58 protein-coding genes, 1 tRNA gene and 1 pseudogene (1 of these 60 only partly in view) are annotated in these 55503 nt (G+C 56.9%); 24 read left to right on the plus strand and 36 right to left on the minus strand.

Features of this window, described 5'->3' with window-relative positions; genetic code table 11:
- On the plus strand, window positions 1-127 hold a 127-nt coding region (locus MWR57_RS02345), incomplete at its 5' end, for an integrase core domain-containing protein (protein ID WP_423123313.1).
- Between the two features lie 473 nt (window positions 128-600).
- Here the strand turns inward: MWR57_RS02345 and MWR57_RS02350 are convergent.
- From MWR57_RS02350 to argB, 19 genes are all read right to left on the minus strand, one after another.
- The gene (locus tag MWR57_RS02350; RefSeq protein WP_423123177.1) at window positions 601-1212 is read right to left on the minus strand and encodes a hypothetical protein; all 612 of its coding nucleotides are present in this window, start codon (window positions 1210-1212) and stop codon (window positions 601-603) included.
- Between the two features lie 126 nt (window positions 1213-1338).
- Window positions 1339-1818 carry a hypothetical protein gene (locus MWR57_RS02355; RefSeq protein WP_423123178.1) on the minus strand — a complete coding sequence of 160 codons (480 nt, stop codon included), beginning with the start codon at window positions 1816-1818 and terminating at the stop codon, window positions 1339-1341.
- A 192-nt stretch (window positions 1819-2010) separates the two neighbouring features.
- Window positions 2011-3009: a restriction endonuclease gene (locus MWR57_RS02360; protein ID WP_423123179.1), complete on the minus strand. Its 999-nt coding sequence runs from the start codon at window positions 3007-3009 to the stop codon at window positions 2011-2013.
- Between the two features lie 503 nt (window positions 3010-3512).
- A tRNA-Leu gene (locus MWR57_RS02365) sits at window positions 3513-3599 on the minus strand.
- Window positions 3600-3699: 100 nt separating this feature from the next.
- A complete protein-coding gene (pgsA, locus tag MWR57_RS02370) occupies window positions 3700-4269 on the minus strand; it encodes a CDP-diacylglycerol--glycerol-3-phosphate 3-phosphatidyltransferase (protein ID WP_423123180.1) in 570 nt (189 codons plus the stop codon).
- A 4-nt stretch (window positions 4270-4273) separates the two neighbouring features.
- Window positions 4274-4936 (minus strand): transglycosylase SLT domain-containing protein, encoded by a 663-nt coding sequence (locus MWR57_RS02375; protein ID WP_423123181.1) that lies wholly within the window; start codon window positions 4934-4936, stop codon window positions 4274-4276.
- A 40-nt stretch (window positions 4937-4976) separates the two neighbouring features.
- Entirely contained in the window at window positions 4977-5624 is a 648-nt protein-coding gene (gene fsa / locus MWR57_RS02380) for a fructose-6-phosphate aldolase (RefSeq protein ID WP_423123182.1), read from the minus strand.
- A gap of 42 nt (window positions 5625-5666) precedes the next feature.
- The gene (locus tag MWR57_RS02385) at window positions 5667-5948 is read right to left on the minus strand and encodes a hypothetical protein (RefSeq protein ID WP_423123183.1); all 282 of its coding nucleotides are present in this window, start codon (window positions 5946-5948) and stop codon (window positions 5667-5669) included.
- The gene (folK, locus tag MWR57_RS02390; RefSeq protein ID WP_423123184.1) at window positions 5941-6459 is read right to left on the minus strand and encodes a 2-amino-4-hydroxy-6-hydroxymethyldihydropteridine diphosphokinase; all 519 of its coding nucleotides are present in this window, start codon (window positions 6457-6459) and stop codon (window positions 5941-5943) included. The genes MWR57_RS02385 and folK overlap by 8 nt, the downstream gene beginning before the upstream one ends.
- A 220-nt stretch (window positions 6460-6679) precedes the next feature.
- Entirely contained in the window at window positions 6680-7489 is an 810-nt protein-coding gene (dapB, locus tag MWR57_RS02395) for a 4-hydroxy-tetrahydrodipicolinate reductase (protein ID WP_423123185.1), read from the minus strand.
- 10 nt (window positions 7490-7499) lie between these two features.
- Window positions 7500-8384 (minus strand): 4-hydroxy-tetrahydrodipicolinate synthase, encoded by an 885-nt coding sequence (gene dapA / locus MWR57_RS02400; RefSeq protein WP_423123186.1) that lies wholly within the window; start codon window positions 8382-8384, stop codon window positions 7500-7502.
- Window positions 8385-8436: 52 nt separating this feature from the next.
- On the minus strand, window positions 8437-9279 hold the full coding sequence (gene dapF, locus MWR57_RS02405) for a diaminopimelate epimerase (protein ID WP_423123187.1): 843 nt from the start codon (window positions 9277-9279) through the stop codon (window positions 8437-8439).
- A complete protein-coding gene (gene lysA, locus MWR57_RS02410; protein ID WP_423123188.1) occupies window positions 9276-10538 on the minus strand; it encodes a diaminopimelate decarboxylase in 1263 nt (420 codons plus the stop codon). The genes dapF and lysA overlap by 4 nt, the downstream gene beginning before the upstream one ends.
- A 37-nt stretch (window positions 10539-10575) precedes the next feature.
- A complete protein-coding gene (locus MWR57_RS02415) occupies window positions 10576-11640 on the minus strand; it encodes a fibronectin type III domain-containing protein (RefSeq protein ID WP_423123189.1) in 1065 nt (354 codons plus the stop codon).
- Complete coding sequence (gene argH / locus MWR57_RS02420; protein WP_423123190.1) at window positions 11637-13043, minus strand: argininosuccinate lyase; 1407 nt, start codon at window positions 13041-13043, stop codon at window positions 11637-11639. Before argH ends, MWR57_RS02415 begins: the two co-directional genes overlap by 4 nt.
- Before the next feature lie 151 nt (window positions 13044-13194).
- Entirely contained in the window at window positions 13195-14403 is a 1209-nt protein-coding gene (locus MWR57_RS02425; protein WP_423123191.1) for an argininosuccinate synthase, read from the minus strand.
- 45 nt (window positions 14404-14448) lie between these two features.
- Window positions 14449-15360, minus strand: coding sequence for an ornithine carbamoyltransferase (argF, locus tag MWR57_RS02430; RefSeq protein ID WP_423123192.1), 912 nt, complete (start codon window positions 15358-15360; stop codon window positions 14449-14451).
- Between the two features lie 238 nt (window positions 15361-15598).
- Window positions 15599-16798: an aspartate aminotransferase family protein gene (locus MWR57_RS02435; RefSeq protein ID WP_423123193.1), complete on the minus strand. Its 1200-nt coding sequence runs from the start codon at window positions 16796-16798 to the stop codon at window positions 15599-15601.
- A gap of 221 nt (window positions 16799-17019) precedes the next feature.
- A complete protein-coding gene (gene argB, locus MWR57_RS02440; protein WP_423123194.1) occupies window positions 17020-17898 on the minus strand; it encodes an acetylglutamate kinase in 879 nt (292 codons plus the stop codon).
- Window positions 17899-18126: 228 nt separating this feature from the next.
- Here argB and lptA point away from each other — a divergent pair, with 228 nt between their 5' ends.
- The 6 genes from lptA to MWR57_RS02470 all read left to right on the plus strand — a co-directional run bounded on the left by lptA (window position 18127) and on the right by MWR57_RS02470 (window position 23524).
- Window positions 18127-18684 (plus strand): lipopolysaccharide transport periplasmic protein LptA, encoded by a 558-nt coding sequence (lptA, locus tag MWR57_RS02445; protein ID WP_423123195.1) that lies wholly within the window; start codon window positions 18127-18129, stop codon window positions 18682-18684.
- Between the two features lie 14 nt (window positions 18685-18698).
- On the plus strand, window positions 18699-19421 hold the full coding sequence (gene lptB / locus MWR57_RS02450) for an LPS export ABC transporter ATP-binding protein (RefSeq protein WP_423123196.1): 723 nt from the start codon (window positions 18699-18701) through the stop codon (window positions 19419-19421).
- 265 nt (window positions 19422-19686) lie between these two features.
- Window positions 19687-21150, plus strand: a complete 1464-nt coding sequence (rpoN, locus tag MWR57_RS02455; RefSeq protein ID WP_423123197.1) for an RNA polymerase factor sigma-54 — start codon at window positions 19687-19689, stop codon at window positions 21148-21150.
- A gap of 21 nt (window positions 21151-21171) precedes the next feature.
- Window positions 21172-22062, plus strand: coding sequence for an RNase adapter RapZ (gene rapZ, locus MWR57_RS02460; protein WP_423123198.1), 891 nt, complete (start codon window positions 21172-21174; stop codon window positions 22060-22062).
- A 202-nt stretch (window positions 22063-22264) separates the two neighbouring features.
- Complete coding sequence (locus tag MWR57_RS02465) at window positions 22265-22957, plus strand: HAD-IA family hydrolase (protein ID WP_423123199.1); 693 nt, start codon at window positions 22265-22267, stop codon at window positions 22955-22957.
- 153 nt (window positions 22958-23110) lie between these two features.
- Entirely contained in the window at window positions 23111-23524 is a 414-nt protein-coding gene (locus tag MWR57_RS02470; protein WP_423123200.1) for a HEAT repeat domain-containing protein, read from the plus strand.
- Window positions 23525-23576: 52 nt separating this feature from the next.
- On the opposite strand, the gene aspS is transcribed toward MWR57_RS02470, so the two are convergent.
- The 6 genes from aspS to MWR57_RS02500 form a co-directional block, all read right to left on the minus strand.
- Complete coding sequence (aspS, locus tag MWR57_RS02475) at window positions 23577-25361, minus strand: aspartate--tRNA ligase (RefSeq protein ID WP_423123201.1); 1785 nt, start codon at window positions 25359-25361, stop codon at window positions 23577-23579.
- Between the two features lie 223 nt (window positions 25362-25584).
- The gene (gene hisS / locus MWR57_RS02480) at window positions 25585-26871 is read right to left on the minus strand and encodes a histidine--tRNA ligase (RefSeq protein ID WP_423123202.1); all 1287 of its coding nucleotides are present in this window, start codon (window positions 26869-26871) and stop codon (window positions 25585-25587) included.
- 171 nt (window positions 26872-27042) lie between these two features.
- On the minus strand, window positions 27043-27453 hold the full coding sequence (locus tag MWR57_RS02485; protein ID WP_423123203.1) for a PIN domain-containing protein: 411 nt from the start codon (window positions 27451-27453) through the stop codon (window positions 27043-27045).
- Window positions 27450-27689 carry an AbrB/MazE/SpoVT family DNA-binding domain-containing protein gene (locus MWR57_RS02490; RefSeq protein ID WP_423123204.1) on the minus strand — a complete coding sequence of 80 codons (240 nt, stop codon included), beginning with the start codon at window positions 27687-27689 and terminating at the stop codon, window positions 27450-27452. The genes MWR57_RS02485 and MWR57_RS02490 overlap by 4 nt, the downstream gene beginning before the upstream one ends.
- 154 nt (window positions 27690-27843) lie before the next feature.
- Window positions 27844-29106, minus strand: a complete 1263-nt coding sequence (locus MWR57_RS02495; RefSeq protein ID WP_423123205.1) for a porin — start codon at window positions 29104-29106, stop codon at window positions 27844-27846.
- 249 nt (window positions 29107-29355) lie between these two features.
- Entirely contained in the window at window positions 29356-31041 is a 1686-nt protein-coding gene (locus MWR57_RS02500) for an FG-GAP-like repeat-containing protein (protein ID WP_423123206.1), read from the minus strand.
- A 324-nt stretch (window positions 31042-31365) separates the two neighbouring features.
- On the opposite strand from MWR57_RS02500, the gene MWR57_RS02505 reads away from it, so the two are divergent.
- Window positions 31366-31953 (plus strand): histidine phosphatase family protein, encoded by a 588-nt coding sequence (locus MWR57_RS02505; RefSeq protein WP_423123207.1) that lies wholly within the window; start codon window positions 31366-31368, stop codon window positions 31951-31953.
- A gap of 168 nt (window positions 31954-32121) precedes the next feature.
- Window positions 32122-32427, plus strand: coding sequence for a GIY-YIG nuclease family protein (locus MWR57_RS02510; protein ID WP_423123208.1), 306 nt, complete (start codon window positions 32122-32124; stop codon window positions 32425-32427).
- 138 nt (window positions 32428-32565) lie between these two features.
- On the opposite strand, the gene MWR57_RS02515 is transcribed toward MWR57_RS02510, so the two are convergent.
- The 5 genes from MWR57_RS02515 to MWR57_RS02535 all read right to left on the minus strand — a co-directional run bounded on the left by MWR57_RS02515 (window position 32566) and on the right by MWR57_RS02535 (window position 37454).
- A complete protein-coding gene (locus MWR57_RS02515) occupies window positions 32566-33486 on the minus strand; it encodes a dihydroorotate dehydrogenase (protein WP_423123209.1) in 921 nt (306 codons plus the stop codon).
- Entirely contained in the window at window positions 33483-34277 is a 795-nt protein-coding gene (locus tag MWR57_RS02520; RefSeq protein WP_423123210.1) for a dihydroorotate dehydrogenase electron transfer subunit, read from the minus strand. The genes MWR57_RS02515 and MWR57_RS02520 overlap by 4 nt, the downstream gene beginning before the upstream one ends.
- Window positions 34278-34388: 111 nt before the next feature.
- Window positions 34389-35279 carry a ParB/RepB/Spo0J family partition protein gene (locus MWR57_RS02525; RefSeq protein WP_423123211.1) on the minus strand — a complete coding sequence of 297 codons (891 nt, stop codon included), beginning with the start codon at window positions 35277-35279 and terminating at the stop codon, window positions 34389-34391.
- Window positions 35276-36082: a ParA family protein gene (locus MWR57_RS02530; protein WP_423123212.1), complete on the minus strand. Its 807-nt coding sequence runs from the start codon at window positions 36080-36082 to the stop codon at window positions 35276-35278. The genes MWR57_RS02525 and MWR57_RS02530 overlap by 4 nt, the downstream gene beginning before the upstream one ends.
- A gap of 217 nt (window positions 36083-36299) precedes the next feature.
- On the minus strand, window positions 36300-37454 hold the full coding sequence (locus MWR57_RS02535; protein ID WP_423123213.1) for a M20/M25/M40 family metallo-hydrolase: 1155 nt from the start codon (window positions 37452-37454) through the stop codon (window positions 36300-36302).
- A 285-nt stretch (window positions 37455-37739) separates the two neighbouring features.
- On the opposite strand from MWR57_RS02535, the gene MWR57_RS02540 reads away from it, so the two are divergent.
- Both MWR57_RS02540 and MWR57_RS02545 read left to right on the plus strand, forming a co-directional pair.
- Window positions 37740-37895 (plus strand): RCKP-type rubredoxin-like domain-containing protein, encoded by a 156-nt coding sequence (locus MWR57_RS02540; protein ID WP_423123214.1) that lies wholly within the window; start codon window positions 37740-37742, stop codon window positions 37893-37895.
- 200 nt (window positions 37896-38095) lie between these two features.
- Entirely contained in the window at window positions 38096-40084 is a 1989-nt protein-coding gene (locus tag MWR57_RS02545; protein ID WP_423123215.1) for an ASKHA domain-containing protein, read from the plus strand.
- A 240-nt stretch (window positions 40085-40324) separates the two neighbouring features.
- Here the strand turns inward: MWR57_RS02545 and MWR57_RS02550 are convergent, their stop codons facing one another.
- The 3 genes from MWR57_RS02550 to MWR57_RS02560 are packed head-to-tail and all read right to left on the minus strand — an operon-like array spanning window position 40325 to window position 42322.
- Window positions 40325-40759, minus strand: a complete 435-nt coding sequence (locus tag MWR57_RS02550; RefSeq protein ID WP_423123216.1) for an NIL domain-containing protein — start codon at window positions 40757-40759, stop codon at window positions 40325-40327.
- Complete coding sequence (locus MWR57_RS02555; RefSeq protein ID WP_423123217.1) at window positions 40756-41322, minus strand: P-loop nucleotide/nucleoside kinase family protein; 567 nt, start codon at window positions 41320-41322, stop codon at window positions 40756-40758. Before MWR57_RS02555 ends, MWR57_RS02550 begins: the two co-directional genes overlap by 4 nt.
- Complete coding sequence (locus MWR57_RS02560) at window positions 41309-42322, minus strand: hypothetical protein (RefSeq protein ID WP_423123218.1); 1014 nt, start codon at window positions 42320-42322, stop codon at window positions 41309-41311. Before MWR57_RS02560 ends, MWR57_RS02555 begins: the two co-directional genes overlap by 14 nt.
- A gap of 247 nt (window positions 42323-42569) precedes the next feature.
- Here MWR57_RS02560 and MWR57_RS02565 point away from each other — a divergent pair, with 247 nt between their 5' ends.
- Window positions 42570-42947, plus strand: a complete 378-nt coding sequence (locus MWR57_RS02565) for a response regulator (protein WP_423123219.1) — start codon at window positions 42570-42572, stop codon at window positions 42945-42947.
- Here MWR57_RS02565 and MWR57_RS02570 read toward each other — a convergent pair.
- The 3 genes from MWR57_RS02570 to MWR57_RS02580 all read right to left on the minus strand — a co-directional run bounded on the left by MWR57_RS02570 (window position 42941) and on the right by MWR57_RS02580 (window position 45402).
- Window positions 42941-43489 (minus strand): DUF309 domain-containing protein, encoded by a 549-nt coding sequence (locus tag MWR57_RS02570; RefSeq protein ID WP_423123220.1) that lies wholly within the window; start codon window positions 43487-43489, stop codon window positions 42941-42943. The two genes, MWR57_RS02565 and MWR57_RS02570, sit on opposite strands and share 7 nt — an antisense overlap.
- A gap of 8 nt (window positions 43490-43497) precedes the next feature.
- Window positions 43498-44001, minus strand: coding sequence for a hypothetical protein (locus MWR57_RS02575; RefSeq protein ID WP_423123221.1), 504 nt, complete (start codon window positions 43999-44001; stop codon window positions 43498-43500).
- Between the two features lie 180 nt (window positions 44002-44181).
- On the minus strand, window positions 44182-45402 hold the full coding sequence (locus MWR57_RS02580) for a peptidase U32 family protein (protein WP_423123222.1): 1221 nt from the start codon (window positions 45400-45402) through the stop codon (window positions 44182-44184).
- 28 nt (window positions 45403-45430) lie between these two features.
- Between MWR57_RS02580 and mnmA the strand changes: the two genes are divergently transcribed.
- From mnmA to MWR57_RS02635, 12 genes and pseudogenes are all read left to right on the plus strand, one after another.
- Window positions 45431-46498 carry a tRNA 2-thiouridine(34) synthase MnmA gene (gene mnmA / locus MWR57_RS02585; protein WP_423123223.1) on the plus strand — a complete coding sequence of 356 codons (1068 nt, stop codon included), beginning with the start codon at window positions 45431-45433 and terminating at the stop codon, window positions 46496-46498.
- A 126-nt stretch (window positions 46499-46624) separates the two neighbouring features.
- Window positions 46625-48061, plus strand: coding sequence for a pyruvate kinase (gene pyk, locus MWR57_RS02590; protein ID WP_423123224.1), 1437 nt, complete (start codon window positions 46625-46627; stop codon window positions 48059-48061).
- A gap of 103 nt (window positions 48062-48164) precedes the next feature.
- Window positions 48165-49484 (plus strand): tRNA (N(6)-L-threonylcarbamoyladenosine(37)-C(2))-methylthiotransferase MtaB, encoded by a 1320-nt coding sequence (mtaB, locus tag MWR57_RS02595; RefSeq protein WP_423123225.1) that lies wholly within the window; start codon window positions 48165-48167, stop codon window positions 49482-49484.
- Between the two features lie 48 nt (window positions 49485-49532).
- Window positions 49533-49734: pseudogene (locus MWR57_RS14425) on the plus strand (hypothetical protein); the annotation flags it as partial.
- Window positions 49735-49986: 252 nt separating this feature from the next.
- Window positions 49987-50289: a type II toxin-antitoxin system HigB family toxin gene (locus tag MWR57_RS02600; RefSeq protein ID WP_423123226.1), complete on the plus strand. Its 303-nt coding sequence runs from the start codon at window positions 49987-49989 to the stop codon at window positions 50287-50289.
- Window positions 50286-50717 carry a helix-turn-helix domain-containing protein gene (locus MWR57_RS02605; protein ID WP_423123227.1) on the plus strand — a complete coding sequence of 144 codons (432 nt, stop codon included), beginning with the start codon at window positions 50286-50288 and terminating at the stop codon, window positions 50715-50717. Before MWR57_RS02600 ends, MWR57_RS02605 begins: the two co-directional genes overlap by 4 nt.
- A 54-nt stretch (window positions 50718-50771) precedes the next feature.
- Window positions 50772-51008, plus strand: a complete 237-nt coding sequence (locus tag MWR57_RS02610; protein ID WP_479723935.1) for a hypothetical protein — start codon at window positions 50772-50774, stop codon at window positions 51006-51008.
- Window positions 51009-51119: 111 nt separating this feature from the next.
- Window positions 51120-51347, plus strand: coding sequence for a hypothetical protein (locus MWR57_RS02615; RefSeq protein WP_423123228.1), 228 nt, complete (start codon window positions 51120-51122; stop codon window positions 51345-51347).
- 18 nt (window positions 51348-51365) lie between these two features.
- Complete coding sequence (locus MWR57_RS02620; RefSeq protein ID WP_423123229.1) at window positions 51366-52382, plus strand: DNA cytosine methyltransferase; 1017 nt, start codon at window positions 51366-51368, stop codon at window positions 52380-52382.
- Entirely contained in the window at window positions 52379-54274 is a 1896-nt protein-coding gene (locus MWR57_RS02625; protein ID WP_423123230.1) for a hypothetical protein, read from the plus strand. Before MWR57_RS02620 ends, MWR57_RS02625 begins: the two co-directional genes overlap by 4 nt.
- Window positions 54264-55097 (plus strand): hypothetical protein, encoded by an 834-nt coding sequence (locus MWR57_RS02630; protein WP_423123231.1) that lies wholly within the window; start codon window positions 54264-54266, stop codon window positions 55095-55097. The genes MWR57_RS02625 and MWR57_RS02630 overlap by 11 nt, the downstream gene beginning before the upstream one ends.
- Window positions 55094-55503, plus strand: the 5' portion of a protein-coding gene (locus MWR57_RS02635) for a DUF6339 family protein (RefSeq protein ID WP_423123232.1). Its footprint extends 322 nt past the window's final position; the window shows 410 of its 732 coding nt (coding positions 1-410); the start codon lies at window positions 55094-55096; the stop codon falls past the right edge of the window. The genes MWR57_RS02630 and MWR57_RS02635 overlap by 4 nt, the downstream gene beginning before the upstream one ends.

Raw genomic sequence — 55503 nt, forward strand, 5'->3', positions numbered from 1 at the left:
GGAAATCACTTATTGGTGGAAACTTGCATACAACGAGCAGCGGCCACACGATTCCCTCGGGGATATGACACCTGCTGAATATCTGTCAAAAAACGCTGAGAACTCTATTTTTCAACTGTCTACTTGACAGGGAAGCTTACGCTGAAAATTCTTGTTGAAGGTCTAATGCCAATTATAAATTTCTTAATGTCTGCCATGATAACTTTCCATTTGTTTTTAATTCCCACCAGATAAGTCTTTTTATAACCTTTTCACCCTATCAGAATGGATCGCCTAACACAAATTTAAAACTTATTAATTTGTTAAATAATTATCCGTCGTTCTCGCATAAGTTTTCACGCCTATATAAGGCGACCTTTTTGCGCACCATATAACCTGGCGGGCTTGTTAACGGCTCAAATTTCGGCAAGCTACTTTTTATGGCGGCGAGAGTTGAACTCGCCATTCTGCCTTATGGCTCTATGTGTTCCAGTTCGGCCGCACAACCTTCGCACAACCGGCGTTTGATTAGACGGTTGAATTAAGTATTGTGTCCCCAGAACTCCTATATTTATGTCGTCAATGAAAAAACACCTTCAGTTAAAGCCGTTGTTAAATTTATTACAAGTCTGGCAATACTGTGGGATCAAAGCCCCATATGTGATCAGGATTTCTTGTACACCTAACAACGATAGTTTTCATATTTTTGGGTCCGACAGATCTTAGCTTTAACTTTCCTGTGCATTTCGGGCAATCACCCTCGATTTTGGTGATATAGATTTCACCGTTGGAGCCCGACTCTAGATTGAAAAAAGGGGGAAAGTTAAAATGCTTGCTTTGCATGAGCATCATGCCTATAGGGAACAACATTATTCCGATACTCATAGATATAATGAATGGGAATTGATAGCCAGTACCAATAAAACCAAGGATACTCGCAATACTACCAAAAAAACCAATTAAACCAGAGACAAGCAGCCATGATGCTTTAAGTTGTATCCCTGCAACCGAAAGGGGCTTAATTTTAGTACGATTTATATAGGCAGTTTCCCTTGGATCTTGCACTGGATTTACATTAATTGTATTTCCAGCCAATTGATTATTTTGGCCGAAATTAATAGAATTTTCTCTGGAGGAAATAACAATACCATTCGAGTTTCTTAGATTATTTCCACATTCAGAACAAAATTTATCCTGTTCATTAGCGTCCTTTCCGCACTCAGTACAATGCATATTTATGATTCCACCTAAAAAATTTAACAAAAAAATTATGGCGGTGGCGGTAGTTGAACCAGCTCTTTGCCTTATAGTTTTATGCAGTTATCTTTATTAGATTATCAATCAACTATTTTTGCGCCGTTATGTGATGTGATAAACTGCAACTAGACAAAGTGCTAGTGTTACATGCCATAACCAAAAGCCCGGTTTCACTATGGTCCAACATACGCGCCTCAAAAGGTCCATGCGAGTGCGCCTAGCCACTCTGCTGTTGCCAAACTCCCACGCAACGATGTTTTTAAGAAACTGTGTAAGATCTTGTTCGTGGAGCTTCGACTCAAGGGCAACGCTTTCAACACCCAAGAGAATAAGATTCGCACGAAGCGAGGTCTCTATCACCGTGCAACCTAACAAGAACATTATTCCAGCCAGTAAGCCCCTATCGCAAAACGTACTTTCTTTAGATATAATGGCAATAAGACCCGCTACTACTGTAACCTCGAATGTATGTAGTTGTTTTATGCGATCATATATTCTGCTTGCGCCTGCAAAGCAGCTTTCGTAGTCCTTTTGAACAATCGGCAACTTCAGTTTGACCAAATCTTTAAGTTCTTCATTCATAAAATGCCTCTTGCCGGGCAACAGTTTCAGAAAAGATGGTGTGAAAGTCCAGCCAACAAGATAAGTGCAAAATAGTCCCTGGCTGAGAAATTAGTACAATAAATATATTGTTTGATATTTTTCTGGTACATTTGCTTATTCTTCTTTTTTGTAATGTTTAACCAGAGTATCAATTACAGACAAAGACAAATTTCATTTTTCTTTGTCTGTCCACCTGAGTTCCAGCTTATTTTTGCACCTTGGATAATTAAGGCATCCCCAAAATTGATATTCACTTTGGGGGCTGCTTTTTTTGTCCATTTTGATTCCGCAATTCACGCATGTCGGCGTTGTGTAATTGGTGTTGACGATTTCTTGCAGCATAGCTTCTTGCTTTTCCTGGGGTAGACAGGTGATTTCCCCCAACAAGTCATCACCGGTAACAAGTTCCATCCCCTGCCCTTCCCCAAATGCCCTTGCCTTTTTGTAGAATCCTCCAGAGGTAAAAAAGAAACCATTCGTGATCTCCTGAGCGGCCATTACACCTCTGAAAGCCCTTACGGTGTCTACCTTTATTTCTTGTCTATGCGCCTTGCATTGTGCGATTCCATATAACTTTTCAAGCTCTTGTGGCTTGTAAATATGGATGTCGGTCCCTCCGTCTGCGCCCATGTTTCCTAATTTTACATGAAAACCTCTTGTTTCGAGCACTGTTGCACAAAGCTTTTCAAACTCTCGCCATTCAAGGCTTCTTATAAACTCCAGCGTCCAGAATGGCCTTGGCGGTATCGGGTTCGGCTCTGGCCGTAATTCTCTAATTTTTCCGTAGCGTTTTCTTTCGCTACGTTTTTTTCCTATACTGTCAAAAAACAACCTGAATGCTATGACTATCACAATCATGAACACCAGGGAGCCAAGCCCGGTCACTTTATTGCCGTTTGCCGCTTGCGGTGGCTTGATAACCTGTGATTGCATGACTGGCTTGGCCACATTCTGCTGTATAGCTGGCTTCACAGCGTGTTGCTCGATAATCGGCTGTACAACTTGCGCTGTAGGCTTTTCTTGCTTCTGAGATTGTTCCGGAAATGAGTTATTCGTTGCAGGCGGGACCGATATGCTTGTTTCTTTTTTGATGGTGTTACTGAAATGCGTTATTCCTGAATCGTCTACCCAAACGTAAATTTCTTGAGGAACTTTTTTACTGGCAGGCATTGCTGTTGACCACCCCTTTCATTGCACTCTATCTTTTTGTTATGCTACATTCTCATGGGGTGAACCAGCCTCAATCTTGCCGGATTTGTTCTTTTTCTCTTTGTACCATTCCCGAAATTCAGGGGCCTGCAAAGAAAGCTCCATGACTATTCTTCCGTCATTACCTTCCTTTTTTCGTACTTCCTGAACCCACTCCTCGATAATTCCTGTGTTCTTCTCTTCCTGACCTGGCTGCGCGGGGGTATCCCCTAATCGTTTCGGTCCTTCTCCCGTCGTTGATCTGCAATGGCACCAGGGGGATTGTCCTTGCTGGCATTGGCTTTCCTCCAGAATAAGTATTTTGGGGGCCTTTTTTTTCGAGAGCCCCTAGAGGCCCCCAAGGAGGCCCCCAAAACTTCTGGATTTTATGATATCAGGAGGGACATTACGGGACAACAGAAAAAGAAAAAGCCCTGATTTCTCAGGGCTTTCAGGTCGATACCGGACGGTATCGGATAATGCAATGGTGCCGGAGGTCGGAATCGAACCGACATGGGGTTGCCCCCGCGGGATTTTGAGTCCCGTGCGTCTACCAGTTTCACCACTCCGGCCGAATGGCGATGTGCCCCGTGACAGCGGCATAGGACGAACACTATAGAAGCCTTGCCGAGAGCTGTCAAGCCCTAAAGAACCAGTGGCCTCGATGATGTTTCAGTGGGAGGTTCCCAGGAAAATCTTCTGGAACCTGTAGAAGTAATCCACCCCAGACCACACCGTCATGAAGGCGGAAATATAGAGGATTCCCTTGCCCAGTTCGTGCAGGAAAGGGATGGGCATCACCCCCAGGGGAAAGATCAGCACGCAGAGCGCGGTGTACTGCAAAATACTCTTCAATTTGCCCATGCCGCTGGCCGCGATGACGATGCCCGAAGAGGCCGCCACCCCGCGGAGTCCGGTGATCACCAGCTCCCGGGCCAGGATGATGAACACCAGCCAGGCCGGAATCTTGTCCATGGGGATCAGCATGATCAAGGCCGCACAGACCAGCACCTTGTCGGCCACCGGATCCATCAATTTGCCCAGGACCGTTTCGATTTTGTGCTTTCTGGCGTAATAGCCGTCCGCAAGATCGGTGAGCGCCCCGGTGAGGAAAAGCAGAAAGGCGAACAGGCTGACCCCGACGCTGGGTTGGGGATAGAGAAAAAAGAGCAGGACCGGCGCCACCGCAAAGCGGTAGCCGGTGAGCATATTGGGAATGGTGAGGATCGCGTGCCGGCTCATGGTCTTAATTGGCCGCTCCCAGCCAGCGGGAGGACGGAGAGGACGCGGCTGACATCTGCCGGTAGTGCTGAAGAACTCGTGCCACATACTGCTGGGTTTCCGGGATCAAGGGAATTCCCTGGGCGGCCTCAACCCTGTTTGGCCCGGCGTTGTAAGCGGCCAGGGCAAGTCTGATGTTGCCGCCGAACCGGGCCAGCATCTGGCGTAGGTAATTGGTGCCGCCGAAGATGTTTTCCTTGGGGTCGAAAGGGTTCCAGACATTCAGGTCGGCGGCGGTTCCCGGCATCAACTGCATGAGGCCCTGGGCTCCCTTGGAGGAAACGGCCATGCAGTCGAAGTTGGATTCGGTCTTGATCACGGCCTTGATCAACAAGGGGTCCATTGCGTAGTGGCTGGCCGCCCTCTGGATATGCTCTTCATAGAGGCGCGGATCACCGGGCCGCGGCGATCTGCTCCCCCGGGAGTGCGGGCGCACCACCCCGGCCTTGTAGCGAGGGTCGTTGGGCACATTGGTGAAATGCACGGTGCCATGCTTGTCGACAAAGGTATAGATCGTCGCCCGGGCGGAATCCGGCACCAGCAGCATTGTCCAGACCAGCACGGCCAGGAGTCGTCCTGCCGCACGGGTTTTTCCCTTGTGTCCGTCTGTTTTCCGTGTCTGCGCCATGTTTTTGTCTCCGGGCAGATGCGCCTGCACCAACAGTATACTACGCTTTTGCTCTTTTTTCCCAGTCGGCCAAAAATTGTTCCATGCCGAGGTCGGTGAGCGGATGCCGGGCAAGCTGGGCAATGACCTTGAAGGGGATCGTGGCGATATGGGCGCCCAGCAGGGCTGCGTCCACCACGTGGATGGGATTGCGGATGCTGGCGACGATCACCTCGGTGGCATAGCCGTAGTTGTCGTAGATGTTCATGATGTCGCTGATCAGATCCATGCCGTTCTGGGAGATGTCATCCAGCCGGCCGACAAAGGGGCTTGCGTAGCTGGCCCCGGCCTTGGCGGCCATCAGGGCCTGGCTGGCGGAAAAGATCAGGGTCACATTGGTTCTGATCTTTTCATCGGCCAGCGTCTTGACCGCCTTGAGGCCTTCGGTGGTCATGGGGATCTTGATCACGATGTTCGAATGGATGGCGGCAAGCTCGCGCCCCTCGCGGACCATACCCTCGGCGTCAAGCGCAATAACCTCGGCGCTGATCGGGCCGTCCACGATCTTACAGATATCCTTGATGATCTCAACAAAGGGCTTATTTTCCCTGGCGATCAGCGAGGGGTTGGTGGTAACTCCGTCCACCATGCCCATGTCCACGGCTTTTTTGATTTCTTCCAGGTTGGCGGTATCAATGAAAAACTTCATCTATTCTCTCCTACGGGATCATTTTTTTAACGGGATTCGAAATCAGCCGTTCTCCTGCCGATTTGTTGTCTGGGCGTCGCAATACATCTTCCGGCATTGTTCACTGCAAAAATATACAACCGTATCCCCATCTTGTAACACAATTGCCTGCCTTTTGGGAATATAGATATGGCAGACCGGGTCTTCCACCAGTTGGTCATGGGCGGCCAGTTCGCCTGAACCCGTGGTTTTCCGGCCATTGCCGACGGTTTTTTTTCTCCGGCCGCCCGTCAGCAACCGGTACAGGACATAGAGAAAGAGCGCGTAGATGAAAAGCTTAAACACCGAAAGGCCCCCTGTTTCGCCATTCCTGCCGCTCCACCCCTGCCTGTGTCCCGAGTGCCCGGCAGAGCTCCAGGCTGGTTCGGCCAAGGAGCGGATGCACCTGCGCCGGAGCCACCTCCGCCAGGGGCGCCAGCACGAAAAGCCGGTCGGCGATCCGCGGATGGGGCACGGTCAGGGTTGGGCTGTCCATTCTTAGGTCTCCGTAGTAGAGCAGGTCCAGGTCAACGGGTCTGTCTTTGGTCAGGGTGCGATCCCGGCCCAGTTTGGTTTCGATGGCAAGCATGGCGGCCAGCAGCTCGGTGGGCGACAGGGTGGTGAGGATTTCGCCCACGGCATTGGTGAACCAGTGGTCCGTGGCCAGGCCGACAGGTTGTGTCCGGTACGGGCTGGAGAGCCGGATCAGGCTGATTCCCGCCACCTGGCCCAACCGCTGCCAGGCCTCGAGCAGGTTGGTCTGGCCATCGCCGAGATTGGAGCCCAGGCCGATAAAGGCCTGCTGCTGGTTTGCCATGGAGCCTCTTGCAAAATTCCCAAAAGTTCCCTTCCCCTAGGGGGGAGGGTTAGGGGGAGGGGGAAACAGCCGGAGCGGCAGGTTGCGGCTTCACCCTCCCCCCGGCCCCCTCCCGTCGAGGGAGGGGGAGTCAATGTGGAAGAGTTTTGCAAGCAAATTCCTAAGCCGCCATTGGTCGGCATAAGGGGCCGCGTAACGAAATAATCATTTCGTACGGCCCCTAAATATCCTGCAAGCCCAGCACGTCGAACATGGTATAGAGGCCGTTGGGCTGGTTCACCACCCAAGCGGCGGCCAGGGCCGCGCCCCGGGCGAAGTTGTCCCGGCTGTGGGCCCGGTGGCTGAGTTCCAGCCTCTCCCCTGCCCCGGCAAAATAGACGGTGTGTTCGCCCACGATGTCCCCGGCCCGGATGGTCTGGATGCCGATCTCCTTGTCGGTGCGCTCGCCGATCATGCCGTGGCGGGAATAGACCCCCACCTCGGCCAGGTTGCGGTGCACGCCTTCGGCCACCATCTCGCCGAGCTTCAGGGCCGTGCCGCTGGGCGCGTCCTTTTTCATCCGGTGGTGGGCCTCGACGATTTCGATATCGTAGGCATCGCCCAGCAGGGCTGCCATCTTGCGGGCGATCTTGAACAGCACGTTGACGCCCACCGCCATATTGGGAGACTGGACGCAGGGAAAATTGCGGCTTAATTCCTTAAGCTCGGCGAGATTGTCCGCGGTCAGGCCGGTGGTGCCGATGACCATGGCCTTTTTCGCCTGGGCCGCCTTGCGGGCCAGGGCCATGGTGGCCTCGTGGAAGGTGAAGTCGATAACCACCTCGCCCTGGTCCATGACCGCCTCGAAGCTGTCCGCTACCTTTACGCCCAAAGCGCCTATCCCGGCCAGTTCGCCGAGATCCTTGCCAAGCTCCGGGCCATCGGGCCGTTCAAAACCTCCGGCCAGGGTCAATCCTTCCTGCTGGTGCACCATATAGCTGATCCGGCGGCCCATTCGGCCTGCGGCCCCGGCGACAATAACCTTGGTCATAACAGTCTCCTTATAGCAGCCCGCAGTCGGCCAGAACCTTGCTGAGCTTCTCGGTGCTTGCCTCGCTCATCTTGTACAGAGGCAGACGCGGGGCGCTGTTTTTGATCTTGCCCATCAGCGCCAGCGCCGTCTTGGCCGGGGTTGGGTTGGTCTCGATGAACATCGCGCCCATGAGCGGGAAGAGCTTGTAATGCAGTTTGCGGGCCTTGGTAAAATCACCGGCCAGGGCTGCGTCCATCATGGCGGCCATGTCCTTGGGCGCCACGTTGGAGGTGACGGAAATCACCCCGGCGCCGCCGATGGCCACCGTGGCCATGCAGGTAAAATCGTCGCCGGACAGCACCGCGAAATTCTTGGGGCAGAGGCGGATGACCTGGCTGATCTGGTTCAGATCAGCGGTGGCCTCCTTCACCCCGACGATGTTCTTGATCTTGGCGCAGCGGGCCACGGTCTCCGGCAGCATGTTGACGCTGGTCCGGCTGGGCACGTTGTAGAGGATGATGGGGATGTCCACCGCCTCGGCCACTGCCTTGAAATGCTGGTAGAGCCCTTCTTGGGTCGGCTTGTTGTAGTAGGGCGTGATCATCAGGGCGCCGTCGGCCCCCGCAGCCTTGGCGGCCCGGGTCAGCTCGATGGACTCGCTCGTTGAGTTGGAGCCGGTTCCGGCCAACACCGGCACCCTCCCCTTGACGGTCTTGACGGTCAGCTCCACCACCCGGTGGTGCTCTTCATGGGTCAAGGTGGCGGACTCGCCGGTGGTGCCGCAGGGCACGATGCCGTGGGTGCCGTTCTTGACCTGGAACTCGATGAGATCCTTCAGCCCTTTTTCATCGACCTTGCCGTCCTTGGTAAAGGGCGTGACAATCGCCACATAGGCGCCGCGAAACTTGTTCATACCTTCCTCCTGCTTCCTTAGTATCACTCAAACGCGAAAAGGGCGCGCAGCCCTATGATTTCCTTCGTACCGCTTCGGCGTGCAGTTGGCCTTCGTAGATAAAATTGGCCGGTCCTTCCAGAAAGACCTCGGCAATCTCCTGGCCGGCAAGGGCGTAATGGATGATCAACTGCTCACCCCCGGAGGTGGTCACCGTTACCGGCGGCTGCACCTGGCCAAGAATCCCGGCGATAATGGCCGAGGACACCGCGCCGGTGCCGCAGGCCAGGGTTTCCCCTTCGACTCCGCGCTCGTAGGTGCGGACGATCAGGCCGTTACCCCCTTGCTTTTGCACGAAATTGACATTGGTCCCGGCTGGCTGGAAGTGCTCGTGGAAGCGGATAGCCCTCCCCCACTCCATAACCGGGGCCTGTCGGATGTCCTCCATGAAGAGCACGGCGTGGGGCACCCCGGTATTGAGGCTGTGCACCACCTGCTCCTCTCCGTTGACCATGAGCTTCTCGTGCAGCCTTAGATTGGTGGGCGCGGTCATCTTGAGCTTGACCGACTGGCCCGTGACCTCGGCCTCGATGAGCCCGGCCACGGTCTCAAAGCGCATCCGCGCCGGGGCGATGCCCAAGGCAAAGGCAAAGCGGGCGGCGCAGCGGGCGCCGTTGCCGCACATCTCGGCCCAACTGCCGTCAGCGTTTAAAAACTGCCAGCGGAAATCCGCATTTTCGCTCTTCTCGATCAAGATCAGGCCGTCCGCGCCCACGGAAACCCGCCGTTCGCACACCGCCTTGGCAAAACCGGGCATCTCTTCCCTGCTCAGAAACGGGGTGCGGTGGTCAATGAGGATGAAGTCATTGCCGGTGCCGCTCATCTTGGTGAAATCAATGGGAAACTGCATGGTCATGCGCCCTGCTTGAGAAAGTCAGGGATGCTTTCCCCCTGGATCAGGGTTTCATAGGTTTCCCTGGCCCGGATCACATGAAAACCGTCCCCATGCACCAGAACCTCGGCCACCCGGGGCCGGGAGTTGTAGTTGGAGGACATGGAAAAGCCGTACGCCCCGGCGCTCATCACGGCCAGGAGATCATCGGCCTCCACATTGGGCATGGCTCGTTCCCGGGCGAGAAAATCACCGGTTTCGCAGATCGGTCCCACCACATCGGCAATCGCCTGCTCCCGGCCGGGTTGCTCCACGGCCTGGATGTGATGGAAGGCGTCGTAGAGGCTTGGGCGGGCCAGGTCGTTCATCCCGGCATCGACGATGATGAATTTCTTGAGCCCTTCCTTGGTGTAGAGCACCTTGGTCACCAGCGCCCCGGCATTGCCCACCAAAACGCGGCCCGGTTCGAGCACCAGGGTGCAGGCAAGGCCTGCCAGCTCCTGCTTGATGGCCTGGGCATACTCCGCTGGCTCGGGCGGCTCCTCACCGTTGTAACGGATGCCCAAGCCCCCGCCCAGGTCAAGATGGGTGATGGTGATTCCCTGCTCACCGAGCTGCCCGATGAACCCCTTCACCTTGGCCAGCGATTCGACAAAGGGGGAGACTACAGTGAGCTGGGAGCCGATGTGGCAGCTCACGCCCTTGATTTCGATATTGGGCAGCTTGCTGGCCGCAAGATAGACCCGCAGCGCCTCACCGATGGGGATGCCGAACTTGTTCTTTGCCAAGCCGGTGGAGATATAGGCGTGGGTCTTTGGGTCCACATCCGGATTCACCCGGAAGGAGACCGGGGCCTTGAGCCCCATGCCCGCCGCCACCGTCTGGATCTGGGCCAGCTCCTGCTCGGATTCCACATTGAGCATGAGGATGCCTGCGGAAAGGGCCTCGCGGATCTCGACAGCGGTTTTACCCACCCCCGAATAGACGATCTTTGCGGGATCAACCCCGGCGGTGCGTGCCCGGAACAGCTCGCCTCCGGAGACGATATCCGTGCCGCCGCCAAGGGAGGCAAAAAGGCGGAGGATGGCGATGTTGGCGCAGGACTTGGCCGCAAAGCAGGTGATATGGGGGATGTCTGCAAAGGCGCGGTCAAAGGCGGCAAAATGGCGGCTCAGGGTGGCGGAGCTGTACAGATAGAAGGGAGTGCCCACCGCTGCTGCCACGACTGGCACGGGAACATCCTCGCACTGCAGGGTGTCATTTTTGTACTGAAAATCATGCATGGTTCGTTTTCCTAAAAAACACGGCAATAAACAGGTATTACTCCGCCACCTCGTAGGTGGCTTCCATGGAGTAGGTGCTTTCGTTGGCAGGCCTGGCCTGGTCAAAGGCGGTGACCGAATAATACCAGAGCCCTCTTTCCTTGGGCGGTTTTGCATCCTCAAAGGAAAGGCCTGCCCCGTCCACCTGGCCGATGGGTTCCGGGGTCGCGCTCTTGGCTGCGCGGCGGTAGATGCGAAAACCTGCCAGATCGGGTTCGGCAACCGTCTCCCAGAGAATCTTGACCCCGGTGCCGCTGGCCACGGCGTGTACCTTCTGGGGCGGCGCCGGAGGGGTGAGGTCGCGCGGCGTTGCGCTCAAGGGCTCACTGGTCATTCCTGCCGCCATGGTCTCCGCATGCAGCCGCATGGCCCGCACCTTGTAGACGTAGGCTTTGCCATTGCGCAGTCCTTTATCCGTAAAGGTCAAACCCTCGCTCAGTCCGCCCGGCATTTCGGTAAACGTCTCGCCGCCATCGGTCGAGCGGAAAACCTGATAACGGATGGGATCGGAAACCGGGGTCCCATCCAACAGCCCCGCAGGCGCTTGCCAGCGCAGGGTAATGGCCTTGTCGCTTTCTTCGACCGTGAAATTGAGAGGCGCAAGGAGGGGGGTATCCCAGACCACCGAAACGGTGTTGGAATCATCGCTGCTGACAAACCAGCCCGCCTTGCTGCGCACCCGGTACACATAGCGGTGATTGGGCCTGAGCAGGGTTTCCTCGTAGAAAACCTTGCCCTTGTCGCTGCTCTCCGCCCTGATCTCGATGGAAGGCCCAAAGGGGATGGGGCAGTCGGCGCAGTAATCCTTGACCGGGATAACCGCGCGCAACAGCTCGAATTTTTCAATCCGGTACGGCAGCCGGTCGCCCTGCACGGTTGCCCGGGGATAGGACCAGTTGAGCGTTACCCCTTTTTCGTCAAGCTGATAGCTCAAGTCGCTGATGGGCGCTGGCATAACCGTGTCGGGCGGCACTGGCCGGGTCTTCTTGCCGCAGCCGGACAAAGCGACGAGCGCGACCAAGGCGAGGGCAAAAATGCGTATCCGGACAGTTTCAGGCTTCATGCCGTTATCCCCATCTCTTTTTCCGCCCGTTTCAAGGCCTTGGCCACCATCTTGCCCGAGGTGCCGCCCAGGGAGATTCTGCTTGCAACCGAGCCCTCGATGGAGAGCACCTTGAAAACATCTCCCTCGATGACCTCGGAGAATTTTTGCAGCTCCTGGACGGTCAATTCGGTGAGTTCCTTGCCCTTGCTTATGCAAAAGGCTACGGTGCGGCCGACAATGGCGTGGGCCTGGCGGAAGGGGATATTTTTGAGCACCAGATAATCCGCCAGATCGGTGGCGGTCATGTAGCCGCCGCCAAGGCCTTTGGCCAGCCGCGCCGCGTTGAACTTCAGGTTGCCGAGCAATTGGGCCATGATCGCCACGGACTGGGAAACCGTGTCCACCGTGTCGAACAGCGGCTCCTTGTCTTCCTGGAGGTCGCGGTTGTAGGTCATGGGCAGACCCTTGACCAGCATCAAGAGGCTCATGAGATTGCCCACCACCCTGCCGCTCTTGCCCCGGATCAGCTCGGGGATATCCGGGTTCTTTTTCTGGGGCATGATGGAGCTGCCGGTGCAGAAGCTGTCCGCCAGGGTCACGAAGGAAAACTCCTCGGTGGTCCAGAGGACCAGCTCCTCGGACAACCGGCTCAGGTGGATCTGCACCAGGCTGGCCGCGGACATGAACTCGATGATGAAATCGCGGTCCCCCACTGTGTCCATGCTGTTGGCGGTGACCTTGGGGAAATCCAGCTCCTTGGCAACAAACTCGCGGTCGATGGGCAAGCCGGTCCCGGCCAGGGCCGCAGCGCCCAAGGGCATGACATTGATTCTTTTTAAGGCATCGCTGAGCCGTTCCCGGTCGCGGCCGAACATCTCGTAGTAGGCCAGCAGATGGTGCGCCACCAAAACCGGCTGGGCCCGCTGCAAGTGGGTGTAGCCCGGCATCACCGCATGCTGGTATTTCCTGGCCAGCACCACAAAGGCTTTTTGCAGCCCGGCCAGCAGCTCGATGAGGTTGCGGCATTCCTCCCGGAGATACAGACGTACATCCAGGGCCACCTGGTCGTTACGGCTGCGGGCGGTGTGCAGCTTTTCCCCGGCCGGGCCGATCTTTTCCACCAGGGATTTTTCGATGTTCATGTGGATGTCTTCAAGCTCGGGCCTGAAGACAAACGTCCCATTTTCGATCTCCCGCTCGATCTGGCCTAACCCCTTGACGATCTGGTCCCGCTCCTTGGCGCTGATCAACCCCTGCTTGGCGAGCATCTTGGCGTGCGCCCGGCTGCCGGCGATGTCGTGCCTGTACAGTCTGGCGTCGTAGTGGATGGAGGCGGTAAAAGCCGCCACCGAAGCGGCGGTCTTTTCCGCGAACCTGCCGCCCCACAGTGCCTGGTTATGGGTGTTTCCTGCCGAAGACATAAGGCGTTGCCTAGTTAGTTTTTAAAATTCTTTTAATAACTCTGGAAGGTAACTGTTTAGCAGTGCCACAGATGCGCGAAAGAGGTCTGCGAAGTGTGCTATTTGCACATGAGCAGGCCGATGACAAAGCAGATGTGGTGCTGCTGGGCAGTTACCTCTTCTTTTCCACCAGGGCCTGGATGGTCAACCGCAAGGCATTGAGACGGATGAAGCCGCCGGCATCCGACTGGGTGTAGACCTGGTCTTCCTCAAAGGTGGCAAAGCTTTCCTGGTAGAGCGACTGATCGGACTTGCGCCCCACCGGGATGCAGTTGCCCTTGATCAGCTTGAGCCGCACCACGCCGTTCACGGTTTCCTGCGCGTTGTCCATGGTCCTTTGCAGGAGCTTCATCTCCGGCGAGAACCAGAAGCCGTTGTAGATCAGCTCGGCATAGCGGGGGATCAGGCTGTCGCGGATCTTCATGACCTCGCGGTCCAGGGTGATGGTTTCCAGATCGCGGTGCGCGCAGCGCAATATGGTGCCGCCCGGGGTTTCGTACACCCCGCGGGATTTCATGCCCACGAAGCGGTTCTCCACCATGTCCAAGCGGCCGATGCCGTTGGCGCCGCCCAGGGTGTTGAGGCGGGCCAGCATGGCTGCCGGGCTGAGCTTCTCGCCGTTGATGGCTACCGGGTTGCCGCCCGCAAACTCCATTTCGATATAGGTCGGGGTGTCCGGGGCCTTTTCCGGGGAGACGGAAAGCTTGAACATGGACTCCTCCGGCTCGTTCCACGGATCTTCGAGAATACCGCCCTCAAAGCTGATGTGGAGCAAGTTCTCGTCGGAGCTGTAAGGCTTCTCCTTGGTCACCGGCACGGGGATGGCGTGCTTTTCCGCATAGGCCATGAGCTTGGTTCGGGAGTTGAGGTCCCAGATCCGCCAGGGCGCGATGATGGTCAGCCTGGGGTTTAAGGCCAGATAGGTCAGCTCGAAGCGGACCTGGTCGTTGCCCTTGCCTGTGGCGCCGTGACTCACGGCATCCGCGCCTTCCGCCTCGGCGATCCGCACCTGTTCCCGGGCGATGACCGGCCGGGCCAGGGAGGTGCCCAGCAGATAGGAGCCCTCATAGATGGCATTGGCCCGAAAGGCCGGGAAGACATAGTCGCGGACAAACTCTTCGCGCAGATCGGAGATGATCACCTTCTCGGCGCCGGTGGCCATACCCTTGGCCCGCACCTTGTCCCAGTCCTCCTCCTGGCCTACATCGGCGGCAAAGGCGACCACCGGAACCTGATACTCTTCCCGCAGCCATTTAAGGATAACCGAGGTGTCCAACCCGCCGGAATAGGCGAGAACGATCTTGTTTATATTGGCAGCCATTGGCCGTGTTCTCCCAGAGTGCTTGTCTTCGGTTGTGGCCTGTTCTCAGGCCAGATGCATGGCCAGAATGGCCTTGTGGATATGGAGCTTGTTCTCGGCCTGGTCAAAGGCGACGCATTGCGGTCCCTCCAGCACCTCTTCGGAGATCTCCTCGTCGCGGTGGGCAGGCAGGCAGTGGAGGACAATGGCCCCCGGATTGGCCTGGGCCACCAGGGCAGCATTCACCTGGTACGGCCGAAACACCCCGATCCGCGCCTCCTGCTCGGACTCCTGCCCCATGCTGGCCCAGACGTCGGTATTGATCACGTCCGCCTCCCGCACCGCCTCGGCCGGATCGCGCACCACCCGGATGGGCCGACTCGCCACTGCCTGGGCGGCGGCGAGAATGGCGGGGTTGGGATCATAACCCGCAGGACACGCCAGGGTCAGGGCAAAGCCGAAACGGGCCGCGGCCTGAATCCAGGAATTGGCCATGTTGTTGCCGTCTCCCAGCCAGGCGATGTGGAGCTTTTCCACCTCCCCCTTGTGTTCGATCACGGTCATGATGTCGCTCAGCACCTGGCAGGGATGGTGCAGGTCGGTGAGGGCGTTGATCACCGGCACCGAGGAATATCCGGCCAGCTCGTCGACAATGGCCTGGCCATAGGTGCGCACGACCATGCCGTCCACATAGCGGGCCATGACCCGGGCCATGTCCTTGAGGGGCTCGTTGCGGGCCAGTTGGGTGTCCCGGCCGGAGAGATAGATCACCTGGCCGCCCAACCCATACATGGCGGCCTCAAAGGAGACCCTGGTCCGGGTGGAGGGCTTTTCAAAGATGAGGGCCACGGTTTTTCCGGCCAACTGCTGGTGGCGGACCCCTGCCTTGGCTTCTTTTTTAAGCAGCAGGGCCTTTTCGATGTAGGCGCCAAGCTGTTCTTTGCTGAAGTCCTGTAATGCCAGTAGATGCTGTGTCATGGTTTTGTTCTCTCTGCCAACCTCTCCCTCGCGGTTCCGGGGAAAGCTCTCTTTTTGCTCAGGACATCCTGCCGGGAACACGGCGCGGGGCAGGATCCAGGAGGTCGGCTCAAAAAAATGTCAGTCCAACCATTGCCAGAGGGAAACGGACACTGCCTCCCTCTGGTTGGGCCAAACTACAAGTCATACAAAAAAACTTTTTTTTTGCAAAGGGATTTTTCGTCGAAAAAAGATGGGGCTATAGGCTCAGCTCGGCAAAGACCTCGTCCAGGGCCTGGATCAACCGATCTATCTCGGCGCGGCTGATGATGAGCGGCGGCAGACAGCGCAGCACCTTGCCTCCGGCAAAGTTGAGGAGCACCCCTTTTTCAAAGAGGAGGTTGACCATGGCCGGACCCTTGTCAAGCCACGCCTCAGTCAGGGGCAGTCCTTGGATCAGGCCGAGCCCCCGGGCAGGGGTTGCCACGGCCGGATATTTTTCGGCCAGCCCGGTGAGGCGCTCGGCCAGATAGGCGCCCTTGGCCTGGACCTCGGCGAGAAAACCATCTTCCAGCATGATCCGCACGGTGGCCACCGCGGCGGCGCAGACCACCGGGTTGCCGCCGAAGGTCGAGGCATGGCTGCCCGGCTCAAAGGCTTTGGCCACCGATTCCGTGGCCAGCATGGCGCCGATGGGCAAGCCGTTGCCCAGGGCCTTGGCCAGGGTGAGGATGTCTGGGGTCACTCCGCACTGCTCGTAGGCAAAGAGGGTGCCACTTCTGCCCATGCCCACCTGAATCTCATCAAAGATCAAGAGCAGGTTGTGCGTGTCGCAGAGCTGGCGGATACCGGCCAGATACTCAGGGGGCAGTGGTCGCACCCCGCCTTCTCCCTGCAAGGGCTCGCAGAGAATGGCGCAGGTCTCCGGGCCAATCATCGCCTCCAGGGCGTTGAGATCGCCGAAGGGCGCATGGCGGAAGCCCTGGGGCAGCGGTTCGAACCCCTGGTGGAATTTCTCCTGCCCCGTGGCGGCCACGGTGGCCAGGGTCCGGCCGTGAAACGAGCCGGCCAGGGAGATGATCTCGTATTTTCCGGCGGGGCTTGCCTTGCGCGCCAGCTTGATCGCGGCTTCGTTGGCCTCGGCCCCGGAGTTGCACAGAAACACCCGGTCTGCAAAGGAATGGCTGATCAGCAGCCCGGCCAGCTCGGTTTGCGGCATTGTGTGGTAGAGGTTGGAGACATGCACCAGGGTGGAGGCCTGGCGGCAGATCGCCTCGGTGATCGCCGGATGGCAGTGGCCCAGGCTGCAGACCGCGATGCCGGCGAGGCAATCCAGATACTCCCTGCCGTCGGCGTCCTTGAGCAGACACCCCTTTCCTTCGACCATCACCGCCGGGTACCGGCCATAGGTGGTCATGAAAGAACCATTGCTTTTTTCAATCCATTCCGCATTCGTCATAATACCATCTCGTAACTGATCGCGGGGTGAAACGCTAATTATCGCGCTTATGCCCCATAGCTGTAGGCGGTTGCAGAGTGCTGCAGATCCGCGAAAGAGGCCTGTCCGCCATCCCAGCAAAGCTGGATAAGAGCCCCTATGCCAGGGTTCCAGGCAGGGGCTCTAAACATCAGGTATGCGGACAGGCCGATGACAAAGGAGATGTGGTGCCCTGTGACCGCTTACACCACTTCGGTTCCCACGCCTTGCTGGGTGAACATTTCGAGCAGAATAGCGTGCTCCACCCTGCCGTCGATGATGTGTGCCTTGCCCACTCCGGCGCGGACCACGCCCTGGCAGCACTTGACCTTGGGGATCATGCCGCCGCCGATGACCTCGTCCTTGATGTACTGGTCCGCAACGTCGCAGGTCATGGAGGAGATGAGCGTGCCCTCCTTGTCCAAGACCCCGGCCACGTCGGTGAGCAGGATCAGCTTTTCCGCCTTGAGATGGGTGGCGATGGCTCCGGCCACGAGATCGGCGTTGATGTTGTACGCCTGCCCGTCTTCGCCCACGCCCACCGGAGCGATAACCGGGATAAAGTCCTGGGCGTCCAGGGTGTGCAGGATCTGCGGGTTGACCATGGTCACCTCCCCCACCCGGCCGATGTCGATGATTTCCGGCGGGGTGTTTTCGGCCTGCGCCTTCATGAGCTGCATTTTTTTGGCCTTGATCAGGTCGCCGTCGCGGCCGGAAAGGCCAACGGCCTTGCCGCCGTGGAAGTTGATCAGGCTGACGATCTCCTTGTTCACCTTGCCCACCAGGACCATCTCCACCACGTCCATGGTTTCGCCGTCGGTGATCCGCATGCCCTGCACATAATCGCTCTTGATATTCATCTTGTTCAGGAATTTGTTGATCTGCGGGCCGCCGCCATGCACCACCACCGGGTTGATGCCGACGTATTTCATCAAGATGATGTCCAGGGCGAAGCTCTTTTTCAGCTCCTCGTCCACCATGGCATGGCCGCCGTATTTGATGACCACGGTTTTGCCGTAAAATTTCTTGATGTACGGCAAGGACTCGATGAGGGTTTTGGCTTTTTCGATACCTGTGAGCATGGCAATCTGTCTGTAATGGTTGAGTGGTCTGGAGGCTGGATTTTCCGGAAAAAATCAGCCGCATTGTCTTGATAGTACGCAAGATATATACTGCCGGCGGCAATCTGTAAAGAAGATAGGCGGGCAAAAAACAGTCGCTCGTTTCCGGCAAAGCGATTGCCGAGAACCCCTGATGCTGGTATCTTTATATATTCAGAGTTCATCAGCACCATAAGGAACCTAAAAAATATGAAACCATTGCTGCGTATTTTCCGCCGGATTTCGCTTGTGGCCCCCCTTCTGCTCGCCGCCCCCTGTTTGGCTGCGCCTGCCTCTGCCCCGGCAAGCAACAAGCCGCCGATTCATGTCGAGGCGGACCGCATGGTTTCCATGAAGAATGACAATGCGGTTCTTTTTTCCGGAAACGTGGATGCCAAGCAGGGCCAGTTGGTGATCCGCGCCGCGGAAATGACGGTATATTATCTTTCCAACGAGGAAAAAGCCAAATTGCCCCAGAGCGAGGAGCGGAGTCTCAAAAAGTTGTTTGCCTCGGGCAACGTGGAAATCCAGAATGACGGGATGACCGGCACCGGCGACAAAATGGAGTATTACGAGGCCGAGCGCAAGATGATTCTCATCGGCAACAGCAAGGTCTGGCAGGACAACAACCTGGTTACCGGCCACACCGTTGTCGTTTTCCTCGACCAGGGCAAGAGCATCGTGGAGCGGGGCGAGAAAAAAGGCGAGCGGGTCAAGGCCTTTTTCTATCCCGGCGGCGAAGGGCCGCAGAGCGGTCAGCAACAGTAAAGACGGAGGCCCCCTTGTCTGTTCTCGAAACACAAGAGATTGTCAAACGCTATAAAAACCGGACGGTGGTCGACGGGATCAGCCTGCGGGTTGAGACCGGCACGGTGGTCGGGTTGCTCGGCCCGAACGGGGCCGGGAAAACCACCACTTTCTATGCCATTGCCGGTTTTGTCCGGCCGGATGCAGGCGTCATCCTGCTCGATGGCGAGGATATCACCTCCCTGCCCATCCACCAGCGGGCAGTCAAGGGGCTTTCTTATCTTCCCCAGGAGTCCTCGGTGTTCAAAAAACTCACCGTGGAGGAAAATGTCCGCATCGTTCTTGAGCCGCTCGGCCTTGCCAAAAAAGAGATCAACAACCGGGTCGGCCAGCTCATGGAAGACCTGAAGATTAGCCATCTGGCCGGCAACCGGGGCCATTCTCTCTCCGGGGGCGAACGCCGCCGGGTGGAGATCATGCGGGCCCTGGCCACCAATCCGCATTTTATTTTGCTGGACGAGCCCTTTGCCGGGATCGATCCGTTATCGGTGGCCGATCTCCAGCAGATCATCGGCAATCTGAAAACCCGCGGCCTGGGGGTGCTGATCTCCGATCACAATGTCCGGGAAACCCTTTCCGTCTGTGATCATGCCTATATCGTCAGCCAGGGAAAGATCCTGATCCATGGCGATGCCGAAGCGATTGTGGGCAGCGAGGAAGCCCGGCGGATGTACCTCGGAGAAAACTTTACCCTGTAGAAACCGTCCAGCAGCACCGCATCTGCGTTGTCATCGGTCGGCTCGTGTGCAATATAGCACACTTCGCCGGCCTCTTCCTAGCATCTGCGGCACTGCTGGGCGGTTTCTTTCTGTCAGCCATCGTAACAAAATATCCCTTCTTTCTTTGTTCCCCTAAATTCTTCTTGCAAAAACCTTGCCGTCATGGAGTATTATACTCAGACAAGGGCTGCGCAATCCCGCGCTGCACCCTGTGTATCTTTTGTAGCAAAGGATTTCGGCGGACATGGCTCTTGAACTGCGACAGCAACTGAAGCTCAGCCAGCAACTGGTGATGACCCCCCAGTTGCAGCAGGCGATCAAGTTGCTGCAACTTTCCCGGCTTGAGCTTGCCGAAACGATCCAGCAGGAAATCGAGATCAATCCGGTGCTGGAAGAAATAACGGAAAGCCCGGACCAGCCCGAGGCAGAGCTGGAGGGGCATGGTCATGAGGCGCTTGACGCCCCCCTGCCCGAGCCGGAAAGGACTACCGAGGTCCAGATGGAAAGCGATTCCTCGTTAAGGGAAATCGACTGGGAAAATTACAGCAATGAGTATGAAAGCGGTTTCTCCGCCCGGGGCAAGGACGACAACGACCTGCCCTCCCGCCTTGACATCCTGACCACCAAACCGGACCTTCATTCCCATCTTTCCTGGCAACTGACCCTGTCCCATCTCACCGACGAGGAAAAGGAGGTCGGGCATTTCGTCATCGGCAATCTTGACAGGGATGGGTTCCTGGAGGTGACGGAGGCGGAGATCGTCCAGGGCACGGGCTGCGATCCGGAACTGGCCCATCGGATGATCGGTGTGGTCCAGGAGATGGACCCGGCCGGGGTCGGAGCCCGGGATCTCAAGGATTGCCTGCTGCTGCAGCTCGGCCGTTTGGGGCTTGGCGGGTCTCTGGCCGCCATTATAGTGCGCGAGCATCTACATACCCTGGAAAACCGCAATTTTGCCGCCATTGCCAGGGGGACGGGCCGACCCATCGAGGAAATCCTCGCGGCAATCAAGGTGATCACCGAACTGGACCCGCATCCGGGCAGAATCTATTCCGAGGACGAGCCCCAGTACATCATCCCGGATGTCTATGTGCACAAGATCGGCGGGGAGTATGTCATTCTGCTCAACGATGAAGGGTTGCCCCGCCTCAAGGTCAGCAACTATTACAAGGATATCCTGAAAAAGGATTCCGGCGCCCCGGCCGACACCAAGAATTATGTGCAGGACAAACTGAAATCGGCCCTGTGGCTGATAAAAAGCATTCATCAGCGGCAGCGCACCATCTACCGGGTGGTGGAGTCGCTGCTCAAGTTCCAGTACGATTTTTTTGAAAAAGGAATCGCCTTTCTCAAACCCCTGGTCCTCCGCGACGTGGCCGAGGATCTCGGCATGCACGAATCCACGATCAGCCGGGTGACCAGCAACAAGTACGTGCACACCCCCCAGGGCACCTTTGAGCTGAAATACTTTTTCAACTCCTCCATCAGCCGCCACGACGGCGGCGACGCCATGGCCTCGGAAAGCATCAAGGAGCGCATCCGCTCCATCATTGGGGGCGAAGACCACCAGGACCCCTTGAGCGACAATGCCATCGCCGATATCTTCGCCAAGGAGGATATCAAGCTGGCCCGGCGCACCGTGGCCAAGTACCGCGAGCAGATGGGGATTCTCCCTTCCAAGTTCCGGAAAAAACCCAAACTGAGCTGACCCGGATGGTTATGTCCACCCTTGCCGCATCACACCGCCATGTATGAAGCCAACGGCCATCCCCTTGCCCTGACCATCATCACCGGCCTTTCCGGGGCAGGCAAATCCACGGCCCTCAATGTCTTCGAGGATGCCGGGTTTTTGTGCATCGACAATCTCCCGGTTTTTCTCCTGCTACCCTTGCTCGATGGCATGGCCCGGCGGGCGGACGGTCCGCACCGTTTGGCCCTGGTCATGGATGCCAGGGATGCCGAGCTCGCCCCGGCCCTGGCCGGGGTGCTCAAAGAGGTGAAACCCAAGACCGCCCTGGCGCAGATCATTTTTCTCGAAGCCAACGACACGGTCCTGCTCCGCCGCTACAGCCAGTTGCGGCGCGCCCATCCCCTGGCCCAGGTCGGGTTGGTCCAGGACGGGATCTCCTCGGAGAAGAAGCGGCTGGCCGGACTCCGGCAGTTGGCCGACCGGGTGATCGACACCAGCACCCTCACCCCCACGGAATTGCGGCACAAGCTCCTGCTGGACGATGCCTCCCCGGTTGCCGCCATGCGGGTCAATGTCCTTTCTTTTGGCCATAAGCATGGGCTGCCCAGCGAGGCGGATCTGCTCTTTGACGTCCGTTTTTTGCCCAACCCCTATTATGTGGCGGAGCTCAAGGAAAAAACCGGCCTGGATGCGGCGGTGGCCGGTCATGCCCTGGACAATGCCAGCGGCAGCCAATTTCTCGTTCACCTGCACGCCCTGCTCGATTTTTTGCTTCCCGAATTTGAACAGGCTGGCAAGGCCTACCTCACCATCGCGGTGGGCTGCACCGGCGGGAAACACCGCTCCGTGGCAGTGGCCGAGGAACTCCACCGCCATCTTTCCGGGGGCAAATGGGTGGTGAAGCTGTTTCATCGGGATTTGGATAAATAAGCCTCTTCCTTGCACGACTCCCCCTCCCTTGACGGGAGGGGGTTGGGGGATGGGTGAAGTCGCAACCTGCCTATTTCATAGCTATTTCCCCCTCTCCCTAACCCTCCCCCGCCAGGGGGGAGGGAACTTTTAGGGCTTTTGCAAGAGCCTCGACAAAAAAAGGCAAAGGCGCACACGCACCTGGGCCTGATGAGCATATTAAATGACACAAACACCAATCCTGAACTGGCAGGCAATCGACACGGTCCTGCTGGACATGGACGGCACCCTGCTGGACCGCCATTTCGACGATTATTTCTGGGAGCATTATGTGCCGGAGCATTATGCCCTGGAGCACGATCTCTCCATTGACGAGGCCAGGCTTGAACTGCTGTCCCGCTATAAGGGGCGGGAAGGCACCCTGGCCTGGACCGACCTGGATTTTTGGTCCAATGAACTGGGCCTCGATATCCCGGCTCTCAAGATGAAGATCAACCACCTCATTGGGGTGCATCCCCATGTGGTGGATTTTCTCAGGTTCTGTCGCAAGTCCGGCAAGAAGATCTATCTGGTGACCAACGCCCACAGCAAGACCCTGGCCATCAAGATGGAAAAAACCGCACTGGCCGGTTATTTCGACCGGATCATCTGCGCCGAGGAGGTGGGGATGGCCAAGGAAGACCCCGTCTTCTGGCAGGGGCTGGAAGCGATGCTGGGCTATGATAAAAAAAGAACCATGCTGGCCGATGACACCGCAAAGGTGCTGGCCTCGGCCCGGCTTTACGGCATGGGGGTTCTCATCTTTGTCGCCCGCCCCAGCAGCCGCAAGCCGGTTGCCCACTCGGAGGATTACCTCTCGGTGGTTACCTTCAAGGAACTTATCCCCGAAACGAGTAAGGAGAAAGGTGCAAGGTGAAAGATCGATGGATTTGGCGCCGTTCGGAATTTGTTTCAAGCTGGTGCTTCGACAGGCTCAGCACGAACGGAATATCAATACGTTAAACATCCGTTCGCCCTGAGCTTGTCGAAGGGCTGTTGTTACCAGCCCATTTTCTCCAAAGGAACACCCATGCACAAAAAAGAACAGACGGAATTGATCGCGGTTATCGCCGATTTTTTGGAGATGGGCCATGTGGAAAACATCATGGCCATGTTCAAGCAGGACACTTCTCTTTACGCGCTCAGCGGCGAGCTGTTGCGCGACGAGCGCTTTATGGTGCGGATGGGGATGGCGGTGCTGTTTGAAGAGCTGAAGCAGATTCGGGAGCAGGAGGTGGCCTTGGCCATCCCTGCCCTGCTTCCGATTCTTGCCGAGGAAACCCCGTGGATGCGCGGCGAGGCCGTGAATCTGCTGGGCATCATCGGCACCCCCGAGGCGCTGGCGTATATCAAGCCCCTGGCCGATGATCCGGAACCGCAGATCCGGGAGATGGTTCGAGATATACTCGCGGAGCAAGGCGCGAGGTGCAAGGCGAAAGGATAAAGGTTTTTTGGCGTGTTCCGTAAACCTTTTTCCTTTCGCCTTGCTCCTCTCCCTACTCCTTCCAGTCCGGCCGCAACCCCAGCTCGGTGAGCTGTTTTCGTGCCACTGCCGAGGGGGCATCGGTGAGCGGGCAGGTTGCCTTTTGGGTCTTGGGAAAGGCGATGACATCGCGGATGGAGTCGCGGCCCAGCAGAATCATCATCAAGCGGTCCAAGCCAAAGGCCATGCCGCCGTGGGGCGGCGCGCCAAGCTCAAGCGCCTTGACCAGGAAGTCGAATTTGTCCGTGACCTCCTCCTCGGAAATCCCCAGTGCTGCAAAGACCCGTTCCTGCATCGCCTTCTGGTGGATGCGGATGGAGCCGCCGCCGATCTCGGTGCCGTTTAACACCAAGTCGTAGGCGCGGCTGCGCATCTTGCCCGGCTCGGTGTCCATGAGGGGGATGTCTTCCTCGTTGGGCGCGGTAAAGGGATGATGCACCGCCGTATGCCGCTTCTGCTCGTGGTCGTACTCGAGAAGCGGGAAGTCGCAGACCCAGAGGAAGTTGAACTGCTTCTTGTTGATGAGGTTGAGGCGGCGGCCCAGTTCAAGGCGCAACTCGGACAATGCCTGGTGCACCACATTGGGCTGGTCGGCCACGAAAAAGAGCAGGTCGTCGGTCTCAGCGCCCAGGGTCTTGGCCATCCCTGCCCGTTCCTCGTCGGAGAAGAACTTGGCAATGGGCGACTGCCATTCGCCCTCCGGCTTGACCTTGACCCAGGCCAGCCCCTTGGCCCCGAAATTGCCCACGTATCCGGTGAGATCGTCAAGATCCTTGCGGGAAAAATGGGCGCATCCCTTGGCGTTGATGGCCTTGACCATGCCGCCTTTTTCCACCACGGTGCGGAACACCTGGAAGCCGCAATTGCGCACCTCCTCGGTGAGGCTGATCAGCTCCAGGCCGAAACGGGTGTCCGGCTTGTCACAGCCATAGCGATTCATTGCCTCTTCATAGGTCATGCGCGGGAAGGGCAGGCTGAGCTCCAACCCGATGGTCTCCTTGAATAAAAGCTGCATCAACCCTTCGCCCACGGTGTAGATGTCCTCCTCCTCGACAAAGGAGAGCTCCATATCCACCTGGGTGAACTCGGGCTGCCGGTCGGCGCGGAGATCCTCGTCGCGGAAGCAGCGGACGATCTGGTAATAGCGGTCCATGCCCGCCACCATCAGAAGCTGCTTGAAGAGCTGCGGCGACTGGGGCAGGGCGAAGAACTTGCCCTGGTTGACCCGGCTCGGCACCAGATAATCCCTGGCCCCTTCCGGGGTGGAGCGGGTGAGCACCGGGGTTTCGATCTCCAAAAAGTTTTCGTTGTTGAGATAGGTGCGGATGGCCTGGGCTGCTTTGTGCCGCATGATGAGGCCCTCGGCCATGTTGGGGCGGCGGAGGTCGATGTAGCGGTACTTGAGGCGCAATCCCTCGGAAATCTCGGTTTCCTCGTCCAGCGGAAAAGGCGGGGTTTTGCTCTGATTGAGGATGCGCAGCTCCAAGACCCGCACCTCGATCTCGCCGGTGGCCAGCTTGGGGTTGACCATGCCGTCGGGCCGGGCTTCAACTATGCCCCGGATGGCAAGCACCCATTCGCTTCTGATGTTGTGCGCCTTGGCATGCACCTCGGCGTTGATCTCGGGGTTGAACACCACCTGGGTAAGACCCCAGCGGTCGCGCAGATCGATGAAGATAACCCCGCCATGGTCGCGGCGCCGCAATACCCAGCCCATGAGAACGATCTCCTTGCCGACATCGGCGTGGGTCAGGGCGTTACAGTGGTGGGTACGTTTGAGTCCTCCCATGGATTCCATAGGACTGCTCCTTTATAGGTAGTGAAAAATGAAAAGTGAACAACTCAAAGTTATTTCGGTTTTGCATTGTACTCCCCTCCCTTGACGGGAGGGGTTGGGGGTGGGTGACGTTGCAGGCAGTGTCAGATATGGCAAATCCCCCCCACCCTGGCCCTCCCCCGCAAGGGGTGAGGGAATTTTTGGATGCTGCTCGTTAAGCAGACAATCCCGCTTCTGTCGAGCCTTATTGTTTTCTCTGTGCGACAGCCGTAATCAACATCGCGCACAAGGCCTCTTGCGACCCCGCCAGCTCCACTTGCTGCTGCTCCTTGCTGTCCATGTCGCGCAGCACCGCTTCGCCCTTGGCAAGCTCTTCCTCGCCCAGAATGAGCACAAAGCGCGCCTTGGCCCGGTCCGCCTGCTTCATCTGGCTTTTCAGGCTCTTGCCTTCAAGGTCCATGGCCACTTGCAGTCCTTTGCGCCGCAACAGATGCACCAGCGGGAAGGTCTGCACCGCGGCTTCCTCGCCCAGGGCGGCGACAAACAGGTCTGTAGCGGCCTCAGGACAGGCTCCGGCGTTCTGCTGGCTCAGCAGCAGGACCAGTCGCTCCATGCCCATGGCAAAACCAATGCCGGGCATGTTCTTGGCCCCGCCCAACTGCTCCACCAACCCGTCGTAGCGCCCCCCCGCGCCCACCGCGCTCTGGGCGCCCAGGGCGTCGGTGATCAGCTCAAAGGTGGTGCGGGTGTAGTAATCCAGGCCGCGAACCATGAACGGGTTCACCGCATAGGGAACCGCCAGGAGATCAAGGCTTTCCTTGGTCTTGCGGAAATGTTCGGCGCAACCCGGGCAGAGATGGTCGATAATGGCAGGCGCGGCCGTATACTGCTCCTGGCAATGGCTGCTTTTGCAGTCCAGTACCCTCAGCGGATTAGTCTGGCTGCGGCGTTGGCAATCCTCGCAGATATGCTCTTTGCGTGCGGCGAGGAAAGCCACTAGACCATCCTTGTAGGCCGGACGGCAGGCCGGGCAGCCCAGGGAGTTGATCTGCAGGCTGGTGGTCAATCCCAGCTCTTCAAGAATCAGCCAGCCCATGGCGATGAGTTCGGCATCCAACCGGGGATGATCCAACCCCAGCACCTCGACGCTCATCTGGTGAAACTGCCGCAACCGCCCTTTCTGGGGGCGTTCGTGCCGGAACATGGGGCCGATGGTATAGAGGCGCTGCACCGGAAGCTTGGCCTGGAGGCCATGTTCGATAAAGGCGCGCAGCACCGAGGCGGTGCCTTCCGGCCGCATGGTGACCGAATCGCCGTTGCGATCGGGAAAGGAGTACATCTCTTTTTCGACGATATCCGTGGCCTCGCCGATGGATCTGGCGAACAGCTCGGTTTTTTCCAATATCGGCACTCGGATCTCGGTGAAGCCGAAGCGCTGGAAGATGTCCCTAGCCGTTGCCTCGACATGCTGCCAAACCCGAACCTCGTCGGGGAGAATATCCTTAAAGCCTTTCAGGGCCTGAATGGTCATTGCGTGCCTCACCTGCACCGAAGATAAAAACACCCGGAGTTTTCGCCGTGGAAAATGCGCCAATCCGAGAAAAATGGCCGAAAAACAGGTATTCTTATCTCACCTCTGAGGAATTGTCAAGAAATGAGGGGAGAGAGAGGAACGTCAAAAAACAGGGGGGAAACAGCGGCTCTATTGTGCCGGGGAGGAAACGAGGCGAAATCCTGCTGTTTGTGCGGCTTGTCGGTCAAAGGTGGCGGTTTCCCGGCAATCGGCGGCCTGATTGCCGCAGGCGATGAGACAGTCGGCAAAATCCGCTGTGGTTTTCCGGTAGATATTGAGGGCACTCCAAACCTCTGCCGAACGCTGAACCCGAAACGAGGCGGTTCGCAGGATTTGTTCAACCATTCGCCCAATCTCTTCCCGGTCACCGCTGTAGCAGCGTTTCACAACCCAAACCACCTCACAGAGAACAATCTGGTTGATAAAGAAAATTTCTCCAGCGTGTTCCCCGCCTTCAATAAGCGCGGTGGCTGCCAATGACTGTTCGGCATCATCCTGGACGATGTATCGCACCAGGACATTTGTGTCGAGCCCTGTCACGACCTTCCTCCTTCCTGTTCTATGGCTGCCTGCATGTCTTCAAGGCTGACAGTCTTCCCTGCGGGAGCAATCATGCCTTTGAGCTGGTGCGCCTCTGCCGTTGCTGGGGCAATGCGCACACTCCCCTGCGGATCGACTAAAAATTCAAGCCGCCCGCCCGTCCTGAGTTTGAGGTAATCCCGTATTTCTTTTGGTATGGTGACCTGTCCTTTGCTGGTGACTGTTGCTGTAGCCATTGCGCCGCCCCCCTTACTTTTTTACAATTCATTACTTTAGGGTAATGAATTATGGCGTGGTTGTCAATACGCAAAAAAAGCCCCGCCGGAAATTCCGGCAGGGCTTGATGTGAACAGCTTCAACTAAGGTGCTATGCGCAAGGCATGGGCACGATTAGAAGGTCATGGTCAGGTGATGGGTCAGGATATAAACATTCTCGGTGTCGTCGGTGGTGGGCGTGGACTTGAAGAAATCACCGGTATCGAGATAGCCGAAATGCGCCTCGTAGGTCAGGTTGTCGAGCAGCTTGTAGGCCGCACCGATGTTGTACTCCCAGCCGTACTCGTCATCCTGGCCCACAACCTGCTCTTCGTCGGCCTGTGCCCAAGCGATAGCGCCATGCAGGCTCAACTGGTTGGAAACCGCATAGTCAGCCGCAGCAACAACGGCATGTATGCCAGCCGCGCTCATGTTGCGCATGTTGGAACCAACACCGCCGCTGTAAATGTCGTTGTTCAGCATGCCGGTATGACGGCCGGTGAGGATGTACAGGGGCTCGAACAGGTCGCCAGTGCCGGCGGTACCGAGGTGGTTCTCGATGTCGTTCTCGTTCATTTCCTGGCCCTGGGCATAGAAGTACATGAGGCTCGGGGTCAGGGCGTCGAACTTGGCGCCGACCTGCAGCATGGCAGCCCAAGAATCATAATCCTGATCAGCGGTGGCAACCAGCGCATGGTCATAATCCTTGCTGCCGAAGAAATGCTGCACCTCGCCGTTGGCAAAGAAGTTGTCCATCTTGTACTTGCCGTAGACGATCACGGCCTGCTTCACGTCATCCGCAGTATTTGTAACCTGATTATCGGTAACTTCGTAGGACAGACCGGAATCCAAGTTGGCGGTCTTGTAGTACACACGGCCGACATATTTGGTGCTATCCTCATCGCTCTGATGGGTGGCGTCTGGGGCAGTAAGGTCTCGTGCGGCGTCCGTAATCTTCTGGATGAAGAACAGGGTGGACACCGGGCCGCTTGCCAGGAAGGACGGCCACAGCATAACCCGGTCACCGCGTGAATCAGGGTCCAAGTAGCTTGTGCCGTAGGGGCCGGCCGGGGTGCGACCGAAGCGCATCTTGCCGATGGGAGAGGCATAGTCCATGTACAGGTGATGGACATAAAAATCATTGTGGGTACCGGCAGTGGTGGTCGAGTTGCTGGTCAAATCGCCACCGGCCTGACCGCCCCAGAAGGTGTCATCCGCCACCCGGATATTCGCTGCCATGGTGATCTTGTCGTTGACCTTCATGGTCGGCCTGATCTCGAAGGTATGCATAAAGTACGCATCAGACGGGCTGTTTTCGCCCGCAGCCTCGGTAACATCAAGACCTGCGCCGCGTGAATCGGAAAGGTAGGCACCCTCGACCAGATACGTGCCGCTCATCTTGAACTCAACGGCTGCTGCAGTTGAAGCCAGTCCCGCGACCAGGCCCAGCGCTGCTACTGTGGATAATACTTTTTTCATCTCTTATCTCCTTGATAAGTGTTAATAAAAAAAAGACTCAAGTTCGTTAAAGCAAATTAGCAAAGACAATGTCAAGTTTTTTTTACCCCGGTGTAATTTTTTTTACCGCAAGAGGGAGCGGGGTCAGCTCTCCTTTGCGCGCCGGGTACATTACTTACAGCCGCCGGTTCACTGCTCCTGCTTTTTGCTGAAATCCAGTTGATAGATGAGCATGGTAGAGGTCTGTTCGGCGAACAGATCAAGCGAGCTGCTGCTCAGAATCAGGCCGACCAGCAATTCCGCGCCCTTCTTGTCCGCATTGGGGCGCAACAGGTAGTCCACGATATAACCGTCGATCTTTCTGGTCCGCCACAGCTCGGACAGCGCGATGCCGTTCCAGCTCAGGGCGTGGATCTCGCCAGAGGGATAGTTCTTCATGTTTTCAAAGAGGCGCGAGGAGGTGGAGAGGTTCTTGTTGATGATGATGTCCTGCTGGCCATCGCCATTTACGTCATAAACGATGATCCGTGAGGGGATATAGATGCGGGCCGAGCCTTCCTGACTGCTGGCCTTGGCTGCTCCGAAGGCCTCTGTGCCGCCGATGAAGCGGGTGGTGCCGCCGTAAAATTCATCGCTTTTCCAGAGGACGGTGCCGCCGGCGCGCATTACCCGGAGCCGGTCGTACTGGTCGATTGAGATGATCTCCCGGCTGCCGTCGTTGTCCAGATCAGCAATGGTGAACTCAAACAGATTGACGCTGTCCGGAACCTCCATGGGACTGCCTGCTTTCACCGCGCCGCCGGCTTGCTCAAGGCGGTAGATACCGGGGGCCACGGCCTTGTCGGAATCGGCCCGCTGGCCGGCCAGCACCCCCCCCTCACCGGGAACGGCCATGGCTCGGACATACCACCTGATACCCTGAAAAAGATAGGTGGCCTTATCCGCGCCAAGCCACTCGAAGGCAAAAGAGTGCGGCTGTTTCGCATCCGCGGCGCTGACATAGATTTCCGGCTTGCCGTTTTTATTGAGGTCCGCCACGGTGATGGCATGGATGCGGTACCCGACCTTGCCGGGAATCTGCCCGACCTTGCTCAACCGATTATTGTCGCGCTTGAAGATCTGCACTGAGTCGTTGTCGGCGAAGATGACCTCGTCCTGGCCATCGCCGTCAAGATCGGCCATCTCCATGAACTGGAGGGAGAGCTTCATGTTCTGGGTTTTCTGGAATTCGCTGGTGATGCCCTTTGGGTAGATAAAGGGCGAGCCGCCGCCCGTGCCGGTGCGGCTGGCAAAGGCGCGTTCCGGATGGGCGGTGGCATATTGCGGCTGGGGTTGTGCAACTGCCTGCCCGACGGCTTGGGGCTGGACCAGCGCCGTGGCCGGTCGCTTGTGGGAAAATATTTTTTCGCTTATATCCCAGGCCAGGGAGTCGATGCTTTGGATGATTTCGCTTTCGTTCTTGGCTGTGGCGTAAAAATTCCGCGGCGCACCCTTGGCCATCTCAAAAACCTTGGCATCCAGCGAGAGGCTGCTGCCCATGGCGGTGAGACTGCCGGTCACCAGAAAATCGGCCTGGAGACTCTTGCCTAGCTTGATAAACGCCTCGGTCTGAGCGGGGGTTCCGGCAGCGGCCAGAGCCTTGTCCACCGCGGTCTTGTCGATTACGGTGAGGCCGATCTCTGAAGCAAGGCGGCTGGCAAGCATGTCCCGGATGCCGGTGGTGAGATAGCTCATGTCCTGGGGGGCATTGGCCTTGAAGGGCAGAAAGGCTATGCGCCCGGCTTGGGCCGCCCCGATCGTCGGCAGCACAAGATGCATGGCGAAGAGCAGTGCGGCGAGCAGGAACGGAACTGTGCGGGTGGTGTGTTTGAACATGACCGGTTTCCTTATTGAAAAGAAGAGAGATTTTCCTTAAAGTTTAAAGCCTGGAGCTTACTCCGAAGAATCGCGGGAGGGCAAGAGTTTTTTGTAGAGCCGGATGGTTGCGGGGTTGTGTGTACAGGACTTTTGCACACTACGACAAGCACCGCTTGGCAGGCAGCCCGAGGCCCTGCGGAAAATCGTGTTTGTGTTCGCCATGGCTCTCCTGAGTTTGCGGAGGACTCTTTGCGAACGGAAAAACTGCATGCTTTTAGATGGACACCGTTCACCCTGTGTCGTGTCGCAGGGTGGTTTTGGATTTTTGCAAAAGGGGCACACATGAAAACCACTATCTATCTCATCCGGCACGGCCTGACCGCGGCCAACAAGAACGATGTTTTTGCCGGCCGTACCCAGGAGCCTCTGCATCCCGAGGGTGCGGCCCAGATGGCGAATGTTGGGCGAATGCTGGCCGGCCGCGGCATTGGCAGGATAGTGTGCGGACCTCTGGCGCGGACCAGGCAGTCGGCGGGGATTGTCGGGGAGATGCTTGGTGTGCCGATAGTAACGGAAGAGTCCTTGAACGAGATCAATATTCCCCACTGGGACGGACTGACAAAAGAGGCGATTCGGGCCAGGTTCGGGCCTGAATATCCAACCTGGCTTGCCGACCCGGCCGGATTTTCTGTGGAGGGTTGCGAGACCATCGGTGCGGTGCAGGGGAGGGCAGTGGCTTGTGTTGAGTCACTCTTTCGCGAGTATCCCGGCCAGAACCTGCTGGTGGTAACCCATTTGATCGTGGTCCGGGCGCTGCTGCTGCATTATCTGGCGCGGCCTCTTGGGGATTTTCGGGCGATTAAGGTGGGGAATGCACAGGTGGCGAGGTTGGTTCGTGATGATTTTGCTGGGGTGACGGTGGAGTTTTGAAGTCTTTTTGTCTTCTGTATTTTCTGGGGGATTTTAAGGCAGCCTTTCGACAAGGCTCTCCTGAGCGAAGGCGAAGGGCTCAGGGCGAACGGATTTTTTCATCGATGGAGTTTTCCGTTCGTGCTGAGCTTGTCGAAGCACCATGCAAACAGTTTTGAGAGGTTCGTCATGTTTTGGGTGTACATCCTCCGTTGCGCTGATGGGAGTTATTACACTGGGCATACAGATGATCTTGAACATCGCATCGTTCTACATCGGAACGGAGAATGCGAAGGATACACCGCGACCCGTTTACCGGTTGAGCTTGCTTGGTCTCAGGACTGTTCCACGCGTGAAGAGGCTTTGTCGGCGGAACGACAAATTAAGGGTTGGAATCGCAAGAAAAAAGAAGCCATGATGCGCGGTGATTGGCAGGAGGTTGCTCGCTTGGCGCGACGAAGGAAAAAGGGCGATCCTTCGACAGGCTCAGGATGAGCGGACTTTTTTTTATCGATTGATTCTTCCGTTCGTGGTGAGCCTGTCGAACCGCAGATGTGATTTTTCCTTGCGTCCTGAGCCCTTCGGCAAGTTCAGGAGGGTCCTGTCGAATGGTGCTTTTCCCCACACAAAAAATCAGTCCAGAACAAGCCCCCCAATCACCTCGCTGATCCCATTAAGCCTATTCTCCGTCACATAACGCCCAAGCCCTTCGACAATCTCCTCACTGGCCCGAGGATTGACGAAGTTCGCGGTGCCGACCTCGATGGCCGTGGCGCCTGCCAAGAGAAATTCCAGCGCATCCTCCGTGGTGGTGATGCCGCCGATGCCGATCACCGGAATCTTCACGGCCTGGGCCACCTGCCAGACCATGCGCAGGGCAATGGGCTTGATCGCCGGGCCTGAGAGCCCCCCCACGATATTGGCCAGCCTCGGCCTGCGGCTCCGGATGTCGATGGCCATGCCGAGCAGGGTGTTGATCAGGGAAACCGCCTGGGCTCCGCCAGCCTCCACGGCCTTGGCGATGGCGGTGATGTCGGTGACATTGGGGGAGAGTTTGACAATCACCGGCAGGGTGGTGTGCGCGCATACTGCCCTGGTAACGGCTTCGGCCATTGCCGGATCGGTGCCAAAGGCGACCCCGCCTTTTTTCACATTGGGGCAGGAGATATTGACCTCAAGGGCGCTGATCCCCTCCACTTCGCTGAGCCGCTGAGCCAGGGTTTGATACTCTTCCAGGCTATCGCCCAGGATATTGACGATCACCCTGGTGCCGATCCCTCGCAAGTAGTCCATTTTTTCAGCAATGAAGCGGTCAACGCCCACATTTTCCAAACCGATGGCATTGAGCATGCCTCCGGCGGTTTCCACGATGCGGGGCGGAGGATTCCCCCGACGCGGTTCCAGCGAGATGCCCTTGACCACCACGCCGCCCAGATGATGGAGATTGACGAAGGGCGCGAATTCCTTGGCATACCCAAAGGTGCCGGAGGCGGTGAGCACGGGATTCTTGAAAACGAGGGCGCCGATGGTGACGCGCAGATCCGGTTGGTTCATAGCCAGGCTACCTCCTCGGCGTTGAAAACCGGGCCGTCCTTGCAGACATGCAGATAGGGGCCGGAGAGGTCGGCCCGGGGGATCGCGCAGCCGAGGCAGGCCGAGATCCCGCAGGCCATCATGGTTTCCAGGGAAACCTGGCACTGCCAGCCCTGCTGCCGGCACTGGCCAACCACCGCCTTCATCATCGGATGCGGGCCGCAGGCGCAGACCGTCCAGTCATGGCCGGAGTCCAGGTGTTTTGGGAGGAGTTCTGCCACAAAGCCATGGTGCCCAAGGCTTCCGTCGTCGGTGGCACTATGGATTTCCGTCATGCCGATATCCTTGAAATCCCTTGGCAGGGGGCCAAGTTCCGCGGCTGTGCGACCGCCGAGCAAAACGACACATTTCGGCGGCGTGGTTACGCGCAGGATCTCTCTGGCGAGAAAATACAGGGGGGCAATCCCCATGCCGCCGCCAATCAGGCAGATCGCCGGTCGATTCTTGAAAGCAAAACCGTTGCCAAGCGGCCCGGTCAGGTTCAGGGTGTGACCAGGCCTCATTGCGGCGAGCATCCGGGTGCCCTTGCCCACAACCTTGTAGAGGAGCTGAACCTGCTGGTTGCCAATGGTCTGGTGGATGGACAGGGGCCGCCGGAGAAGTGGATCGTAACAGGGAGCGGTTCGGACCATGACAAACTGGCCGGGAAGGGCGTGGCTTGCAATTTCCGGCGCTTTCACGGTGAGGCGGAATATCTCCGGGGTGAGTTCTTCCTGCCGGATAATTTCGGCCTGTTCTTCAAATTGATTCATGCGCATTCCAAGTTGTTTTACTTCACGGGGATATTCTTCCCTGCGTCCTTGCCTGGCGTCCTCTATAGGGTTTTCCGGCAGGGTTTATTAGGTAACCATCTGAAAGTAAAGCTATTTTTGTCCGGGAAGGATAAGAGACAACACCCGTTCAAGGTCGTCGTGGGAATAGTATTCGATTTCCACTTTTCCCCGGGTACCGCTTTGGATGATCCGCGCTTTGGTATCCAGGTAGTTGATCAGCCCGTTGGCCAGGGACTTGCAATAGGATTCCGGCAATTCATTGGCTGATTTCCGTGGTGCACGTTTTGCCCCACTGGCTGCGCCGGCCATTTTCTTTTTCTGTTTCTGGGCCAAAGCCTCCGCCTGTCGAACGTTCAGTCCCTGCTCGACAATCTCGTTTCTGACCTCGCGCATGGATGTCTCGTCGCCGACGCTGAGTAATACTCGCGCGTGCCCCATGCTCAAGGTGCCGCGGGCCAGATCCTCCTTGGCAAAATCGGGCAGTTGGTTTATCCGCAGGGCATTGGCCACGGTTGAACGCTCCTTGCCCACCCGTTTTGCCACCTCTTCCTGGGTCAGGTGAAATTCCTTTACCAACCGAAGGTAGGCTTCCGCCTCTTCCAGGGGATTCAGGTCCTGACGCTGGATGTTTTCGATGAGCGCGAGCTCAAGGCGATCCAAGGGGGTGACGTCTTTCACCAGAACCGGAACCTCGTCCAGCCCCGCCATTTTAGCGGCCCGCCATCGCCGTTCTCCGGCGATGATCTGGTAACGCCCTTTTCCGCCATGCTCGCAGACGACCAGAGGCAGCAAGATCCCTTTTTCCTGGATGGAAGCGGAAAGCTGGGCCAGGGCCGTATCATTAATATCTTTTCTTGGCTGATTCGGGTTGGCCTCAATGGCGTCAATGGGGCACAAGAAGTATTCCCGGCCATCGGAGCCGCTGGAAGGCAGCAGGGCGTCGAGTCCCTTGCCAAGAGCCGAGGTTGTTTTTTTTATCATGATTTCACTCCCTCTTTTGCCGCAGCCTTCGGCTGCTTGCGGAGAAACTCTTTCCCGAGCTGCAAATAACTCAGTGCTCCGGTTGAGCGTTTGTCGTAGACGATCGCCGCCTGGCCATGGCTCGGCGCCTCACTGAGCCGGACATTGCGGGGGATCACCGTCTCATAGACCCGATCCTGAAAATGGTTTTTCACCTCGGTGACGACCTGGTGGGTCAATTTGTTTCTGCCGTCGTACATGGTCAGAAGGAGACCCTCGATGGCAAGGTTCTTGTTGTATGAGTTTTTCACCAACCGAATGGTTCGAACCAACTGGCTCAAGCCTTCAAGGGCGAAATATTCACATTGCAAGGGGATGAGGACCGTGTCCGCCGCGGTGAGGGCGTTGATGGTCAACAAACCGAGGGAGGGGGGGCAGTCGATGAAGATGTAGTCGTACTCGCCACGGACCGGAGCCAGGAGATTGCCCAGATAGCGTTCGCGCTTTACCGCGCTCATCAGTTCGACTTCGACCCCGATCAGGTCGATGTGGGTGGGAAGAACCGAAAGTTTTTTTACCCCCGCCGCCGGCTGGACAACCGCTGCCGTCTCGGCCTCCCCCATGTAGCAATGGTACAGGTGGGTTCCGCCTTCGGCGCGGCTCACCCCCAGCCCGCTGGAGGTGTTCCCTTGGGGGTCCGAATCCACCACCAGGACTTTTTTCCCCAGCAGGGCCACGGAGGCCGCCAGGTTTATCGCGGTGGTCGTCTTGCCCACGCCTCCTTTTTGATTGGCCAGGGCAATAATTTTTGCGTCATATCCCATGCTTGAAAACCTCCACCTGATGCGGGTTTCCGGCCGAATTTCGCCAGATTTTTCGTCGCGGGCATGTTGCGTGTGGGGGCATGGAAAAGCTGTGTTCCGGCCCCATCTGTTGGGCATAGTACCATACTCTGCATGGGGAGGTCGCTTACTTTTTCGCGGCGAGGCGCTTCTTTTTCGCCCGGGAATGTTTCACGTGGAACATTTGTGGATTTATTCTTTAATCCTGGGTGGTTAGGATGGCGATTACCAGCTCGGCGGTACGTTCCATGTCGCGCAGATCAATGGTTTCGTCGGTGCTGTGCACATGATCCATGCCGATGCCGATGATGGCGGTTGGCACTCCTTTTCCGTTGAAGATGTTGGCGTCGCTGCCGCCGCCGGCCCGTTCGTAGCGAATTTCCCGTTGCAACAGGGCGGCGGCCTTGTCAACCCGTCTCAGGACCGAGGCGTTTCGGTCCAGGTGCATGGCCGGGTATTCCTGGCTGATTTGAAAATCGAGGCGGGGGCGGACCCCGGAAGCGAGGTGTGCGCCGGGCCCGGGGGTCCATCTGTCGATGACGCCTTGGATGGTGTCTTGGATCTGTGTGGAGTATCGGGCGAGTTTTTCCGGAGAATGGCTCCGTATCTCTCCTTCCACCACAGCGGTTTCCGGAATAATATTTGTTGCCGTGCCGCCGGAGATCCGGCCGATATTGGCGGTGCTTTCTTCGTCAATGCGCCCCAGCGGGAGGTCGGCAAGGCAGCGGGCGGCAAGTTGAATGGCGTTGATCCCCCGCTCCGGGTGCAAGCCGGCATGGGCTGCCGCGCCGGTAACGGTGAACCGGAAATGGTTGGCAGCGGGAGCGCCGATAATGAGCAGGTCGACCCCGGAGCTGTCCAGTGCGTAGCCTTCTTTGGCGTGCAGCAGTGAAAGGTCCAGGGCCTTGGCGCCGCGCAGGCCGATCTCTTCGCTGGTGGTGAAAACTAAATCGAAGGGCAGATGGCAAAGCTGTGCTTCCTTGATGCACCGGATGGCCTCGATGAGTATTGCGATGCCGGCCTTGTCGTCTCCGCCGAGAATGGTGTCCCCCGCGCTGGAAAATCTGGAGCCTTCCCGGAGGACTCGGACCCCCCTGGCAGGCTCAACGGTGTCCAGGTGGCAATTGAAAAAAATAGGTTCTCCTGCAAGGGTGCCGGGAAAGTGAATCACCAGATTGTTGGCGTCGGAGCCCGTTGCCCGGGTGGAGTCGTCTTCGGCGATGGTCGCTTCGGGAAATTCCTGCGCAAAGAGATCTTTCAGGAAGGCCGACATCGTGGCTTCTTCCCCGGAAGGGCTGTCTATGGAGCACATGGCCGTAAAGACCGTGGCGAGGCGTTCGCTGTTGATGTTCATGGGGTGCCCTCAATTTATTGTTGCACGGCAGCAGGAAACAGGCTATTATTGATAATAATTCCTAATAGAGACAGGGGGAGAGCAGGACCTAATAATCCACTTACGGCCGCTGCCGGAGTTTTCAGAAAAAGAATAATGCACCTGCCGCGCCCAAGCGAGAAATTTATCTCCTGAAACGGCAGGAGGTGCAATCCCGGGCACAAAGCGGGACAAGGAAGGCATATTGCGGCAGGAAGAACGTCTTTTCTTACCGTAAACGATTAACACGCAACAGGAGGTGGCATCATGGCGATATTTAAATGTGAAAAGTGCGGGGCAACCAAGGAAGGCAGGTGCAAGCCAAAGAAATGCTCCCAATGCGGCGGCAACGAATGCCTGATCAAGCAAGAGGAGAAATCCTCCGGAGGCGGTTGCGGCTGCGGTTGCAAGGCCAAAAAATAGCCGTCCCGAGAAAATGGTTTCTGCGAAGGCTCCCGCTGCTAAAGCGCGGGAGCCTTTTTTTGTGGGCAATTGCGAAGAGGTGATGTTGTAAACGGTCGTTGCAGGAAGTCGCGCCCCCGTATAGGATATGAAAGATCAGGCGCAGCGACGCGCGAGTGTCGCGGGAAGAAGCATTCGGGCAGGCACAAGGGGGCTGGGAAATGCAAGAGGCGGAGAGTCAGGCGACCCACACCATAGTTTTTGAGCCCAGCGGCCGTACCGTGCAGGCCGGGCCGGGCATGTCCATCATCAAGGCGGCCCGGGAGGCGGGCATCCATATCAATGCCTCCTGCGGCGGCAGTGGGGTGTGCGGCAAATGCAAGGTGATCATAGAAAAGGGCGAGGTTGCGGGGGGACTGAGCGAAAAGTTCAGCCTGCAGGAGAGGGAGAGCGGCTACCGGCAAGCCTGCACGGCGACAATTGCCGGCGATGCCGTCATTCGGGTGCCGGAATCGTCCGGCCTGAAAAGCGGGGGCTTGGGAACAGCGGTGCCGCTCAGGCATCGGGCCCGGATGCATGTCTACGACATCGAAGCGCTTCGCGAGCAGGGGATGTTTGTTCCCCCGGTGGTAAAGCTCTGCCTGGATGTTCCTCCGCCAACCGCGGGGGACAACATGGCCGATGCCGGCCGGGTTATCCATCTGCTCAGCAGCCGGCACGACGAACACCGGGTGGTGTTCAATCTTGCGGTCTTGCGGATGTTGCGCAAGGCACTGCGGCAAGACGATTTCCGCATCACCGTTACCTGCGCCCGGCCGGTGAATGTTTCGGGTAAATCCTATCTCACCAACATCCAGGGCGGCGACTGGACCCACCGCAGCTTCGGCCTGGCCTTTGACATCGGCACCACTTCAGTGTACGGGGTGCTGGTGGATCTCAACTCCGGCAAGGTGCTGGCCCGGGCCGGGGAATACAACGGCCAGCTCGGGTACGGCGAGGATGTGATCTCCCGGATCATCTTTGCGGAAAAAAAGGAGGGCTTGGAAAAAATGCAGGAGCTGGTGGTGACCACCATCAACAGCATCCTCGACACCTTGCTGTCCCAGGCCAGGCCGGCGGACAGCGGGGAAAAAGGCGGCATCAGCCGGGAGGAAATCACCTCCATTACCCTGGCTGGCAACACCACCATGACCCATCTGCTTCTCCGGCTCGAGCCGGACAACATCCGCCGCGCGCCCTATGTGCCGGTCACCACCTTTCTGCCGCCCATCCGCGCCACCGACCTGGGCATCAATCTGCCGCACTCCGCCGTGGCCCTGGTCTACCCGTCCATTTCCAGCTATGTGGGAGGCGACATTGTCGCCGGGGTCATGGGCTCGGGCATGTACCGCACCGAACTGGTCACCCTGTATATCGATATCGGCACCAACGCGGAAATCGTGGTGGGCAACCGGGAATGGCTGGTGTGCGCGGCCTGCTCCGCAGGTCCTGCCTTTGAGGGCGGCGGCATTACCCACGGGATGCGGGCGGCCCTTGGCGCCATCGAGGATTTCAGCCTCAACCCCCAGACCCTTGAGCCGATGAACATCACCTTGGGCAACAAACCGCCGGTGGGGATCTGCGGCTCGGGTCTGCTGGCCATCATCGCCACCCTGTTCGAGCAGGGGGTGGTGGGCAGAAGCGGCAAATTCCGGCGGGATCTGGCCACGGACCGGATCCGGGAAGGGCGCAGCGGCTATGAGTATGTCCTGGTCTGGCGGGAAGAGGCGGGCGCGGACCACGATATCGTGATCAACGAGGTGGATATCGAAAACTTCATCCGGGCCAAGGCAGCGATCTATGCGGGGATCACCACGTTGGTGGAGCAGGTGGGGCTGGCCATCACCGATATCGAGCAGGTTATCCTGGCAGGCGCTTTTGGCAGCTATATCGATCTGGATTCGGCCATGACCGTGGGGCTGCTGCCCCAGGTGGACGCCAGCCGGGTGCTCTATGTGGGGAACGGCTCGCTCATGGGCGCCTGGATGAGCGAGATGAGCAACCATATCCGACGGGATGTGGTGGAGGTGGTGCGGAAGATGACCAGCTTCGAGCTTTCGGAGATGCCGGTGTTTCAGGAGCAGTACATTGCCTCCCATTTTCTGCCCCATACGGACCTGGGCCGCTTCCCCCTCGTGGCGGAGAGGATTGCGGAGATTCGCAGGGATTAGTATGCACGGGGGGGGTAGGCAACGAGATGAAGTCGTTCGGCCTGAGCCCTTGTCGAAGGACGGGCGTGACAAGGGAAGCAGCGATTTGACAGGCTCACCGCGAACGGGGGTATTCTATTTCCATTTCAACCGTGAAACCAAGACACTGTAAGAGCGGCTTCAGCCGCGATGTCCTGTGGTTTCGCGGCTGAAGCCGCTCCTGCCGACAAGCTCGTTTTGATTTAGAAATGGAATTACATGCTAAGCCGCCAGCTCCGCCACGCTGCCGTTGAGGGAAACCTCCATGGCCCGAGCCGGGCAGACGGAGACGCAGAGGCCGCAGGCCGTGCATTTTTCCTCGTCGAACAGCACCGCCATGTCGGGCCGGTGGAGGGAGAGGGCGCCGGTGGGGCAGACGCCGGTGCAGGCCCCGCATTGATAGCATTTTTCATCATCGCGGTGGATATTGCCGGCCATGCTTTTTACCGTTACCCCCATCTCGTTGAGATAGGCGATGCCCTTCTTGACATTGGCCTTGTGGCCGAGGAATTCGAGGACCATGACCCCTTCCTGCTGAAGCAGGATGGTGGCCTTGAGGATGTTGAACTCAAGGTCGTATTTCTTGACCAGATTGCTGATGATGGGCTGGTCGATGACTTCCTTGGGAAACTTCAGAACATAGATTCTCGTATTCATGGCTGCGCCTCCAAGTGGGCGGAAAGCTGGTCTAAAACAGTCTCCACCGGCAGATCGGTTGACAGGGTTATGAGCTGCCCCGGGGCAAGTTCAGCCGGGGGTTCGAACCGCTCTTTCTGCTTCAGGTAAATCTCCCAGCGCCCGTCCGATACCGCCTGCGGGTCAAGAGCCCTTTGGGCCATGCGTCGCTTCATTTCCTCTTCCGGACAGACACAGAGCACACAGTATAGCCGAACCCCCAACCGCTGCGCAAGCATCCGCACCTGGTCGCGGTCGGCCTTGCGCTGGTAGGAGGCGTCAAGCACCACGCCTTGGCCTTGGGCCAGATCATGTTCGGCCCGTTCGAGCAGGGCGCCATAGGTTTTGGCCGTGAACTCGCTGGTGTAGATCCCCTGATCCGCGGTTTCGCGCTGGCGGGCGTGCGGGGAGAGACCGGCCAGCTCTTTGCGCACCACGTCGGAGTTGTAATAGCGAAGCGTGCGTCGCGTAGCCCAGGCCTGGGCTACGGTGGACTTGCCCGTGGCGATCAGGCCGAAAAAGATGAACAGCTCAGGCTGCGGCATAGCGCTCAGCCAGGGCGAAGTATTTTTTGGCCTGGTTCAGGCAGTTCTCGGCGGTGGCTGGATCAACCTCCGGGGCATGGGCGGTAAACAGTCCGATCTTGCCGCGCACATAAGCCCGGTAGCATTTATAGAAGTTGAGCATGGGCAGCAGGGTTGTGTCGTTCGCAGCCCGGCAGAATCGTTCGACAAAATACGCGGAAAGTTCGGGCAGGCCGTGGAAATCGAGATCCATGGCCAGAAAGGCCACGTCGCTGGCCACGTCGCAGTAGCGGAACCGCTGGTTGAACTCGATGCAGTCGTAGATGTAGATCTCGTCGGCCAGGCAGATATTGGCGGAATAGAGGTCGCCGTGGCAGTCGCGGACCCTCCCGGCAGCGATGCGACCGGCAAAGAGATCCTCATGTGTGAGAAAATCGCGGGCGTAGCCGCTGATTGCCTCGAACTGCCCTTGGCTCAGGGCGGCGCAGCCGACAAATCCCTGGGTCTGCTCAAAATTTTCCAGCACATTGACGCTCACCGCCTGGGCCGTGCCGAATTGTTCAATGGCAGGGCCGCTCTCTGCCTTGGCGTAAAAGGGGACCAGAATACCGATGATTCTATCGAGGATATCCTTGGTGAGCCCGCCCTGGGCGATGACCTTGGCCATCATCCGCTCTTCCGGCATCCGCGCCATTTTCACCGCGTATTCCACCGGGGTGCCGGGGCCGTCCAGGGAAAAGGTCCCGCCCTGCTCGGTGATCGTCGCCAAGCCAAGGTACAGGGAGGGGCACAGCCGCCGGTTGAGGACCAGCTCCTCTTCGCAAAAATGCTTGCGCTGTTCCAGGGCGGTGAAGTTGAGAAAGCCGAAATCAACGGGTTTTTTGATCTTGTAGACAAAGTCGCCGGCCAGCAGCACATAGGAGATATGGGTTTGCACCAGGGTTATTTCCGGCGCGGGATGCGGGTATGCGTCGGATTGAAGCAGGGCCTGGATGAATGGCGGCAAGGTTGAATCAGCCATGAGAAAGCCTCCCGGGTAGGGCTTATGCCGAGATTCGGCGGGAATATCGCACAGACAGCACACGAAAAGTGCTGATCATAACAGAATCATTTATTTCCGTAAACCATGGAGCAGTAACTCGGCAAAGGCGCTGGCAGCCACAGTTGCTCCGGCGTGGTTTGAAAATATATTTCATATCTTTTTCGAATCAGGCCGAGAAGATAAGTGAGAGCAGCCTGCAACCACGTTATCACAGGGGAAAGGAAAAATGACCCAGGCGAACAGAGAGATCCTCCTTGTGGACGATACGGCGGTACTCCGCAATATCATGAAGATCCAGTTGCAAGGGATGGGGTTTTTCAATATTCACGAAGCCCCGGATGGCAGCGAGGCCTTAAAAATCCTGCATGCCACGAGGATAGATCTGGTCATTTCCGACTGGAACATGCCGGTGATGAGCGGGTTTGAGTTGCTGCGTGAGATACGCTCCAGCGAGGTGTTGAAAGACATCCCCTTTATCATGGTGACGGCGGAGGCCACCACGGCCAAGATCAGCATGGCCGTGCAGCTCAAGGTGGATGAGTTGATCCTCAAGCCCTTTACCATGGAGATTCTCGAACGAAAAATCAATCGGGTCATTCACTGAGACTGATCCTGCCGCAATAGCTTGGGCGGAATTGGATTCAAGCCGCGCAAACTCTCCAAAAGCGTATCCACATCGAAACCGGCGCACTCCCGCCGGTTTTTTTCGAGTGTTGCCACGGCCCGATCGGCCATCTTGGCCCCTGCCTCGAAATACCCATACTCCCCTTTGATATAAAAGCCCGCCGCCCGGATCATGGCCTGGAGAATCTCTTTTTCCACGCCATGCGCCCCATGCCACGCCTGTTCCAGAATTTCGTGGACCTCGAAAAAAAGCTCCAAATCCCACAGCACCAGCGCCTTGGCTAGGGGGGTGAGGGCCTTGGTGCGGTTGATGGTCGTCAGGGCCAAGGCGTACCCCGCCAGTCTCGCCTCGATATAGGCGACATAGGGCGCGGCCAACCCCGGGTGCAGATATCGGGCGGCAACGGCGCGGACCGGGGCAAGATCATTCTGGGCCAAGGCCTGGGGCAGGGCCGCGGAAAGCCCATTGCGGATATCGCGGCTCAGGCGGTCCTGAAACGGCTCAAAGCGAGGAGAACTCATGGCGATACTTATTTATAGAGATCCGGGTAGAGTTTTTTCAGGCAATCCGGGCAGATGCTGTGGGTGAAATCGACCGAGGCCTTGGCGGAGATGAATGCTTCCACGCTACTCCACGCGGCCGGGTCATGGGGATCGCCATCGGGGCTGCGGATTTTCTTGCAGGAGGCGCAGATGGGCAACAGGCCGTGCAGGGTGTTTTTAATCTCAAGAAGCATTCTGATCTGGACGTGGAGGCCAAGGAGAACGAAGATCGCCCCGGACAGAAAGACGAGGCCGACGAGGAACTCGCCGACAAAGGGGAGATCAAGGAAAAAGATCCCGGCCACCAGGCAGTAAATCAGCAGGAAAAAAAACATCAGCCCGCGATGCAGACGCAGGGAGCGGATGATCGGCGGTTTGCTGCGCTCGGGGATGAAGGGGGTGAGGATGTGCAGTTCCCGGGCCTTGAGGAAGCTGAAGAGCATGACCACTGCTCCGATCAGGATCATAACGATGCTCAGAATGTGCTGCATGGCGAAGGGACGCTCCTCGTGATTTGATTGATGGAACCTGTGACAATAACAACGGTGCTTCGACAGGCTCAGCACGAACGGTAGTTATTTGAAATTATTGATTTTGTCGTTCGTGCTGAGCCTGTCAAAGCACCGTTGTTGCGAGTCCATCATGTTTTTTCAAGTATAGGCATTATTTGTTCAGGAGGCCATTTTTTTCCGAAAAAGACCGTTGTTCTCACAGACTGCAGGCGCTGGGTCAAGGGTGAGGGTGATAAGGCTGTTCGGGTTCGCCTGGGTGAGGTGGGCGCCGTTTGGGCCGGAGAGAGAAAGCACGGTGTGGGCGGTGTTGTTGAGGCCGCGATCCAGGTATTCCACCCGGTCGCCCTTCGCGATGGGGTTGCGGGTCTCAATAACCGGCTGGGTGCCTGCCTGGCGGACGATGCCCACCGGGGCATAGTCGTAGCTGATCATGGGGCCGTCGTAGAGCATGTCGGCTGTGCTTGGCGGCTGGTCGAAGAAGTTTTCCGTGTAGCCGCGGGAACCGATTTTCAGCAACTCCTCCCGGAAGGATTCGGGCAGGGCGGCGTCAAGCCCCTGCGCACCCCAGTAATCAAGGGCTGCCCGGTAGAGGCGGGTTATGGCCCCCACATAGTAGACGCTTTTCATCCTCCCCTCGATTTTGAGGCTGTCCGCCCCACCCCGGATCAAATCGGGCAGGCGGTGCAAGAGGCAGAGGTCCTTGGCGTTGAAGATATAGGTGCCGCGGCTGTCTTCCTCCACCGGGAAGAACTGGCCCGGCCGTTTTTCCTCTTCCAGCCGGTAGTGGTAGCGGCAGGGATGGGCGCAGTTGCCCTGGTTGGCGTCGCGGCCGGTGAGATAGAGGCTCAAGAGGCAGCGGCCCGAATAGGAGATGCACAACGCCCCGTGCACGAAGATCTCCAGCTCCGCCCCGGTGGCCTGCCGGATCTGGGTGATCTCGGCCAGGGAAAGCTCGCGGGCCAGATTGAGCCGTTTCACCCCTTGGCCCACCCAGAAACGGACACTTTCCAGGTTGGTAACATTGGTCTGGGTGCTGAGATGGATGGGGATTTCCGGCGCCACCCGTTGGGCCACGGCAAGGATGCCCGGATCGGAGATGATCAGCCCGTCCACCTTGGCCTCTTGCAGAGCGGCCAGATACTCGGGCAGGTCGGCAAGATCGTCATTGTGGGCAAAGATGTTGAGGGTGGTGTATACTTGGACACCGCGCTCGTGGGCATAGGCTGTGGCCTGGCCGATTTCCTCGTCGCTGAAATTGGTGGCATGGGCCCGGAGGCTGAATTTCTTGCCGCCGAGATAGACTGCATCCGCACCGTAGTGGATGGCGGTCTGCATCTTTTCAAAATTGCCTGCTGGGGCAAGAAGTTCCGGGAGTTTCATCAACAAGCCTTTTCGTGCTGGGGATCGGATGGCAGAGCGTTTCGCAACGACTATACACCAAAAAAATATTGTTGTCGCCATGAGCGGCGGCGTTGATTCTTCGGTGGCCGCCGCCCTGTTGCAACAACAGGGGGCGCGGGTGCAGGGCGTTTTCATGGCCCTGGCCCAGCCCGATCTGGCTGAGCAACTGCAGCGGGTCCGGGCGGTGGCCGATTTCTTGCGGATTCCCCTGACCGTGGTGGATCTGGCCGAACCTTTCCAACGGGAGGTGGTGGACTATTTCTGCGCCGGCTATTTTGCCGGGAAAACCCCCAACCCCTGCGTGGTTTGTAACCGCACCATCAAGTGCGGCCTGCTTTTGGATCGGGCGCGGGAGGGTCTTGGGGCGGATCTGCTGGCCACCGGCCATTATGTCCGGATCAGCGGGGAAGGGGAAGCCGGGTATCGGTTGCTCAAAGGGATTGACCCCACAAAGGATCAATCCTATTTTCTCGCGCTGCTCAGGCAGGAGCAACTGGCCCGCCTCTGCTTTCCCTTGGGGGATTTCCGGAAGGAGGAGGTGTACGAGCTGGCCGCCGGTTTTGGCTTGGCGTTTCGGGATACTCCGGAGAGTCAGGATATCTGTTTTCTGAAGCACCAGTCGGTGGCGGAGTTTCTCGCTGTTCATTCCCCGGGGCAAGGGCGACCCGGCCCGATGCTGACCTTGCAGGGCAAGGAACTTGGGCAACACGCGGGCATCCATCATTATACCATCGGCCAGCGGCGGGGATTGGGTCTGCCGGACGCCACCCCCTGGTATGTGGCAACGCTTGATCCGGAGCGCAACGTGGTGGTGGTCGGTAAGGACGCGGATCTCTGGCAGCGGGAGATGGTGCTGCCGGTTGTGCATTGGTTGCGCGGCCATCCCCCATCCTTGCCCCATGTCTGCGCGGTGAAAATCCGTTCCCGGCATCCAGCCTGCCAGGCAGAGATCGTTGGCTTTGATACCGGGGTGCGGCTGACTTTTGCCGAGCCGCAGCGGGCCGTGACCCCCGGCCAGTTTGCGGTTTTTTATGAGGGAGAGGAAGTTCTGGGATGCGGCGAGATTGCGCGCTGAAGCGAAATTTGTGTCTGGCAGCCGCAGCGGAAAAAAGATACACTGAGAGCGATGCCGCGTTTGCCAAGCCCTTGTTTGCCAGGCTTGCAAACAGGCCCTGATCACCGGAAAAAATCAAGGAACATCATGAGCGCATTCATCTCCAAGACCAAGATTGTGGCCACCCTGGGCCCGGCCTCTTTTTTGCCGGCCGTGCAGAGGCGGCTGATGGCAGCCGGAGTTGATGGCTTTCGCCTGAATCTCTCCCACGGAGACTTTGAGGAACACGCCGCGGTGATCGCCAGCCTGCGGAAAATCAGCGGGGAGATGGGGAGGCCGGTGGCCATTATTGTTGACCTGCCCGGCCCGAAAATGCGGCTGGGCATGGTGCCAAAGCCGATCACCGTGCGGCGGGGGGCCAAGGTCCGTTTCTGGCCCGCAAGCCAGGCCCGTCCAGGGAAGGGTATCTTTCTGCCCCATGAAATTTCCGGGCTGGCCCAAGGGGTGCGGCCCGGCTCCATCATCTTTGTCGGCGACGGCATGATGCAGTTCAAGGTCAAGTCCATCGAGGGGGAGATCATTGAAACCGAGGCCCTGGTGGCCGGGGTGGTCCGATCCAACAAGGGGGTCAATATCCCCGGCTATAATACGCCTTCCGGGGTGCTCACCGAGGAAGACAAGCGCGGCATCGCCTTTGCCATTCAGCACAAGGCCGATGTCATCTGCATCTCCTTTGTCGGCAGCCCCGAGGATATGCTGGCCGCCCGCGCTCTCCTGCCGCAAACCGGGAACTACCGCCCCTGTCTGTTGGCCAAGATCGAGCGGCGGCAGGCAGTGGCCAACCTGGACTCCATTCTGGCGCAGGCCGATGCGGTGATGGTGGCTCGGGGCGATTTGGGCATCGAGCTGCCCATCGAGGAGATCCCCGGGCTCCAGAAGGACATCATTCACCGGGCCAATATGGCGGCCAAGCCGGTGATCGTCGCCACCCAGATGCTTTTGTCCATGGTGGACAACGCCCGGCCCACCCGGGCCGAGGTCACCGACGTGGCCAACGCCATCCTGGACGGCGCCGATGCCATCATGTTTTCCGAGGAGACGGCCATTGGCCATGATCCGGTGGCCGTGGTCCGCATTGCCAAAAAAATTGCCCGGCAGACCGAGCGCCGCCTGGTCAAGAGCGGCGGGGTTGCCTTGGAGGTCCGGGCCGCGATCCGCTCCGAAGACAGCATCGATGATCTGATCAGCAGCGCCACCTGCGATGTTTTGGAGAACCGCACCGTGGACCTGGCCGTTACCCCAACCGCCACCGGGGCTACGGCCAGGCGTATCGCCCGGCTGCGGCCCCGGCCCTGGATTGTGGCCGTCACCGATAACCAGACGGTCCGCAATATTCTTGCCCTTTCCTCCGGGGTTTTCCCCCTGTACGTATCCTCCGTTTCCCTGTCGGACCGCGAGCTGGCCGAGTTGCTGAAAGGCGCCGGGCTGGTCCGGTCCGGGACGCAGCGGCTGGTGATCACCGCGGGCAGTCTCACCGGGGTTGCGGGGACCACCAACAGCCTCAAAATCATCGATGTTTCGTAACCGTTCAGCAGCGGAGCTTCGCGGCTGAACGGTTACACGAGCAGAGGTGCCGGAAAGCGGCCTTGTTGTTGCAACTCCGGAGCACACACAGTATGGCACAGACATGAAGAGCACAGGCCAGAACAAAAAAAAGATTGCCCTTACCACCCTGGGCTGCAAGGTCAACCAGTTTGAGTCGGCTGCCTTCCTTTCGGAACTCGCCCAGCGGGAAGTGGAGCTGGTTCCCTTTTCCCATCCGGCGGATATCTATATCATCAACACCTGCGCGGTGACGGCCAGGGCCGGGGCGCAGTCCCGTCAGTTGATCCGGCGGGCCTTGCGCGCCAATCCCGAGGCCCGGTTGATCGTGACCGGCTGCTATGCCCAGATTGGAGCCCAGGAGATTCTCGAGATCGCCGACAGCCCCATCTGCATTGTGGGCAACGGTTGCAAGCACCGCTTGGTGGAAGTGGCCCTGGCCGACCGCCACTGTGATCTGGAAATGCATCTGGGCGATATCGGTGGGCACAAGGAGATTTGCCCTCTTACCGTCACCAGCTTCGGATCGCGGACCAGGGCGTATCTCAAGGTGCAGGACGGCTGCAACAGTTTCTGTTCCTACTGCATCGTGCCCTATGCCCGGGGGCGCAGCCGCAGCCTTGATCCGGACAAGGTGGTGGCCCAGGCCGAAATCTTTGCCGCCCAAGGCTACAAGGAACAGGTGCTCACCGGCATCCACCTCGGCCATTATGGTCAGGATCTTACCCCCAAAACCAACCTGCGCGAGTTGCTCGGGCTGCTTGTCGCCCGGGACCTGCCGGTGCGCTACCGTTTGAGTTCGCTCGAGCCCACCGAGATTACGGACGAGCTCCTGAATCTCATGGCCCAATCGGCCTCAGTGATGCCCTATCTGCATATTCCCTTGCAGAGCGGGGATGATGGGATACTCAAGCGGATGAACCGCCGCTATCCCGCCGCCGCCTTTGCTAAAGTGGTGGAACGGAGCGTGGCGAGCCTGCCGGACGCAGCCATCGGCGTGGACGTGCTGGTCGGTTTTCCGGGCGAGGACGAGGAAGCCTTTGCCAACACCTACCGCCTGCTCGAATCATTGCCGGTGAGCTATCTCCATGTCTTTCCCTACTCGAAAAGGCCGGGAACCCCGGCCGCCGCCATGGCTGATCAGGTTCCCAAACCGATCAAGGAGGAAAGGGTTGCGCGCTTGCGGGATTTGCATCATACAAAACGGAGCGGTTTTTACCGCAAGCATCTGGGCAGCGTCCGCCAGATCCTGGTGGAAGGACGCAAGCAGGGATGTTTGCTCAAGGGCTATACCGGCAATTATATCCCGGTCTCCTTTGCCGGGGACAGCGGGCTGGTGAACCAGTTGGTTACGGTGCGGTTGGAAGAGCTCACCGAGGATGGGGTGCTGGGCCGGATTGTTTGAACTGATTGACTTCAAAGGGATGAAACTGCTTGTCGGAGAATTTTTTGCATGGTTTCTAGCGAAGACTCGCGGGTCAAAATCCTCTGCATTCTGCATCTGGTCATATCAATACCTTTCCCTCAAAAATGCCACATGGGACGAAGACACCAACATCTTCCCAGACATTTCCCAAGAGTCCATCGACCGTCTCCTGGATGACATCAAGGTCTCACTGAAAAACGAGGATCCGGGCAAAGCCTTTTATGGAAAGCAACCGTCCTCATTGCCAGGGGCACGGTGCAGCAATGCCAAGAAAACGCTCCTATCTGGAAGGCCTCTATGTTGACGGCGCACCCAGCATTGCCTATCGTAAAAATTCTGTCAAGACGGCGTGACAGGAGCGCTTTGCCCCCTGCAAAGAAATAGGGAGAGTGGTCCTGATTTCCCTCAAGACAACCATGCAATCGAGCCGCAGAAAAAAACAGTTTCAAATATCGCAAATTGCGATATACTGGATTGAACCATGCACGTGATCGCCAAGAAAGCGCTGGAGGATTTCTGGAAAATTCATCCGACCGCCAAGTCTCCCCTGGAATCCTGGTACAGGGTGGTCAGCAGATCAAGCTTCTCCAGCTTCAGCGATGTGCGGGAAACGTTTCGGTCGGCTGACTACGCGAATGCGTACACGATTTTCGATATAGGCGGCAACAGCTTCCGGATCATCGCCGTGATCCACTACAACCGGCAAAAGGTCTACATCCGGCATGTGTTCACCCATCCCGAGTATGACCGCTGGTGCAAACAGAACAGGAGTAAAGGAAAATGATCCCCGCAGGCCAGGCCATTGATCCGGCGGTAATCGCTCCGGCGTGGCGCTCGTTGCAAGAAGCGCTGCCGGTTCGCCTTACGCCCATCCGCACCGAGGCACAATTTGCAGAGGTGGTTGCGTTGCTGCACAGCCTCATCGATACAGTCGGCGACGACGCAACCCATGAGCTGGCTGATTTCCTCGATCTGGTCGGACAACTGGTCGAGGATTACGAGACACAACATCATCCCGTCCCGGAAGCGGAACCACGAGCCGTTCTTCGGTTCTTCATGGAGCAGCACGGACTCAAGCAGACCGATCTGTCCGAGGAGATCGGCGGGCAATCCGTGGTAAGCGAGATCCTGACGGGCAAACGCGAGATCAACGCCAGGCAGGCCAAGGCCCTGGCGGCACGATTCGGGGTTTCTCCGGCGGTTTTTATTTGAGCAAATTCAAAAACAAAAATATGGGAGATATTCCTGTTTTCCCTTGAGGAGGCCATCCGCTACGGATCGGAAAACGGCGCCAAATTCTTCAGCCTGGAGAAGCTGGGCAGGCTGACGGTGGGGCGAAAAGCAACCTTCCTCATTGCCAGGGGCACGCTACAACAGTTACCAAGAAAACTCTCCTATCGGGAAGGCATCTATGTTGACGGCGGCCCCCGGCACCGCCTATCGGGAAAATCCTGTCAAGATGGCGTGACAGGATTTAAGTTAAGATGTCCCCGGAATTTTTAATGCTTTTTTAAATTCCCAGCGAACCATTATTGCAATACACATTAAAAATGTATAATATATTCAAAACATAGATTCACAATATTCGCTTTTTGTATCCAGTCTGGAGGCATTATGACAACTAGAAATAAGGCTGAAAAGTTCATTGAACTGGCTAACAAGCGGGTTAACAAAGCACTGAAAGACTTACAATTAATTGGCAACTTAGCCAATAGGCAAAATTATGAATTTACCGATGAACAATCGAAGAAAATAGTGAGAGCGCTTCAACAGGAGATTGACATAATCAAACAATGTTTTCAGCGTACAGATGAGATTGGACGTAATGATTTCAAGCTATAAGGGGTAAGCGTAAACCTAATGTGTGATAGTCCGTTAATAGCAGGAGCTTTGTTTTCCGGGATAGGGGGATTTTGTCTTGGTTTTGAAAAGGCAGGAATAAAAACTGCGTGGGCAGTCGAGAATGACCAGATGGCGGTGGCGACCTATGCACACAACATAAAAGGTGTTCGCATAGTGGAGCATGATGGTAAGCCTGCAAGTGTTAAAGACTTAACTATTAAGAAGGACGACCTAGAGCCTGTAGATATTCTGCATGCTGGCTTCCCATGTCAAAGTTTCTCCCAAGCTGGAGACAGGAAAGGATTCGACGACCCGAGAGGTCAGCTTTTTTATGAAGTCATACGTATAGTAAAAGAATTCAAGGATCGCAAACCTTCCGTCATCGTGCTTGAGAATTCTCCGCACATACGCCATGGCGACGGCGGAAGTTGGTTCATTGAATTGACAAAGGAGATAAAGAAAGCCGGTTACTGGTTCCGGGATACTAATTGCGCAGAGCTTGACCCCTATTTCTTGACGCCTCTGCCCCAAAAAAGGAATCGACTTTTCATGGTGGCATTATCCATTGATCATTTTAAAAATGGCAAAATGCTCTTCCCCAACAAAAAGGATGAGAGTCCTAAAAACCTTGCCGACTATATAGATTTCTCCAGTTCGCTGGATGATGACAGCTACTATCTGCACGAAGAAAATCGTTATCATAAAATGATTAGTAATGAAGTTGAAGATAAAGCATGCATATATCAGTTACGAAAATTTTTGGTGCGGGTGAAAGAGCCGGGGGTCTGTCCAACTTTGACGGCAAACATGGGTCTTGGGGGGCATAACGTCCCCTTCATTCATGACGCCAAGGGGTTACGGAAGTTGACAGAGTTGGAGTGCTTAAAACTACAAGGCTTTCCTGAAGGCTATACATTCCCCGAAGAGGTGCCCAGAGCCAAAAGATACATCCAGGCGGGGAATTCCGTCGCTGTACCGGTTGTAGCCCTACTGGCCAAAGCAGTCAAAGAAAAAATCGAAAAGGAGCGGCTATGACATCAGCAGTTGATATAGGGTGGCATCACCCGGTGGATGAATCAGACCAATGGGACGGCTTTAATGAGTCAGGGATAGCGCATTTTGCAGGGAGTCCTATTCGTCACCTGGCGCGAGAAGTGAATCAAAACGCCTTGGACGCCGTTGATACCGACATTGTTGAGGTCAAAATACGACTCCATACCGTAGAGATATCACATATACCCCACCTAGCTGAGCTCAAAGACAACTTGCTTTCTTGCCATGAAGCATCAAAGAAGGAAAGCAAGAAGGCCAAAATATTTTTCGAGGACGCTCTGGCTGAGCTGGAAAAACCAAAAATTTCTGTGCTGGAGATTTCAGACTACCACACACGCGGAATGAAGGGGCCATCCGAAAACGGAACGGCGTTTTTTGCTTTCATGAAAGCAAAAGGTCAGTCTCGCAAGAGTAGTGACATCGCCACGGGGTCTTACGGCATCGGAAAATTTGCACCATACGCTGTATCAAAAATCAGGACAATTTTCATCTCGACCGTATATCAGGATGATTCGGGGACCTACACTCAATTAACTCAAGGCAAGTCTATTCTTATGTCTCACGACAAAGACGGCAAACGCAAGCAAGGCGTGGGCTTCTGGGGGATCCGAGAAAAATGCCAGCCGATCAACGGCGTATCCCCGGACCTGCCTTCATGGATCCAACGGGTCAACAATGAAGCCGACCTCCCGACTGGCAAAGGCAGTAAGTTGACTATATTGGGGTTTGATGCAGCCCAACACTGGCAGACACACCTGGCAGTTTCCGTTGCAGAAAATTTCTTCGGAGCCATTAGCGATGGAAAGCTCAGGGTTGAAGTGGATGGCAAATACACTCTGGATCAGACCACCATTCATAATTTCTTTGAAGACGATGAAATCAGAGGGCTGATTAAAAAATTAAAAGACGAACCCGAACAGTTTGACAACAGCAAAAACTATCTGGTAGCACATCATGGCGGGATCGAGGTGATCACCGAGGAAACGGAACAACGCGAACTTGGGTTATGCCAACTCAAAATATTGATCGGCGACAACTTACCCAAAAAAGTCTGTGCGCTACGGAATGGAATGTTCATCACGGACAGTTTGAACCGCCTTCGGATATTTTCCGACTTCAAGAATTTCGTGGCGGTCTTCCACTGTCAGAGTAGCAAGGGTAATGAATTGCTTCGGTCGATGGAACCACCCAGACACGATAATTTTGAGCCTGCGCTCCTCCCGACGAAAGAAGATAGAAGAAGGGGCAAAAAGGCGCTGGATGACCTAGCTGAATGGGTGAAAGAAATGCTCAAAAAGCATGCCAAAGACCCGGTATCCGAGGTGACCACCATTGATGAGTTGAAGGATTTTTTCGGAGATGAAGGTGACGGGGATGGAGGAAAAGGCACGGAAGAAATCAATCCCTATGGCAAGGTCATCTTTCAAGCCAAACCCATCCGGACCAGAGTGACGGTCGGCAAGAAAGTGAGGGCTGGCGACGACATTGGCGATGGCGATGGTGGCGAAGGTGGCGGTGGCGGACTCGGCGCTGGTGGTGGGAACGGGCGTGGGGGCAAGGGAGATGGCGATGGTGGCGAAGGCGGCGGATCGCAAAAAGCCATGGTGGATATCAACAATGTCCGCGCCATATTATCCAGCACAAAAAACAGAAAGATAGCCTTCACTCCCGTATCATCGGGAAAAATTGTGCTTCATGTAAAGGAAGCCGGGGCAGACAGCGATTACGATGTTGCCATTGTAAAATCGGAGCAAGGCATTCTGGACAAGGGCGGTGTGGTTTTGGACGTGCAGGCAGGAAAACGGATTAGTTTGGATATCGAATTAAATCAGGATTTCTCAGGAGCATTGAAGGTGGTGGCCCATGAAATTTGATAAATACAAGGCGTTTCCATACCCGGTTTTACGCCCCGGTAGCGACGATTACAAAGATGGCGAATTTCAGGCTACTGTAGAATTTGCTATAGAAGGGAACAATATAAAAGCCTGCATTGGCTATGCTCTATCGGCTACGGAAATCACGGATGAGATAGCCAAGGGGAATGCCGCATATGTCTGCATGATTTCTTGTCGCGACACCTATTTCCAGCAAGTCATCTCGACCGCTAAAAGAAAAATGGAAGTGGATTTTGATAGTGGCGCTTTGCGTGGAGAGGTACGGGTCAATCCCTATGTGGTGGTCAAGAAAGACATCTCGGAATTCACATCGCCCGACATTAATGCAGAATTCGGATCAGGCCCTTTTAACTTCGTGGAAGGCGATATACTTGCGCAAGACGAAGCTCAAATTTTTTATTTCGACCGAGACCTGTTCAGGCCTATTACATCGGTATTCGACTTGGTCAAGAAAGATGACTTGATGGACGGGATATGGACGGTTGGCTTTGAAGAGAATCACATCCAAATTGAAGTCAGCCCCAAAATGAAAGAGTCCATAGATGCCGCAAGAAACGATCAGAAGAAGCGGATCGTTCTTTTGAATTCTATCTATTTCGCAGCCGTGATGCAGGCCGTTCAGAAATTAAAAGACCCAGAAGAAAGCTATGATGGAAAGAAATGGGCAGAGGTCATCCGCAGGCAAGCGCACAACAAAGGCTTAAGCCTGGATAGCCACGATGCTTACTACATCACCGAAATCCTGATGCAACAACCCATTATGCTACTGAATGCCTACGTGTTTAAAGGAGCAATCCAATGAAAGCGCGATTCTTAAAATCAAGCAAAGTTCAAGAACTCATGTCTAAAATCAGTGAAAATCTAGAGTTGTACCGGAATGGCGATTTCGATTTTATGACCAATGACCCCGCTCATTATTTTGAAACCGACCTAGACATCCAGGAAGATATGTTATCGGCAATCAGTTGTGACAAAAACGATTTCAACGAAGTGAAATGTTGCATGCAGATGTATGAGGCTTTGGGCGCAGTTTCGCACTACCTTGCCAGAGATGAGCGCCTTTGGATTTATCTGTCCCATACCTTCTTGTTGAGCTACGGGCGCACTCGGTGGCCAATCCCCATAGATGACGAAGAAGCCGTCAAGCATATTAAGGCACACTTTTTCTGTGAGGGGGCACGTGGCGTGGAAAGAGACAACGTGGCTTC

Source organism: Hydrosulfovibrio ferrireducens (genome assembly GCF_046883345.1).
GTDB lineage: Bacteria > Desulfobacterota > Desulfobulbia > Desulfobulbales > Desulfurivibrionaceae > Thiovibrio > Thiovibrio ferrireducens.

Bases quoted from the DNA above. Each gene is read 5' to 3' on its own strand.
- MWR57_RS02350 (WP_423123177.1), bottom strand. From the start codon at position 1,212: ATGCATTGTACTGAGTGCGGAAAGGACGCTAATGAACAGGATAAATTT.
- MWR57_RS02355 (WP_423123178.1), bottom strand. From the start codon at position 1,818: ATGAATGAAGAACTTAAAGATTTGGTCAAACTGAAGTTGCCGATTGTT.
- MWR57_RS02360 (WP_423123179.1), bottom strand. From the start codon at position 3,009: ATGCCTGCCAGTAAAAAAGTTCCTCAAGAAATTTACGTTTGGGTAGAC.
- pgsA (WP_423123180.1), bottom strand. From the start codon at position 4,269: ATGAGCCGGCACGCGATCCTCACCATTCCCAATATGCTCACCGGCTAC.
- MWR57_RS02375 (WP_423123181.1), bottom strand. From the start codon at position 4,936: ATGGCGCAGACACGGAAAACAGACGGACACAAGGGAAAAACCCGTGCG.
- fsa (WP_423123182.1), bottom strand. From the start codon at position 5,624: ATGAAGTTTTTCATTGATACCGCCAACCTGGAAGAAATCAAAAAAGCC.
- folK (WP_423123184.1), bottom strand. From the start codon at position 6,459: ATGGCAAACCAGCAGCAGGCCTTTATCGGCCTGGGCTCCAATCTCGGC.
- dapB (WP_423123185.1), bottom strand. From the start codon at position 7,489: ATGACCAAGGTTATTGTCGCCGGGGCCGCAGGCCGAATGGGCCGCCGG.
- dapA (WP_423123186.1), bottom strand. From the start codon at position 8,384: ATGAACAAGTTTCGCGGCGCCTATGTGGCGATTGTCACGCCCTTTACC.
- dapF (WP_423123187.1), bottom strand. From the start codon at position 9,279: ATGACCATGCAGTTTCCCATTGATTTCACCAAGATGAGCGGCACCGGC.
- lysA (WP_423123188.1), bottom strand. From the start codon at position 10,538: ATGCATGATTTTCAGTACAAAAATGACACCCTGCAGTGCGAGGATGTT.
- MWR57_RS02415 (WP_423123189.1), bottom strand. From the start codon at position 11,640: ATGAAGCCTGAAACTGTCCGGATACGCATTTTTGCCCTCGCCTTGGTC.
- argH (WP_423123190.1), bottom strand. From the start codon at position 13,043: ATGTCTTCGGCAGGAAACACCCATAACCAGGCACTGTGGGGCGGCAGG.
- MWR57_RS02425 (WP_423123191.1), bottom strand. From the start codon at position 14,403: ATGGCTGCCAATATAAACAAGATCGTTCTCGCCTATTCCGGCGGGTTG.
- argF (WP_423123192.1), bottom strand. From the start codon at position 15,360: ATGACACAGCATCTACTGGCATTACAGGACTTCAGCAAAGAACAGCTT.
- MWR57_RS02435 (WP_423123193.1), bottom strand. From the start codon at position 16,798: ATGACGAATGCGGAATGGATTGAAAAAAGCAATGGTTCTTTCATGACC.
- argB (WP_423123194.1), bottom strand. From the start codon at position 17,898: ATGCTCACAGGTATCGAAAAAGCCAAAACCCTCATCGAGTCCTTGCCG.
- lptA (WP_423123195.1), top strand. From the start codon at position 18,127: ATGAAACCATTGCTGCGTATTTTCCGCCGGATTTCGCTTGTGGCCCCC.
- rpoN (WP_423123197.1), top strand. From the start codon at position 19,687: ATGGCTCTTGAACTGCGACAGCAACTGAAGCTCAGCCAGCAACTGGTG.
- MWR57_RS02465 (WP_423123199.1), top strand. From the start codon at position 22,265: ATGACACAAACACCAATCCTGAACTGGCAGGCAATCGACACGGTCCTG.
- MWR57_RS02470 (WP_423123200.1), top strand. From the start codon at position 23,111: ATGCACAAAAAAGAACAGACGGAATTGATCGCGGTTATCGCCGATTTT.
- aspS (WP_423123201.1), bottom strand. From the start codon at position 25,361: ATGGAATCCATGGGAGGACTCAAACGTACCCACCACTGTAACGCCCTG.
- hisS (WP_423123202.1), bottom strand. From the start codon at position 26,871: ATGACCATTCAGGCCCTGAAAGGCTTTAAGGATATTCTCCCCGACGAG.
- MWR57_RS02490 (WP_423123204.1), bottom strand. From the start codon at position 27,689: ATGGCTACAGCAACAGTCACCAGCAAAGGACAGGTCACCATACCAAAA.
- MWR57_RS02495 (WP_423123205.1), bottom strand. From the start codon at position 29,106: ATGAGCGGCACGTATCTGGTCGAGGGTGCCTACCTTTCCGATTCACGC.
- MWR57_RS02500 (WP_423123206.1), bottom strand. From the start codon at position 31,041: ATGTTCAAACACACCACCCGCACAGTTCCGTTCCTGCTCGCCGCACTG.
- MWR57_RS02505 (WP_423123207.1), top strand. From the start codon at position 31,366: ATGAAAACCACTATCTATCTCATCCGGCACGGCCTGACCGCGGCCAAC.
- MWR57_RS02510 (WP_423123208.1), top strand. From the start codon at position 32,122: ATGTTTTGGGTGTACATCCTCCGTTGCGCTGATGGGAGTTATTACACT.
- MWR57_RS02515 (WP_423123209.1), bottom strand. From the start codon at position 33,486: ATGAACCAACCGGATCTGCGCGTCACCATCGGCGCCCTCGTTTTCAAG.
- MWR57_RS02520 (WP_423123210.1), bottom strand. From the start codon at position 34,277: ATGAATCAATTTGAAGAACAGGCCGAAATTATCCGGCAGGAAGAACTC.
- MWR57_RS02525 (WP_423123211.1), bottom strand. From the start codon at position 35,279: ATGATAAAAAAAACAACCTCGGCTCTTGGCAAGGGACTCGACGCCCTG.
- MWR57_RS02530 (WP_423123212.1), bottom strand. From the start codon at position 36,082: ATGGGATATGACGCAAAAATTATTGCCCTGGCCAATCAAAAAGGAGGC.
- MWR57_RS02535 (WP_423123213.1), bottom strand. From the start codon at position 37,454: ATGAACATCAACAGCGAACGCCTCGCCACGGTCTTTACGGCCATGTGC.
- MWR57_RS02540 (WP_423123214.1), top strand. From the start codon at position 37,740: ATGGCGATATTTAAATGTGAAAAGTGCGGGGCAACCAAGGAAGGCAGG.
- MWR57_RS02545 (WP_423123215.1), top strand. From the start codon at position 38,096: ATGCAAGAGGCGGAGAGTCAGGCGACCCACACCATAGTTTTTGAGCCC.
- MWR57_RS02550 (WP_423123216.1), bottom strand. From the start codon at position 40,759: ATGAATACGAGAATCTATGTTCTGAAGTTTCCCAAGGAAGTCATCGAC.
- MWR57_RS02555 (WP_423123217.1), bottom strand. From the start codon at position 41,322: ATGCCGCAGCCTGAGCTGTTCATCTTTTTCGGCCTGATCGCCACGGGC.
- MWR57_RS02560 (WP_423123218.1), bottom strand. From the start codon at position 42,322: ATGGCTGATTCAACCTTGCCGCCATTCATCCAGGCCCTGCTTCAATCC.
- MWR57_RS02565 (WP_423123219.1), top strand. From the start codon at position 42,570: ATGACCCAGGCGAACAGAGAGATCCTCCTTGTGGACGATACGGCGGTA.
- MWR57_RS02570 (WP_423123220.1), bottom strand. From the start codon at position 43,489: ATGAGTTCTCCTCGCTTTGAGCCGTTTCAGGACCGCCTGAGCCGCGAT.
- MWR57_RS02575 (WP_423123221.1), bottom strand. From the start codon at position 44,001: ATGCAGCACATTCTGAGCATCGTTATGATCCTGATCGGAGCAGTGGTC.
- MWR57_RS02580 (WP_423123222.1), bottom strand. From the start codon at position 45,402: ATGAAACTCCCGGAACTTCTTGCCCCAGCAGGCAATTTTGAAAAGATG.
- mnmA (WP_423123223.1), top strand. From the start codon at position 45,431: ATGGCAGAGCGTTTCGCAACGACTATACACCAAAAAAATATTGTTGTC.
- pyk (WP_423123224.1), top strand. From the start codon at position 46,625: ATGAGCGCATTCATCTCCAAGACCAAGATTGTGGCCACCCTGGGCCCG.
- mtaB (WP_423123225.1), top strand. From the start codon at position 48,165: ATGAAGAGCACAGGCCAGAACAAAAAAAAGATTGCCCTTACCACCCTG.
- MWR57_RS02600 (WP_423123226.1), top strand. From the start codon at position 49,987: ATGCACGTGATCGCCAAGAAAGCGCTGGAGGATTTCTGGAAAATTCAT.
- MWR57_RS02605 (WP_423123227.1), top strand. From the start codon at position 50,286: ATGATCCCCGCAGGCCAGGCCATTGATCCGGCGGTAATCGCTCCGGCG.
- MWR57_RS02615 (WP_423123228.1), top strand. From the start codon at position 51,120: ATGACAACTAGAAATAAGGCTGAAAAGTTCATTGAACTGGCTAACAAG.
- MWR57_RS02620 (WP_423123229.1), top strand. From the start codon at position 51,366: ATGTGTGATAGTCCGTTAATAGCAGGAGCTTTGTTTTCCGGGATAGGG.
- MWR57_RS02625 (WP_423123230.1), top strand. From the start codon at position 52,379: ATGACATCAGCAGTTGATATAGGGTGGCATCACCCGGTGGATGAATCA.
- MWR57_RS02630 (WP_423123231.1), top strand. From the start codon at position 54,264: ATGAAATTTGATAAATACAAGGCGTTTCCATACCCGGTTTTACGCCCC.